Annotated in this window: 56 protein-coding genes and 1 tRNA gene (2 of these 57 cut by a window edge); 33 read left to right on the top strand and 24 right to left on the bottom strand. The window is 64.8% G+C overall.

What is annotated here, in order from left to right:
* A protein-coding gene (gene fmt, locus BI327_RS28100) for a methionyl-tRNA formyltransferase (protein WP_076864525.1) crosses the window boundary here: on the top strand, positions 1–196 show its end. It extends 740 nt beyond the left edge of the window; the window shows 196 of its 936 coding nt (coding positions 741–936); its start codon lies beyond the left edge, outside the window; it ends in the stop codon at positions 194–196.
* Positions 197–304: 108 nt separating this feature from the next.
* Positions 305–1,042, top strand: coding sequence for a tRNA pseudouridine(38-40) synthase TruA (gene truA / locus BI327_RS28095; protein WP_076864524.1), 738 nt, complete (start codon positions 305–307; stop codon positions 1,040–1,042).
* A 297-nt stretch (positions 1,043–1,339) separates the two neighbouring features.
* Here truA and dapE read toward each other — a convergent pair whose 3' ends face one another.
* The 11 genes from dapE to rpmH all read right to left on the bottom strand — a co-directional run bounded on the left by dapE (position 1,340) and on the right by rpmH (position 10,968).
* Positions 1,340–2,506 carry a succinyl-diaminopimelate desuccinylase gene (gene dapE / locus BI327_RS28090; protein ID WP_076864523.1) on the bottom strand — a complete coding sequence of 389 codons (1,167 nt, stop codon included), beginning with the start codon at positions 2,504–2,506 and terminating at the stop codon, positions 1,340–1,342.
* A gap of 17 nt (positions 2,507–2,523) precedes the next feature.
* Positions 2,524–3,141, bottom strand: coding sequence for a DUF805 domain-containing protein (locus BI327_RS28085; protein WP_076864522.1), 618 nt, complete (start codon positions 3,139–3,141; stop codon positions 2,524–2,526).
* 238 nt (positions 3,142–3,379) lie between these two features.
* Entirely contained in the window at positions 3,380–4,225 is an 846-nt protein-coding gene (gene dapD / locus BI327_RS28080; RefSeq protein ID WP_076864521.1) for a 2,3,4,5-tetrahydropyridine-2,6-dicarboxylate N-succinyltransferase, read from the bottom strand.
* A gap of 231 nt (positions 4,226–4,456) precedes the next feature.
* The gene (locus BI327_RS28075; protein WP_076864831.1) at positions 4,457–5,149 is read right to left on the bottom strand and encodes a pyrimidine 5'-nucleotidase; all 693 of its coding nucleotides are present in this window, start codon (positions 5,147–5,149) and stop codon (positions 4,457–4,459) included.
* Positions 5,150–5,185: 36 nt separating this feature from the next.
* A complete protein-coding gene (locus BI327_RS28070; protein WP_076864520.1) occupies positions 5,186–6,172 on the bottom strand; it encodes a DUF1036 domain-containing protein in 987 nt (328 codons plus the stop codon).
* 59 nt (positions 6,173–6,231) lie between these two features.
* A complete protein-coding gene (argB, locus tag BI327_RS28065) occupies positions 6,232–7,125 on the bottom strand; it encodes an acetylglutamate kinase (RefSeq protein ID WP_029083632.1) in 894 nt (297 codons plus the stop codon).
* Positions 7,126–7,394: 269 nt separating this feature from the next.
* Positions 7,395–7,763, bottom strand: coding sequence for a DUF423 domain-containing protein (locus BI327_RS28060; RefSeq protein WP_076864519.1), 369 nt, complete (start codon positions 7,761–7,763; stop codon positions 7,395–7,397).
* The gene (gene yihA / locus BI327_RS28055) at positions 7,760–8,413 is read right to left on the bottom strand and encodes a ribosome biogenesis GTP-binding protein YihA/YsxC (protein ID WP_076864518.1); all 654 of its coding nucleotides are present in this window, start codon (positions 8,411–8,413) and stop codon (positions 7,760–7,762) included. The genes BI327_RS28060 and yihA overlap by 4 nt, the downstream gene beginning before the upstream one ends.
* Positions 8,414–8,543: 130 nt before the next feature.
* Positions 8,544–10,418 (bottom strand): membrane protein insertase YidC, encoded by a 1,875-nt coding sequence (gene yidC / locus BI327_RS28050; protein WP_076864517.1) that lies wholly within the window; start codon positions 10,416–10,418, stop codon positions 8,544–8,546.
* Positions 10,419–10,421: 3 nt separating this feature from the next.
* Positions 10,422–10,802 (bottom strand): ribonuclease P protein component, encoded by a 381-nt coding sequence (gene rnpA / locus BI327_RS28045; protein WP_076864516.1) that lies wholly within the window; start codon positions 10,800–10,802, stop codon positions 10,422–10,424.
* A gap of 31 nt (positions 10,803–10,833) precedes the next feature.
* Complete coding sequence (rpmH, locus tag BI327_RS28040; RefSeq protein WP_008542748.1) at positions 10,834–10,968, bottom strand: 50S ribosomal protein L34; 135 nt, start codon at positions 10,966–10,968, stop codon at positions 10,834–10,836.
* Positions 10,969–11,331: 363 nt separating this feature from the next.
* Between rpmH and BI327_RS28035 the strand changes: the two genes are divergently transcribed.
* From BI327_RS28035 to BI327_RS28020, 4 genes are all read left to right on the top strand, one after another.
* Positions 11,332–12,810 (top strand): sensor histidine kinase, encoded by a 1,479-nt coding sequence (locus tag BI327_RS28035; RefSeq protein WP_076864515.1) that lies wholly within the window; start codon positions 11,332–11,334, stop codon positions 12,808–12,810.
* A 154-nt stretch (positions 12,811–12,964) separates the two neighbouring features.
* Positions 12,965–13,041: transfer RNA gene (locus tag BI327_RS28030), tRNA-Arg, on the top strand.
* Positions 13,042–13,214: 173 nt separating this feature from the next.
* Positions 13,215–13,481 carry a hypothetical protein gene (locus BI327_RS28025; protein ID WP_076864514.1) on the top strand — a complete coding sequence of 89 codons (267 nt, stop codon included), beginning with the start codon at positions 13,215–13,217 and terminating at the stop codon, positions 13,479–13,481.
* Between the two features lie 234 nt (positions 13,482–13,715).
* Positions 13,716–14,564 carry a sterol desaturase family protein gene (locus tag BI327_RS28020; RefSeq protein WP_076864513.1) on the top strand — a complete coding sequence of 283 codons (849 nt, stop codon included), beginning with the start codon at positions 13,716–13,718 and terminating at the stop codon, positions 14,562–14,564.
* Between the two features lie 15 nt (positions 14,565–14,579).
* On the opposite strand, the gene BI327_RS28015 is transcribed toward BI327_RS28020, so the two are convergent.
* Entirely contained in the window at positions 14,580–16,610 is a 2,031-nt protein-coding gene (locus BI327_RS28015) for a YgiQ family radical SAM protein (protein ID WP_076864512.1), read from the bottom strand.
* A 303-nt stretch (positions 16,611–16,913) separates the two neighbouring features.
* Here BI327_RS28015 and BI327_RS28010 point away from each other — a divergent pair, with 303 nt between their 5' ends.
* Positions 16,914–17,291: a hypothetical protein gene (locus BI327_RS28010; RefSeq protein ID WP_076864511.1), complete on the top strand. Its 378-nt coding sequence runs from the start codon at positions 16,914–16,916 to the stop codon at positions 17,289–17,291.
* Positions 17,292–17,371: 80 nt separating this feature from the next.
* Here the strand turns inward: BI327_RS28010 and BI327_RS28005 are convergent, their stop codons facing one another.
* The 6 genes from BI327_RS28005 to BI327_RS27980 all read right to left on the bottom strand — a co-directional run bounded on the left by BI327_RS28005 (position 17,372) and on the right by BI327_RS27980 (position 24,916).
* The gene (locus BI327_RS28005; RefSeq protein ID WP_076864510.1) at positions 17,372–18,868 is read right to left on the bottom strand and encodes a sugar ABC transporter ATP-binding protein; all 1,497 of its coding nucleotides are present in this window, start codon (positions 18,866–18,868) and stop codon (positions 17,372–17,374) included.
* Positions 18,865–19,962: a hypothetical protein gene (locus BI327_RS28000; protein WP_076864509.1), complete on the bottom strand. Its 1,098-nt coding sequence runs from the start codon at positions 19,960–19,962 to the stop codon at positions 18,865–18,867. Before BI327_RS28000 ends, BI327_RS28005 begins: the two co-directional genes overlap by 4 nt.
* Positions 19,959–22,082 carry an ABC transporter permease gene (locus tag BI327_RS27995; RefSeq protein WP_076864508.1) on the bottom strand — a complete coding sequence of 708 codons (2,124 nt, stop codon included), beginning with the start codon at positions 22,080–22,082 and terminating at the stop codon, positions 19,959–19,961. The genes BI327_RS28000 and BI327_RS27995 overlap by 4 nt, the downstream gene beginning before the upstream one ends.
* Positions 22,083–22,158: 76 nt before the next feature.
* Complete coding sequence (locus tag BI327_RS27990; protein WP_076864507.1) at positions 22,159–23,175, bottom strand: sugar ABC transporter substrate-binding protein; 1,017 nt, start codon at positions 23,173–23,175, stop codon at positions 22,159–22,161.
* A 41-nt stretch (positions 23,176–23,216) separates the two neighbouring features.
* On the bottom strand, positions 23,217–24,188 hold the full coding sequence (locus tag BI327_RS27985) for an ABC transporter permease (protein ID WP_076864506.1): 972 nt from the start codon (positions 24,186–24,188) through the stop codon (positions 23,217–23,219).
* Between the two features lie 20 nt (positions 24,189–24,208).
* Positions 24,209–24,916, bottom strand: coding sequence for a TetR/AcrR family transcriptional regulator (locus BI327_RS27980; RefSeq protein ID WP_076864830.1), 708 nt, complete (start codon positions 24,914–24,916; stop codon positions 24,209–24,211).
* A 421-nt stretch (positions 24,917–25,337) separates the two neighbouring features.
* Between BI327_RS27980 and BI327_RS27975 the strand changes: the two genes are divergently transcribed.
* The 16 genes from BI327_RS27975 to BI327_RS27900 all read left to right on the top strand — a co-directional run bounded on the left by BI327_RS27975 (position 25,338) and on the right by BI327_RS27900 (position 40,796).
* The gene (locus tag BI327_RS27975; protein ID WP_083742242.1) at positions 25,338–26,108 is read left to right on the top strand and encodes a secretin and TonB N-terminal domain-containing protein; all 771 of its coding nucleotides are present in this window, start codon (positions 25,338–25,340) and stop codon (positions 26,106–26,108) included.
* Between the two features lie 38 nt (positions 26,109–26,146).
* Complete coding sequence (locus BI327_RS27970) at positions 26,147–26,833, top strand: energy transducer TonB family protein (RefSeq protein WP_245334960.1); 687 nt, start codon at positions 26,147–26,149, stop codon at positions 26,831–26,833.
* A 208-nt stretch (positions 26,834–27,041) separates the two neighbouring features.
* Positions 27,042–27,566 carry an RNA polymerase sigma factor gene (locus BI327_RS27965; RefSeq protein WP_076864504.1) on the top strand — a complete coding sequence of 175 codons (525 nt, stop codon included), beginning with the start codon at positions 27,042–27,044 and terminating at the stop codon, positions 27,564–27,566.
* 469 nt (positions 27,567–28,035) lie between these two features.
* Positions 28,036–29,019, top strand: a complete 984-nt coding sequence (locus tag BI327_RS27960; RefSeq protein ID WP_083742260.1) for a FecR family protein — start codon at positions 28,036–28,038, stop codon at positions 29,017–29,019.
* Between the two features lie 426 nt (positions 29,020–29,445).
* On the top strand, positions 29,446–31,140 hold the full coding sequence (locus BI327_RS27955; protein WP_394329888.1) for a ShlB/FhaC/HecB family hemolysin secretion/activation protein: 1,695 nt from the start codon (positions 29,446–29,448) through the stop codon (positions 31,138–31,140).
* 5 nt (positions 31,141–31,145) lie between these two features.
* On the top strand, positions 31,146–33,182 hold the full coding sequence (locus tag BI327_RS27950; RefSeq protein WP_076864502.1) for a DUF2341 domain-containing protein: 2,037 nt from the start codon (positions 31,146–31,148) through the stop codon (positions 33,180–33,182).
* A gap of 5 nt (positions 33,183–33,187) precedes the next feature.
* Complete coding sequence (locus tag BI327_RS27945) at positions 33,188–33,592, top strand: ExbD/TolR family protein (protein WP_021079532.1); 405 nt, start codon at positions 33,188–33,190, stop codon at positions 33,590–33,592.
* A 20-nt stretch (positions 33,593–33,612) separates the two neighbouring features.
* The gene (locus BI327_RS27940) at positions 33,613–34,134 is read left to right on the top strand and encodes a hypothetical protein (RefSeq protein ID WP_245334959.1); all 522 of its coding nucleotides are present in this window, start codon (positions 33,613–33,615) and stop codon (positions 34,132–34,134) included.
* The gene (locus BI327_RS27935; protein WP_245334958.1) at positions 34,131–34,949 is read left to right on the top strand and encodes a TonB C-terminal domain-containing protein; all 819 of its coding nucleotides are present in this window, start codon (positions 34,131–34,133) and stop codon (positions 34,947–34,949) included. Before BI327_RS27940 ends, BI327_RS27935 begins: the two co-directional genes overlap by 4 nt.
* A 52-nt stretch (positions 34,950–35,001) precedes the next feature.
* A complete protein-coding gene (locus BI327_RS27930; RefSeq protein ID WP_076864501.1) occupies positions 35,002–36,855 on the top strand; it encodes a putative porin in 1,854 nt (617 codons plus the stop codon).
* Between the two features lie 2 nt (positions 36,856–36,857).
* Positions 36,858–37,451 (top strand): hypothetical protein, encoded by a 594-nt coding sequence (locus tag BI327_RS27925; protein ID WP_076864500.1) that lies wholly within the window; start codon positions 36,858–36,860, stop codon positions 37,449–37,451.
* Positions 37,448–38,506, top strand: coding sequence for a peptidylprolyl isomerase (locus BI327_RS27920; RefSeq protein WP_076864499.1), 1,059 nt, complete (start codon positions 37,448–37,450; stop codon positions 38,504–38,506). Before BI327_RS27925 ends, BI327_RS27920 begins: the two co-directional genes overlap by 4 nt.
* Before the next feature lie 13 nt (positions 38,507–38,519).
* Positions 38,520–39,053: a YbjN domain-containing protein gene (locus BI327_RS27915; protein ID WP_076864498.1), complete on the top strand. Its 534-nt coding sequence runs from the start codon at positions 38,520–38,522 to the stop codon at positions 39,051–39,053.
* Positions 39,054–39,068: 15 nt separating this feature from the next.
* A complete protein-coding gene (locus BI327_RS27910) occupies positions 39,069–39,980 on the top strand; it encodes a lytic transglycosylase domain-containing protein (RefSeq protein ID WP_347337683.1) in 912 nt (303 codons plus the stop codon).
* A 96-nt stretch (positions 39,981–40,076) separates the two neighbouring features.
* The gene (locus BI327_RS43300; RefSeq protein WP_245334957.1) at positions 40,077–40,502 is read left to right on the top strand and encodes a hypothetical protein; all 426 of its coding nucleotides are present in this window, start codon (positions 40,077–40,079) and stop codon (positions 40,500–40,502) included.
* Positions 40,503–40,619: 117 nt separating this feature from the next.
* The gene (locus BI327_RS27900; RefSeq protein ID WP_347337682.1) at positions 40,620–40,796 is read left to right on the top strand and encodes an MJ0042-type zinc finger domain-containing protein; all 177 of its coding nucleotides are present in this window, start codon (positions 40,620–40,622) and stop codon (positions 40,794–40,796) included.
* A 64-nt stretch (positions 40,797–40,860) separates the two neighbouring features.
* On the opposite strand, the gene BI327_RS27895 is transcribed toward BI327_RS27900, so the two are convergent.
* On the bottom strand, positions 40,861–41,949 hold the full coding sequence (locus BI327_RS27895; protein ID WP_076864496.1) for an AraC family transcriptional regulator: 1,089 nt from the start codon (positions 41,947–41,949) through the stop codon (positions 40,861–40,863).
* A gap of 372 nt (positions 41,950–42,321) precedes the next feature.
* Here BI327_RS27895 and BI327_RS27890 point away from each other — a divergent pair, with 372 nt between their 5' ends.
* Genes BI327_RS27890 through BI327_RS27865 form a run of 6 tightly spaced genes read left to right on the top strand, consistent with a single transcriptional unit; the run spans position 42,322 to position 48,858 of the window.
* The gene (locus tag BI327_RS27890) at positions 42,322–43,974 is read left to right on the top strand and encodes a fatty acid--CoA ligase (RefSeq protein ID WP_076864495.1); all 1,653 of its coding nucleotides are present in this window, start codon (positions 42,322–42,324) and stop codon (positions 43,972–43,974) included.
* A gap of 41 nt (positions 43,975–44,015) precedes the next feature.
* Entirely contained in the window at positions 44,016–44,492 is a 477-nt protein-coding gene (locus tag BI327_RS27885) for a MaoC family dehydratase (RefSeq protein WP_076864823.1), read from the top strand.
* Positions 44,489–46,192 carry an alpha/beta fold hydrolase gene (locus BI327_RS27880; protein WP_076864494.1) on the top strand — a complete coding sequence of 568 codons (1,704 nt, stop codon included), beginning with the start codon at positions 44,489–44,491 and terminating at the stop codon, positions 46,190–46,192. Before BI327_RS27885 ends, BI327_RS27880 begins: the two co-directional genes overlap by 4 nt.
* Positions 46,185–47,135, top strand: coding sequence for a poly(3-hydroxyalkanoate) depolymerase (gene phaZ / locus BI327_RS27875; protein ID WP_245334956.1), 951 nt, complete (start codon positions 46,185–46,187; stop codon positions 47,133–47,135). Before BI327_RS27880 ends, phaZ begins: the two co-directional genes overlap by 8 nt.
* A 16-nt stretch (positions 47,136–47,151) precedes the next feature.
* The gene (locus tag BI327_RS27870) at positions 47,152–47,580 is read left to right on the top strand and encodes a phasin family protein (RefSeq protein ID WP_076864493.1); all 429 of its coding nucleotides are present in this window, start codon (positions 47,152–47,154) and stop codon (positions 47,578–47,580) included.
* A 60-nt stretch (positions 47,581–47,640) separates the two neighbouring features.
* Complete coding sequence (locus BI327_RS27865; RefSeq protein ID WP_076864492.1) at positions 47,641–48,858, top strand: acyl-CoA dehydrogenase family protein; 1,218 nt, start codon at positions 47,641–47,643, stop codon at positions 48,856–48,858.
* 73 nt (positions 48,859–48,931) lie between these two features.
* On the opposite strand, the gene BI327_RS27860 is transcribed toward BI327_RS27865, so the two are convergent.
* The 5 genes from BI327_RS27860 to BI327_RS27840 form a co-directional block, all read right to left on the bottom strand.
* Positions 48,932–50,266, bottom strand: a complete 1,335-nt coding sequence (locus BI327_RS27860; protein ID WP_245334955.1) for an MFS transporter — start codon at positions 50,264–50,266, stop codon at positions 48,932–48,934.
* On the bottom strand, positions 50,263–50,592 hold the full coding sequence (locus tag BI327_RS27855; RefSeq protein ID WP_076864491.1) for a hypothetical protein: 330 nt from the start codon (positions 50,590–50,592) through the stop codon (positions 50,263–50,265). The genes BI327_RS27860 and BI327_RS27855 overlap by 4 nt, the downstream gene beginning before the upstream one ends.
* Positions 50,579–51,154, bottom strand: coding sequence for an isochorismatase family protein (locus BI327_RS27850; RefSeq protein WP_076864490.1), 576 nt, complete (start codon positions 51,152–51,154; stop codon positions 50,579–50,581). Before BI327_RS27850 ends, BI327_RS27855 begins: the two co-directional genes overlap by 14 nt.
* A gap of 50 nt (positions 51,155–51,204) precedes the next feature.
* Positions 51,205–51,657: a MarR family winged helix-turn-helix transcriptional regulator gene (locus BI327_RS27845; protein ID WP_076864489.1), complete on the bottom strand. Its 453-nt coding sequence runs from the start codon at positions 51,655–51,657 to the stop codon at positions 51,205–51,207.
* 71 nt (positions 51,658–51,728) lie between these two features.
* Positions 51,729–52,649: a LysR substrate-binding domain-containing protein gene (locus tag BI327_RS27840; RefSeq protein ID WP_076864488.1), complete on the bottom strand. Its 921-nt coding sequence runs from the start codon at positions 52,647–52,649 to the stop codon at positions 51,729–51,731.
* Positions 52,650–52,916: 267 nt separating this feature from the next.
* On the opposite strand from BI327_RS27840, the gene BI327_RS27835 reads away from it, so the two are divergent.
* The 4 genes from BI327_RS27835 to BI327_RS27820 all read left to right on the top strand — a co-directional run.
* Complete coding sequence (locus BI327_RS27835) at positions 52,917–53,954, top strand: ABC transporter substrate-binding protein (protein WP_076864487.1); 1,038 nt, start codon at positions 52,917–52,919, stop codon at positions 53,952–53,954.
* An 83-nt stretch (positions 53,955–54,037) separates the two neighbouring features.
* Positions 54,038–55,081 (top strand): ABC transporter ATP-binding protein, encoded by a 1,044-nt coding sequence (locus BI327_RS27830; protein ID WP_076864486.1) that lies wholly within the window; start codon positions 54,038–54,040, stop codon positions 55,079–55,081.
* Positions 55,078–55,986 (top strand): ABC transporter permease, encoded by a 909-nt coding sequence (locus BI327_RS27825; protein ID WP_076864485.1) that lies wholly within the window; start codon positions 55,078–55,080, stop codon positions 55,984–55,986. Before BI327_RS27830 ends, BI327_RS27825 begins: the two co-directional genes overlap by 4 nt.
* Positions 55,983–56,728, top strand: the 5' portion of a protein-coding gene (locus BI327_RS27820) for an ABC transporter permease (protein ID WP_076864484.1). 61 nt of this gene lie beyond the right edge of the window; 746 of the gene's 807 nt are visible here — the first part of the coding sequence; it begins with the start codon at positions 55,983–55,985; the stop codon falls past the right edge of the window. Before BI327_RS27825 ends, BI327_RS27820 begins: the two co-directional genes overlap by 4 nt.

The following is a 56,728-nucleotide window of genomic DNA, read 5'->3' as shown; positions in this document are numbered from 1 at the left end:
GCGGCTGAAGATCCTGCGCTGTGAGTTGGCCAAAGGCGCGGGCGAACCGGGAGCCGTGCTCGACGATCATCTCGCGATCGCCTGCGGCGACGGCGCGGTCCGGATCCTCGAACTGCAGCGCGCCGGCAAGGGACCGATGAAGGCGGCGGACTTTTTGCGCGGCACACCGCTGAAGCCCGGTGCGAAGGTTGCTTGAGATGTCATGCGCGGGCTTGACCCGCGCATCCATCTCGAAAAAAGCTTGTCCTGAAGACGATGGATTGCCGGGTCAAGCCCGGCAATGACGGCCAAACCAGATTGAACGATGCCCCGCTACAAGCTCACCATCGAATACGACGGCACGCCGTTTTCCGGCTGGCAGATCCAGGACACCGCGCCGACCGTGCAGGGCGCGCTGGAGACGGCGGTCAAGGCGATCTGCGGCGAGGACGTGCGCGTCCATGGCGCAGGGCGGACCGATGCCGGCGTGCATGCGCGCGGCCAGGTCGCGCATTGCGACATCGCCAAGCATTTTCCGCGCGGCCGCTTCCGCGACGGGCTGAACGCGCATCTGCGGCCCAATCCGATCGCGGTGCTCGCAGCCGATATCGTGCCTGACGATTTCGAGGCGCGGTTCTCGGCGACCAAGCGGCATTATCTCTATCGCATCACCAACACCCGCGCGAACCTCGCACTCGACATCGGCCGGGTCTGGCGGGTGCCGCGCAAGCTCGATGCTGAAGCGATGCACGCGGCTGCGCAGCGGCTGCTCGGCAAGCACGATTTCACCACCTTCCGCGACACCGAGTGCCAGGCCAAATCGCCGGAGAAGACGCTCGATCAGCTCGACGTCACCTGCGAGGGCGATGCGATCAGCATCGTGACGTCGGCGCGCTCGTTCCTGCACAGCCAGGTGCGCTCGATGGTGGGCTCGCTGGTCTGGGTCGGCGAGGGGCGCTGGAGTGCGGACGATCTTTTCGCCGCACTCACCGCCCGCAACCGCGCCGCCTGCGGCCCGGTCGCGCCGCCCGACGGGCTCTACCTGATGCGGGTGGATTATTAGGCGGTCGCCGAAAATTTCGTGGGAGGGGTGAAGCCTACCCGAAAATACACACTGTATCTGGTACGGGTGGATTGCTCGCAGCCCCAATCCCTACTGTGCATGGGGTTGTTTTCGATGTTTTTGTCTAGTGATGGTCTCGTAGCTCGCGGTCCGCGCACACCGTCATCGCCCGGCTTGACCGGGCGATCCAGTACGCCGCGGCCTCTCGTTCCAATATTGTCGTCTCTGGAATACTGCATCGCCCGCTTTCGCGGGCGATGACAGTTGGGGGGTGGCGATAGCCCTACGGCCGCAAACCTAGCTGAAATACCGCTCCAGCACGCCGCGATAGATCTTGGTCAGCTTCTCGAGATCAGCCACCGGCGTGCGCTCGTCGATCTGGTGCATGGTCTGGCCGACCAGGCCGAATTCGATCACCGGGCAATAGCTCGAGATGAAGCGCGCATCCGAGGTGCCGCCCGAGGTCGACAGCTCCGGCTTGCGGCCGGTGACTTCCTCGATCGCGGCGACCGCGAGGTCGGTGAACGGGCCGGGCTGGGTGACGAACACGTTGGAGTTCGACGGCTGCCAATCGATATGGGCGCGGATGCGGTTGCCGCAGGCCTTTGCCAGCCGCTCATCGACCAGCTGCCGCAGGCTCTCCTGGGTGTGGTTGTCGTTGTAGCGGATGTTGAACTTCGCGCGCGCCTGGCCCGGGATCACGTTGCTCGCGGTGTTGCCGACATCGACGGTGGTGAATTCGAGGTTGCTGGCCTGGAATTGCGCGCTGCCATGATCGAGCGGCTCGTCGCTAAGCGCCACGATCAGCCGCGAGATATCAGGCACCGGATTCGAGGCGCGGTGCGGATAGGCGACATGGCCCTGCACGCCCTCGACGACCAGCGTGCCGGACTGCGAGCCGCGCCGGCCGATCTTGATCATGTCGCCGAGCACCTCGACATTCGAGGGCTCACCGAGCACGGAATGGTCGAACTTCTCGCCGCGCTCGGCGCACCATTTGAGCAGCTTGACGGTGCCGTTGATCGAGACGTCTTCCTCGTCGCCGGTGATCAGGAACGAGATCGAGCCGCAGCCATTTTCTTGCGCCTTGCCGTCATGCTCCCTGAGATATTGCAGCACCGCGGCGACGCTGCAGGCGATGCCGCCTTTCATGTCGACGGCGCCGCGGCCGTAGAGATAGCCGTCCTTCACTTCGCCGGAGAACGCACCCAGCGTCCACGCCGCTTCATCGCCGGGCGGCACGACGTCGGTGTGGCCGGCAAAGGTGATATGCGGTGCCGATGTGCCGATGCGGGCATAGAGGTTGTCGATGTCGGCGGTGCCGGGCTCGGAGAACGTCACGCGGTGGACGTCGAAGCCTGCGGCCTTCAGCAAATTTTCGAGCACGCCAAGCGCGCCGGCGTCGGCCGGGGTGACGGAGGGGCAGCGAACCAGATCGCGGGTAATCGAGACAGCATCACTCATGCGCCTCGCTTAACACGTCACACCGCGGGTGGACCAGCTTTGTGCGGCACGATATCGAGCTCGCTCTGCTGATCCCAGCCCCCTGAGGCGCGCGACCCGCTGCCGTGGCTGCCGCCTCGGCTCACATGGGTTTTTCCCAACGGATTGGGACCGTAGCGATTGGGGTAAGAGGTGCCAGGCAGGAAGGCGAGCTCGATGAAGGCCCAGATATAGAGCACGAAGACGATCGTGCCCGCGGCCACAATCCAATAGGACTCGTCGGGCAGCCGACCTCCGAACTGGCTCATGAGGCCCGGGATCGCGAAGAACGGGATCATCCACCAGCCGCTCTTGTCGCGGTCGTGCAGGCGCTTGATCGCGACCGCGACATAGACCCAGACGAACAGGAACGTTCCGCAGGCCTTGACCAGCAGCGCCGGCAATCCGGCCCAGCTCAGCGATTTGTAGCTGTCGGGATCGAAGACCCGGAAGACGTCGTCGACGTTGAAGCCGAACCCGTCCTTGCCGCCGAGGCCGGCCGAAATCACCAGCAGCGCCAGGAACATCATCCAGCAGACGATGATCAGTCCCGCGAGCCAGAACTTGGCCCGGTTGACGCGGCCCTTGAAGCCGAACAGGTAATTGGCCCAGTCCATGAAAATAAGCTCCGGGCGGCGGCAATGATCGCGGCCCGGAGTTTTGTCGATTTGAAGAGGTGCTTGGTTCGAAATGTGATCCGTCACCCCCGCGCAAAGGCTTCGCCTTTGTCGCTGGAGGAGCGCGTAGCGCGTCTCGAAGGGTGAACGGCCACAAGTCGGGCCGTCGGCCCTTCGAGACGGCCGCTGCGCGGCCTTCACAGGGTGACGGTGATGGATTGGCTTCTGCGGACGCCGATCAGTCCCGCAGCAGCTCGTTGATGCTGGTCTTGGCGCGGGTGCGCTCGTCGACGCGCTTGACGATCACGGCACAGGCGGTGGCGGGGCCGGGCTGGCCGTTCTTCAGCGGCTTGGCCGGCAGCATGCCGGGCACCACGACGGCATATTCCGGCACCTCGCCGACGAAGGTCTCGCCGGTCTCGCGGTCGACGATCTTGGTCGAGGCGCCGAGGAACACGCCCATCGACAGCACCGCGCCCTTGCGCACGATCACGCCCTCGGCGACCTCCGAGCGCGCGCCGATGAAGCAGTCGTCCTCGACGATGACAGGCTCGGCCTGCAGCGGCTCGAGCACGCCGCCGATGCCGACGCCGCCCGAGATGTGCACGCGCTTGCCGATCTGGGCGCAGGAGCCGACCGTCGACCAGGTGTCGATCATGGTGGCTTCATCGACATAGGCGCCGAGATTGACGAACGACGGCATCAGCACGACGTTCCTGGCGATGAAGGCCGAGCGGCGCACGATCGCGCCCGGCACGGCGCGGAAGCCGGCGTCGCGGAAACGCTCCTCGCCCCAGCCTTCGAACTTCGAGGGCACCTTGTCCCACCACGAGGCCTTGCCCGGGCCGCCCGCGATCAGGCCCATGTCGTTGAGGCGGAACGACAGCAGCACCGCCTTCTTCAGCCACTGATTGACCTTCCACTTGCCGCTGGCCTCGCGCTCGGCGACGCGGGCCTCACCCTTGTCGAGCAGCTCCAGCGCGTGCTCGACCGCCTCGCGGACCTCGCCCTTGGTCGAGGTCGAGATGCCGTCGCGGGCGTCGAACGCGGTGTTGACGGTGGTTTCGAGGGCGGACAGCGACATCAGAACGATCCTTGGGCGTATCGGAGATTATGACGGGAATTTGCGGGGCTTTTTCGGAATTCGGGGCTGTGGAGTCAAGGCAAAGTCCTCCGTCGTCCCGGCCAAGCGAAGCGCGAGCCGGGACCCATAACCACGAATGCCAGTGTTGCGACACGCTGGGGCCAAGCGAGTGGCCAAGCGCAGATTGGTGGTAATGGGTCCCGGCCTTCGCCGGGACGACGTATGGAGGGATCAGGGCTTCAACCGCTGCAAGAAGCCGGTGAGATCATCCGTGACATGGTCGACATACGCCGCGTCGCGGCCTTCGAGCTCCCAGGTCTCGCGCACCACCTCCTGGCTGCCGTCGGGCACCACAAGCACGGTGGTCATGCCGAGCTCATGCGGCACCACCAGATTGCGCGCGAGGTCCTCGAACATCGCAGCCTTCGCCGGATCGACGTCGTGAAGCTTGAGGAACTTCTGGTAGGTCTGCGGCGCGGGTTTCGGCTCGAGATCGGCCGCGATGATATCGAACACGCCGTCGAAATGGTTGCTGATGCCGAGCCGGCCCAGCACCGCATCGACATGGTCGACCGAACCGTTGGTCAGGATCAGCTTGCGCCCCGGCAATTTTGCGATCGCAGCGCCCATCGCCGGGTTCGGCTGCAACGGCGAGTGGTCGATCTTGTGCACATAGGCGAGATAGTCGTCGGCCTGCACGCCGTGCTCGGTCATCATGCCGCGCATCGTGGTGCCGTAGCGCAGGTAATAGTCCTTCTGCAGCTTGCGCGCGTCCTCGGGCGAGATCTTCAGCCAGTTGCCGACGAACTCGCCGATCCGCGCATCGACCTGCTGCCACAGATTGACGTGATGCGGATACAGCGTGTTGTCGAGGTCGAACACCCAGGTCTCGACATGGCCGAAGCTGCGGGGAGTTTTAGTCATGGCCTTCTCCACCCGTCGTCGCTGCGAAAGTGATCATCACGGCATCGCAAAGCGCAGCGTCTTGCCGCCGCTGGTCATGTCGACGGTGGTGAAGCCGGTTGCGGCGAGGCCGCGGGTGGCGCAGTCACCCTGCTCGTTGACCTCGAACTTGCTGTCGCGGGTGCAGAGTTGCACCGCGCCGCCCCAGTTCAGCGGCTTGTCCTTGATGCGGATGGCGCGGTTGTCGCCATCGACCGCCTCGGCGAAGGAATAGATCTGCTTCGGCGTGCCCGTAACATCCGGATGCAGGCACTTGCCGGGATCGATCCGGTACCAGCCGCGGCTGGTCACCGCCTTGCCGTCATCGGTCGCAACCGCGGCCATCACCTTGTGCGGCGTGTCGTTGCACCAGGTCAGTCCCGTCGGGGACGGCTTCTGTACGGCATCGACCATGGTGGTGAAGAAGTTCGGCGACTGCACGACGTCGCTGGCGAGCCCGCGACTCTTGAGGAATGCCGACAGCGCGCTCTGGGTCTTCGGCCCGTCGACGCCGTCGATCGGCGCCGCGTCGTAGCCTGCGATCACCAGGAGGCGCTGGATGCCGGCGAGCCGCGCCTGCTCGTCGTCATACTCGCTGTCCTCGGCGAGGTAGGCGACGAGATTGCCGTCATCGGTCTGGGTCGGCGTGATCTGGGTGAATTGCGCTGATGTCTGGCCGGAGCGGCATTGCCGCGCGGCGGCGATCACGAAATTGTCCTGCGCGACGCAGAGCGTGTCGGTGCCGTTCTGCGGGATCGGCGAGGCGCCGTAGACGCCGAGCGCGCGTGCGTTGAGCAGCACGCGGTCGGCGGTGAGCGCGCCCTGCACCACGACCCGGCAGGTCGCCGGATCGATCCGGAACCAGCCGCGGGTTGCGGTTGCGGCCTTGTCGTCGATGCCGATCGCGGCCTCGATCACATAGCTCATGCGATTGCAGAGCTTGAGGTCGGCATGCGCCGGCGCCGCCGAGAACAGGAACGACACCAGCGCGGCCGGCAGCGACATCGCGAGCCGTGCCGCCGGCGACCGGCGAGGGATCCTCGCCGTGTGTCCCGCGTCTGCCATTACTTATGGATCAGCGTGCCGGTGCCCTGGTTGGTGAAGAGCTCGAGCAGCACCGCGTGCTGGGTCTTGCCGTCGATGATCACGACGCCCTGCACGCCCTGTTCGAGTGCGTAGATGCAGGTCTCGACCTTCGGGATCATGCCGCCGGAAATCGTGCCGTCGGCGATCAGCTTGCGGGCTTCCTTGATCGACAGGTCCGGAATCAGCTTCTTGGACTTGTCGAGCACGCCGGGCACGTCGGTCAGCAGCAGCAGGCGCTTGGCCTTCAGCGCGCCGGCGATCGCGCCGGCAAAGGTGTCGGCGTTGATGTTCAGCGTCTGGCCGTCCTGCGAGGTCGCCAGCGGCGCCAGCACCGGGATCAGCTCATAGCCGATCAGCTGGTTGAGCAGCGTGAGGTCGACTTTCTCGGGGTCGCCGACGAAGCCGAGATCGACCGCCTTCTCGATGTTGGAATCGGGGTCGACCATGGTGCGCGTCGTCTTCGACGCCTTCACCATGTTGCCGTCCTTGCCGGACAGCCCCACGGCCTTGCCGCCGGCCTCGTTGATGTAGCCGACGATCTGCTTGTTGACCGAGCCGGCCAGCACCATCTCGACGATCTCGATGGTCGCAGCATCGGTGATGCGCAGGCCGGCGGCGAATTCCGACTGGATGCCGAGGCGCTTCAGCATGGTCGCGATCTGCGGCCCGCCGCCGTGCACGACCACCGGGTTGATCGCGGTCTGTTCGAGCAGCACGATATCGCGCGCGAACGCCTTGGCGGTGTCCTCGGCGCCCATGGCATGGCCACCATATTTAATGACGATGGTCTCCTCGTCATATTCCTGCATGTGCGGCAGCGCCTCGGACAGGATGCGGGCCTGATCGAGCGGGCTGATGTGCTGGTCGGTCATGGGGCTGGTCTCATCGTCAGCGGAGGGACGGGCGCGGTTCTATCTGATTGCCGGGCAGGGCGCAAAGCGTCTTGACCCTCTCCCCTTGTGGGAGAGGGTCGCTTCGCGCAGCGAAGCGGGGTGAGGGGTCTGTCTCCGCGGATAGAGACCCCTCGTCCGGCGCGGATTGCGCATAGCCGATGCGCAGCATCGGCGTTCTATGAGAACGGCGGCCGAAGGCCGCCTATGGCCACCTTCTCCCACAAGGGGAGAACGAAGAGGGCTAACGGTCAACGCCTCGGCCACATGGCTGACACCGCCAGCACCAGCCAGCTCAGGATCAGCAGCGTTCCGCCGGTCGGCGCGGCCATCGGAAACAATCCGTGGCCGGCATATTGGCGCAGCACGAGGTCGCCGGCGAACAATGACGCCGCGATGACGAAGCCTGCCGCCGCCACGATTCCGAGCTTCGCATGGACGATCGCGCGATCCGCGACCGCAATGCTCGCGATGATGGCGGGGGCGTGGAACAGCAGCATCGAGGACGCCGCGGCCAGCCGCGTGGCGTCAGGCAGATGGGCGGCGGCCGCCGCCAGCATCACGCCGCAGGCGCCCATGATGGCGGCACAGACGATCAGAAGGCGGGACGCGCCGTTCATCGGCGCCGTTCCTCGATCAGGCGCACCATGGCGGCGCGCAACTCCGGCATGCCGTCACCGGTGCGTGACGAGGTCACCAGCACCTCGGGGAAGGCGGCGGGATGCTTTGCCAGCGTCGCGATGGTATCGGTGATTGTGGTCTTCAGTTCGCCGGCCTTGACCTGGTCGGCCTTGGTCAGCACGACCTGGTAGCTGACCGCGGACTTGTCCAGCGTCTTCAGCACGTCGAGATCGACGTCCTTGATGCCGTGGCGTGCATCGATCAGCACATAGACCCGTGCCAGCGTCGCGCGCCCGAGCAGGAATTTGTGGATCAGCGCCGTCCACGACGCCACCTTGGTCTTCGGCGCCGAGGCGTAGCCGTAGCCGGGCATGTCGACCAGGCGGAAGTTCGCGTTCTCCGGGCCCTCGAAGAAGATCAGTTCCTGAGTGCGGCCCGGCGTATGCGAGGTACGCGCGAGCGCACTGCGGCCGGTCAGCGCGTTGATCAGGCTCGACTTGCCGACATTGGAGCGGCCGGCAAAAGCGACCTCGAGGCCGGCCATCGGCGGCAGCGTCTCGATCGAGGGCGAGGCCCAGATGAAGCGCCAGTCGCCGGCGAACAGCTTTCGGCCCTGCTCGATCAGCGCCGCATCGGGTTCGGCGGTCATGCGAAGGATCCCATTTCGTCGTGGCCGGAGCAGATCCGACCGTTCACGTGAACGTCTTGCTACCCTCCAATACGTGGATGCCCGGCACAAGGCCGGGCATGACGCAGTGATCGGGCGAGGTTGCCGGAAGCTATGTCGGCTTCTTGGCGAACGTCGACTTCAGATTGTCGAACAGCTCCACCTTCACGCCGTTCTTGCGCATGATGAAGCTCTGCTGGAGCACCGAAAGCGTGTTGTTCCAGGCCCAGTAGATCACGAGACCCGCCGGGAAGCCGGCCAGCATGAAGGTGAAGATCAGCGGCATCCAGTCGAAGATGATCTTCTGGGTCGGATCCGGCGGCGCCGGGTTCAACTTCATCTGCACCCACATCGTGATGCCCATGATGATCGGCCAGATGCCCATCACCAGATAGGCGCCGAAATGCGGTCCGAGCAGCGCGATCGGATCAAACGGGATCAAGCCGAACAGCGTGAACAGATTGGTCGGATCGGGCGCCGAGAGGTCCTTGATCCAGCCGAAGAACGGTGCGTGCCGCATCTCGATGGTGATGAACAGCACCTTGTACAGCGAGAAGAACACCGGGATCTGCAAGGCGACGGGAAGACAACCGGCGATCGGGTTGATCTTCTCCTTCTTGTAGATCTCCATCATCTCCTGCTGCTGCTTCACGCGGTCGTCAGGATAGCGTTCCTTCAGCGCCTGGAGCTGCGGCTGCACCGACTTCATCTTCGCCATCGAGGCGTAGGACTTGTTGGCGAGCGGGAAGAACAACAGCTTCACGATCACGGTCACCAAGAGGATCGCGATGCCGAAATTGCCGACCAGGCGATAGAACCAGTCCAGCGCCAGGAACATCGGCTTGGTGATGAAGTAGAAATGGCCCCAGTCGATCAGGAGATCGAAATGGTTGAGGCCGAGCTGCTTGTTGTAGCCGCCGAAGCCGACCAGCGGGAAGTTGAGGCCGACGGTGGCGGCCTCCTTGGCGCCGGCGAACAGCCGCGCATTGGCAACGCCCGTGCCGCCGATCGGAATGGTCTGCGCGCCGAGCATGTAGTCGGCCTGGTAGCGCTTGTCGCCGGTCGTGAAGCGGGCGCTGTCCAGCGTCGCATTGGTTTCCGGCAGCAGCGCGGTCGCCCAGTATTTGTCGGTGATGCCGAGCCAGCCGTCGGTGACCTTCGAAAACACGATGCCGCGCGAGTTGCCGCCGGTCGGGGTCTTGGCCTCGTCGAGGTTCTTGTAGGTGAATTCCTGCAGGCCGTGTTCGCCGAGATAGCCGATCGGGCCTTCGTGCAGGATCGCGTAGCCGGAGACCGGCGGCTTGCCGCCGCGCGAGATCAGGCCGAACGGATACAGCGTCACCGGCGCGCTGCCTTGGTTGATGACCTCGTCCTTGATGCTGAAGAGGTAGCGATCGTCGATCGAGATGGTGCGGCGGAAGGTCAGGCCCTGGCCGTTCTCGTATTTCAGAACCACCGGGGTGCCCGGCGACAGGCCGTTCGAACCCTCCTGCTGCCAGACGGTTTCGGCATCCGGAGTCTTCACCGACGAGCCGTTGGCGGTCAGCCACAGGAACTCGGCATAATAAGGCTCGGCCGTACCGGACGGTGACAGCAGCACGACGGCCGGCGATTTCGGGTCGACCGTCTCACGGAACTGGACCAGCGCCAGATCGTCGATCCGGGCGCCCTTCAGCGCGACGCTGCCGATGACGCGCGGGGTGTCGATCTTGATGCGCGGGCCGGAGGCGAGCACCGTCTCGCGGCTCGCCACCGGTGCGTCGGCAGCAGGTGTGCCCGGCGTCGCCGGGGCGGGCGTTGCTGCGGTTCCGGGAGCGGCGCCAGGCGCGGCACCCGGCGTGGCCTGCGGCGCCGGCTTCAGCAACTCGGCCTGCTTCTGCGCCTCGCGCTGCTTCTCCATCTGCGGCACATTGTAGAAATATTGCCAGGCGATCAGGACGAGGCCGGACAGAATGACGGCAAGGATCGTATTGCGGTTGTCGGACATCTCTTAGGGTCTCGTCATTCCATTCGGATTGGGCGCGCTCTTGTTACCCGCCTTTTGCGCAGGCCGGTCGAGGCGGCGCAGCGCCGACCGCAGGTCGTCAATCATGGTCGCAAAGTCGCGGGTCAGCGCGTCACGACGGCCGACTAGCACATAATCATGGTGCGGCCGCATGAATACGGCATCGACCCGTCTCATCACTTCGCGAAGCCGGCGGCGAATGCGGTTGCGCTCGGTCGCGGTGCCATTCTTCTTGGTGACGGTATAGCCGACGCGGATCGGGCCCTGGTCGTCGCGGCGGCGGCCCTGCAGCACAAAAGCTGTGGTATTCGCCCGTGCGCCATTGGCAACGGCGAGGAAATCCGCCCGCTGCCTCAGCCGATCCATAATGGTATCTCCGGAGAGGAGACGTCCGGGCTCAGGCGCTCAGGCGCTTGCGGCCACGCGCGCGACGTGCAGCGAGGACCTTGCGGCCGCCGGCCGTGGCGAGACGGGCGCGGAAGCCGTGACGGCGCTTGCGCACCAGTTTGCTGGGTTGATAAGTCCGCTTCACGGGTAATTCTCCGCTGACCGGGCAATTTGCCGTTGTATTGAGATGGAGTCCGGTGATGCTGGCAGGCCCAAACGAGCCGGTTACGGCCCCAAAGAGCCGCCCCCGGTCAAGACCGGGCCATCGCGGACAGTTGGCGCGGCTTATAAGGGAGCGCCCTGTTTTCGTCAATGTCACAGCGCGTCGCAAAAAGGCTTCTTTGAAACGTCGCAATTGGGGCGAATATATCTGATTTCGCGGGGTATTTGACGGTAGGAGGACGCTTTGCGGCGGTCCGGGAACCGCCGACATTAGCGATCCGTAATTTGACCGGCTTGGGGGCCGGGCCGCATCTTCCGACCCCTAAGCCAAACAAGGCCTTATCTTGTGGCTCTAACTGACGATCAGGCGACCGCGCAGAACCAGCGGCCCAAGCCGGCCCTTCGGCTCGGGTTGTCGGGCAAGCTTTTGCTGCTGACGATCCCCCTGGTGATGATCGCCGGGCTCCTGATCTACGTGCCTGCGATCGCCAACTTCCGCATGAACCGGCTCAATGACCGGCTGGCCGCCGCCAATACCGCGGCGCTGGTGCTCGATGCCGCCCCCTCCGGCCTGGTGCCGGATTCGCTGGCGCGGCAGATCCTCACCAGCATCGGCGCCCGTGCCGTTGCCATCAAGCTCGGACAGCAGCGCCGCCTGCTCGCCAGCGCCGACCTGCCGGCCTCGATCGACCATGACGTCGACATGCGGAGCATGACGGTGTGGTCGGCGATCGTCGATGCGTTCGAGATCATGCTGGAGCATGGCGACCAGACCATTCGCGTGGTCGGCCCCGCGCCGGGCCAGGCGCAATTCATCGAGGTCGTGATCGACGAGAAGCCGCTGCGGCAGGCGATGTACCGCTTCTCGCGCAACGTGCTGGTCGTCGCGCTGTTGATCGCCGGCCTCACCGCCGGCCTGGTCTACCTGGCGCTGCATTATCTGTTCGTCCGTCCGATGCGGCGGCTGACCGCGAGCCTGGTCGGCTTCCACGAGAATCCGGAAAGTTCGGCGCGAATCATCGTGCCGAGCCAGCGGGGCGACGAGATCGGCGTTGCCGAGCGCGAGCTGTCGGACATGCAGCGCGACCTCGTCTCGATGCTGCATCAGAAGAGCCGGCTCGCGGCCCTCGGGCTTGCCGTTTCCAAGATCAACCATGACCTGCGCAACCTCTTGGCATCCTCGCAATTGCTGTCGGACCAGCTCGCCAGCGTGCCCGACCCGCGGGTGCAGCGCTTTGCGCCGAAATTGCTGCGCTCGCTCGAGCGCGCCATCGCCTTCTGCCAGTCGACGTTGTCCTATGGCCGTGCGCAGGAGGCGGCACCCGACCGCCGCGTCATCATGGTGGAGCCCGCGGTTGCCGAGGTGCGGGAATCGGCCGGGCTTGCGACCGATGTCTCGATCACCTGGATCAGCGCGATCGAGCGCGGGCTGACCATCGACGCCGATCCGGACCAGCTGTTTCGCGTGCTGCTCAATCTGGTGCGCAACGCGACGCAGGCGCTGGAAACCCGGCCGGACAGCGATGGCGGCGCCCAGCAGATCCGGATCACCGGCCGCCGCGAGGGCACGGTTGCGATCATCGAGGTCTCCGACACCGGCCCCGGCGTGCCGGCCAAGGCGCGCGAGCATCTGTTCGAGGCGTTCCAGACCTCCGGCCGTCCCGGCGGCAGCGGGCTTGGCCTCGCGATCGCCGCCGAGCTGATCCGCGCCCATGGCGGCCATATCCACCTGGTCGAGGGCACCATCGGCGCCACCTTCCGGATCTCGATCCCGGATCGCCCGGTGGAACTGCTGTCGGTCCGCAGCGAGCGGGCGAGGGCGTAACGGGGTCCCGGTATTCCGGGGCGGCTCAAACCGGAGCCGAAATTGCCGCTTCCAGACCTTGCCAACCGGACCGGGAGCCTGTAGCTAGAGCGCTCTTTCGCGACGTTCCGGGGCTCCCGGAGCCATCCGGGCTTCAAGCCTGACCCGCGAAAATGCGCCCGTAGCTCAGCTGGATAGAGCATCAGACTACGAATCTGAGGGTCGGACGTTCGAATCGTTCCGGGCGCGCCATTCATCTTTGTTTTCATTGGGTTTTTAAGGCATGCGCCGCGCGGCGAGCGCGCCATGCCGTGGTCGCCTGCGGCGGGCGCGGGTCAAATATTTGTGCGATGCGGCATGTTGTTATTGCATTGCAACAAAGTGAGTCTATGTCTGCTTCTCAAGTCCGATTGAGGAGCCTTCAAGTGACCAAGATTTCCCTCTCCATCATTGCCGCCACCCTCGCGATCGCGAGTGCAACGGTCGTGTCGGCTGCGGAGCTTCCGACTTACGAAGCCGCGGGCCTGCCGATCTCGCCGATGCAGGCCGGCGTGCTTGGTGCCGCCAATGCAAACGAGCAGGCGCCGGCAGCCGCGACGTCGGCCACGCCGCACCAGCTCAGCGTGCTGACGCCGCGAAACAAGATCACGACCGCGCGGGCGTCGGTCCGCACCGACCGCTCGCTGCACTGACCGGCATAGCCGTCTCCGACAAAAGCCCGCGACGACGTCGCGGGCTTTTTTTGTGCCGTACAAATCGCGGCGTGCGCCAGCAGAGTTGGGCGTTGAACGACTGGCGTTAACCGCCCGTAAAACCCCTGCTTGCGCCCGCCCGGGCGTTGGGAAAAAATAAGCCTTTCAGCCCATAGGCTACCAAATTGTTTTTATTCCTTTTGACCATCCTATTGAACCGGCGAGGCGTCCCTCATGCCGACTGAGATTTCAAACGCCGTCTTCTACGCGGCGGTATTTCTAGGGGTCGTCTACACCAGCCGTATCCTGGAAAAGAAGTGGCCTATTGCAGACGTTCCCTATGGCGAGTTTCGCGATGACTGGGTCGCGGTCATCGTGAGTGTCGGCCTGGAGAACATGCTCGCTCCGCTCGCGGCGATCAGCGCGGCGGCGATTGCGAGCTATGCCGGGCTCGGTTGGATCAAGCTACCGACTGAAGGCTACTGGTGGTACGTCTCGTTCGCCATCGTCGTCGTCGCGCTCGATCTCTACAAATACACGTACCATCGTCTGCAGCACGCGATCCCGTTTCTGTGGGCGATGCATTCGTTCCATCACAGCGCGAACGGCATCACGTTCATCACCGGCGCCCGGCACTTCTGGCTGGAGAGGGTGCTGAGCGACGCCTTTCTTCCAGTCATGGCGATCCTGTTTCACATCCCGGCGAACATGGCGATTGCCGTGGGATTTATCTTCTTCATTCCCGATGCGTGCGCGCATCTCAACGTCCGCATCCCGCTCGGCCGCTATGTGACATGGATCAACAATCCGCAATGGCACCGCATCCATCACTCGGTCCATCCCGAGCATCGTGACAAGAATTTTGCCGCGTTCTTTCCGCTGCTGGACATTCTGTTCGGCACGGCCTGCGTGCCGAAGCCGGACGAGTATCCCGCAACAGGCCTTGTGCCTGCCGAGCGGGTGGACTTCATCAACAGCGTGATCTGGCCGATCCGGCATCTCCGCCGTCGGAAGTCTCAGAATGAATTGAGTGAAGCGGCTCCTGGTGCTGTTCCCCCGGTTGCCGGGATCAGCGGGCCTTAAGTCGGCGACGGCTTCTCACTTGCCCATCCGCAAGCCCTTGGTGGTGAAGCGCTGAGTCCGGTTGTCCGGGCGCAGCGGTCGTCGCGTGCCGGCGGCCTTGCCGGTGCCGGGCGGCTGGTGTGCGGGCACGAGCTGGTCGGGGCGCGAGCCGATCAGATCGGCGCGGCCCATCTGCTTCAGTGCCTCGCGCAGCAGCGGCCAGTTGTCCGGGTCGTGATAGCGCAGGAACGCCTTGTGCAACCGGCGCTGCCGGAGACCCTTGATCGCCTCGACCTTGTCGCTGGCGCCGCGGCGCACGCCGCGTAGCGGATTGACGCCGGTGTGGTACATCGCCGTGGCGGTCGCCATCGGCGAGGGCAGGAACGTCTGCACCTGGTCGGCGCGGTAGCGGTTCTTCTTGAGCCACAGCGCGAGGTTCATCATGTCCTCGTCGGTCGTGCCCGGATGCGCGGCGATGAAATACGGGATCAAATAGTATTTCTTGCCGGCCTGCTCGGCGGCGGCATCGAACATCTTCTTGAAGCGATTGTAGGCGCCGATGCCCGGCTTCATCATCTTGTCGAGCGGGCCGCGCTCGGTGTGCTCGGGCGCGATCTTCAGGTAGCCGCCGACGTGATGGGTGACGAGCTCCTTGATGTATTCGGGGCTCTCCACCGCAAGGTCGTAGCGCACGCCCGAGGCCACCATCACCCGCTTGACGCCCTTCACCTCGCGCACCTTGCGATAGAGCCGGATCAGGTCGTCATGCGAGGTGTTGAGGTTCGGACAGATCTCGGGGAAGACGCAGGACGGCCGCCGGCATGCCGCCTCGATCTTGGGATCCTTGCACGCCATCCGGTACATGTTGGCGGTCGGTCCGCCGATGTCGGAGATCACGCCGGTGAAGCCCGGCGTCTTGTCGCGGATGCGCTCGATCTCGCGCAGGATCGAGCCCTCCGAGCGGTTCTGGATGATGCGGCCTTCGTGCTCGGTGATCGAGCAGAAGGTGCAGCCGCCGAAGCAGCCGCGCATGATCGTTACAGAGAAGCGGATCATCTCCCAGGCCGGGATCTTGGCGTCCTTGTAGGAGGGATGCGGCGCACGCGCGTAGGGCAGGTCGTAGACGGCGTCCATCTCGGCCGTCGACAACGGGATCGGCGGCGGATTGAGCCACAAATCGCGGTCGCCGTGACGCTGCACGAGTGGCCGCGCATTGCCGGGATTGCTCTCCCGATGCAGCACGCGCGAGGCGCGGGCGTAGGCTTCGCGGTCCTGCTCGACCTGCTCGCAGGCCGGCAGGCGGATCACGATGTTGCCGGGCTGGCGCGATGCGCCCTCGTCGGCGGAGTCGAGATCGTCGGCATGCAGCTCGGCGTAATCCTCGGGCACGCGGCGGAACAGCGCGACGCCCCTGATCGAGTCGAGATCGCGCGGCGCTTCACCATTGGCGAGCCTGTGCGCCACCTCGACGACGGCGCGTTCCGCGTTGCCGTAGAGCAGAAGGTCGGCCTTGGCGTCGGCCAGCACCGAGCGGCGCACCTTGTCGGACCAATAGTCGTAATGCGCGATGCGCCGCAGCGACGCCTCGATGCCGCCGAGCACGATCGGCACGTCCTTGAACGCTTCGCGGCAGCGCTGCGCGTAGACGATGGTGCAGCGGTCCGGCCGGCGGCCGCCCTCGCCCTCCGGCGTATAGGCGTCATCGTGGCGCAGCCGCCGGTCTGCCGTATAGCGGTTGACCATCGAATCCATGTTGCCGCCGGTCACGCCGAAGAACACGCGCGGCTTTCCCAGCGCCTTGAATGGCTCGGCCGACTGCCAGTCGGGCTGCGCGATGATGCCGACCCTGAAGCCCTGAGCCTCCAGGAGCCTGCCGATGATCGCCATCCCGAAGCTCGGATGGTCGACATAGGCATCGCCCGTCACCAGCACGATATCGCACTGGTCCCAGCCGAGCGCCGTCATCTCGGCGCGGTTCATCGGCAGGAATGGCGCCGGCTTGTCGGGGCGCGCCAGATGGCGCGGCCATGACGTCAGGGACATATCGGCGGTGGCGAGGCTGTTCATGGCGACCACGCATAAGACGCCCGCGTCGTGAATTCAACCAATCAGCGCGCCGCGCGGCCCGGTGGCGTGTTGCGCCTCCCGACGAGTTCCGCCCCTGCCCAGCGGGGCCGGAATGACGAGCAGAAAATCACGTCGATATCTCAATGGCATAAAAGATGGTTGCCGGGCCTTCCGATCGGGCGACCGGGTGAGGGCTGGCGGGGGCTGGAGCATGCAATCTCGATCGGATCCGTAGAACCTGCTCGGGCTGTCCGGCGACAAACACCGGGAGATCGCCATCGTCGCGATCTGGGAGAGTGAAAGATGTCGGACAGATCGGTACTCGCCTGTTTGGTCGGCGCTGCCGTGATGCTCGGTGCGCTCGGCGCGACCGTCCATGCGCAGACGCCGTCGAGCTGCAAGGAGCCGAAGACCGGCACCGACCGCGTCCCGATCTTCTCGCCACCGCTCGCCAATGTGGTGACGGGCAAGGGACGGCTGCAATTCTACTCGGCGCCGAATCTGCACTGCCCGATCAAAGGGGTGTTCGTCATTCCGAACGACGAGCTCGTCGCCTATGCGCAAACCAATGACGGCTGGTCGTCGGTGATGTACCTCAATCCGCGAGGCGGCAACGACGTCTCGGGTTGGGTGAGGTCGGCTAGGTTGAAGGCGACCGGGACCGTCGGTCCAAAGCAGTAGCGGGCGACCCACGTGGTGGGCACCGTCTCGCGCCGCGCTGCCCGCTTGAGCGACTCCAGAACGGATCCAGCTTTCGGCGATCAATGGATCGCCGCGTACATGATCTTCTCCTCGGTGGCTTCGAGCGCGGAGAATTCCTCGACCACCTTGCCCTGGCGCGAGACCAGGATGCGGTCGGACAGCGCCATGATCTCGGGCAGATAGGACGAGATCACCACGACAGCCTTGCCCTCGTCGGCGAGCTGGTTGATCAGCTCGTGAATCTCGACAATGGCGCCGACGTCGACGCCGCGGGTCGGCTCGTCGAAGATGATCAGCTCGGGCTCCTGCACCAGGGATTTTGCGATCACGACCTTCTGCTGGTTGCCGCCCGACAGCTCGACCACCTTAGCCTCGTCGCCGATGGCGCGAACCTTCAGCCGCTGGGTCCAGGTCTTGCCGACCGTGTTGGTCTCGCGCCGCGACAACATCATGCGGCCGCCGGGAAACTTGGAGAGCAGGCCGAGATAGATGTTGCGGGCGATCGAGGCGGTCTCGAAGAAGCCCTCGACCTTGCGATCCTCGGTCACATAGGCGATGCCGGCTTTCACCGCCGGCGCCGGAACCCGGTAGCGCACCGGCTTGTCGTGCAGCAGGATCTCGCCGCCGTGGAAGAAGTCGCGCTTCAACACACCGGAGACGATCTTGAAGGTCTCGGTGCGGCCGGCGCCGACCAGGCCGAACACGCCGGTGATCTGCCCGGCAAACACCGACAGCGAATTGTTCTTCACCATCGGCGCCATCTTGAGGTTCTGCACTGTCAGCACGCGCGCGCCGGCCGGCCGGACGCTGGCCTTGCGCGCGCCATACAGCGTGTTGGAGAGGTCGCGGCCGACCATCGCCTGCACGATCGCCGCGCGGTCGAATTTTGCCGCATCGTCGGTGATGACGTGCTTGCCGTCGCGCAGCACGGTGATCCGGTCCGCGAGCAGCAAGGCCTCTTCCAGCGCGTGCGAGATGAAGACGATCGAGACGCCACGCTTCTTGAGGTCGCGGACCAGGTCGAAGAAATACTTCTTCTCTTCCGGCGTCAGCGATGCGGTCGGCTCGTCGAATATGATGACCTTGGCCTTGTGCAGGACCGCGCGCGCGATCTCCACCATCTGCTTCTTGGCGGCGCCGAGCCCGCTGACGGTCGCGGTCGGGGTCACGTCGAAATTCAGCGATTGCAGGAATTGCTGGGCGGCGATGTAGATGCCGCGCAACCGGTTGTAGAATTTCTCCTGCCCGAGGAACAGATTCTGCGCCACCGTCATGGTCGGCACCAGGCTGTTCTCCTGGAACACCATGGCAATGCCGAGATTGCGCGCCTCGAGCGGCGTGCGCGGCGCGACGTCCGCGCCGTCGACCGTCATGCTGCCCGACGTCAGTGTCACGACGCCGGCCATTACCTTGGTCAGCGTCGACTTGCCGGCGCCGTTCTCGCCGACCAGCGCGTGGATCTCGCCGCGGCGGAGATCGAAGTCGACGCCTTCGATGGCGGGCACGCCGGCGTAAAGCTTGGTGGCCTTGCGCAGCGAAAGCACGGTGTCGCTCATGAGCCAACCTCCTCGGCAAGCCCGGCGAGGGGCAGTTTCAGCACGCGGCCCGGTCCCTTGGCGATCAGCACGAGGTCGCCGCCCAGCTCGAGCGCCGCGACGACGCCGTGATTGATGCCGTCGACGCGGCTATGCAGCGAGTACAACGGCTTGCCGTCTTCGCCGAGCCGGATGACGAGCCCGTAAGAGCGCGGCGGCGCCCACGGCTTGATGACGCCCATCGTCTTGATGTGCGCGCCCTGCATCGGCTCCTTGAACGAGAAGCCCGAGCGCAGCCGCGGCGCCACCCAATAGGCCGGGTCGATCTCGGCCATCATGCGGCGCCGGTAGGCCGGCTCGCGCAGCACGAACTCGATCAGCTGGGTGCGCGCGGTGAACGCGGTCAGCCAATAGCCGCCGCCGGAGGCCTTCGACAGCCGCGACGGATAGACCGGGAGGTGACCGAGCACGATCTGCGGCGCCTTGCCGTCCGCGACGAGAACGAGACGATGCCGCCAGCTCTCGCTGACCAGCACGCCGTTGCCACGTGCGCAGGCGCCGAAAGCGTAGCCGAGCTTTGAAGCCAGCGGCTTCATTGATCCGGTCTTGGGATCGAGCCGGAACACGCGGCCGCTCCGGTTCAGCTCCATCAGGTCGCGTGCCCAATCGTCGATCCCGCAGGTCGCGGAGCCGTCGGTCGCGATCAAAGTGCCGTCGGCTGCCAGCGACAGCGCGTTAATCGCGTTGAAGGCGGCGTCGCTGAACGTTACGCCCGGCTCGCCCGAGGAAGGATCGGCATAGAGGCGTACCTCGCGGCCGCCGAGCGCGACCGCGATGCCGCCGTCGGCGAGCGCGCAGAGTGCCGAGATCGGCTGCTCGAAGCTGCGCAGCTCGATAGCTGTGCCACCGTCGAGCCGCAGCAGGCGCCGGCCGTCGGCAACATAGAGGTTGCGGCCGTCGGTTGCGAGGTCTTCGGGCGCCTCGCATTCCAGCAAGGTCGTCGCGGCTTCGAGTTTTTGATTCGGCTTGAGTGCGCCGTCGAATGACGGCACGGTGATGGTGGCCTCGCCACGGCCGAGAAAGCGGTTAGCGAATTCCCTGACGGCCGCGATCACGACAGCTTCCCCCAGCGCTTGTCATACTGCACGAAGTTCGGGTCGGCGTTCGTCAGCTTGTAGCGGCCGATCCGGTTGTTCATGATGCCGCCGAGATAGAGATAGCCGCGATGCTCGCGCATCGAGGTGATCATCGGATGGTTCTCGCCGCGCAGATCCCAGAACGATTCGAGGATCTTGCCCTGCTCGTTGAACTTGACGACGCAGCCGGTGTTGATGTTCGGGAACAGCCATTCGTCGACCGGGACGCGCTTCGCCATGCGGCGGCGGAAGCCCGGCATCTTCCAGGCGAGATCGAGCGAGGGACTGCGCATGCCGACCAGCGCCAGCCAGTAATTGCCGTCGGAAGCGAGGTTGATGTTATCAGGGTAGCCCGGCAGATTGTCCATCACGACCTCGACCTGGCCCTTCTTCGGCCCTGCAAACCACAGCCGCTTGATCGAGCAGCCGAAGGTTTCGGCGAACAGGATCGACACCCCGTCGCTGGCGACGCAGATGCCGTTGGGGAATTTGAGGCCGCGCAGCGCGGTATGCGTGGCGCCGGTCTTGGTGTCGTAGCAGATGATGCGACCGTTGCCGCGTGCCTCGAGGCCGTCGATCGGCCATTCGTCCATCTCGTAGCGCACGGTCGCCTCCGAGAAGAAGATCAGGCCGTCATCGGTGATGTCGAGGTCGTCGGCCAGCCGCAGCCGGCTGTCGTCGTTCACCGAATGCATGCTGCGATTGGTCTCGTCGGTTGCCTTCTCCACGGTGCCGTCGGGCGTGATCCGGTACAGGCCCATGCCGCCGATGCAGACATAGAGATTGTCCTGCCGATCGAACGCCATGCCGAGCGGCTGGCCGCCGATATGGGCGAACACCTCCATCCGCTGATAATCGGGCGCGAAGAAGCGCATGATGTCGCCGTGGCGCGAGCCGGCATAGAGATTGTTGTTGCGATCGAGGATCACGTCCTCGGGCGCCTCGATGCGGCCGAGCCCGATCAGCTCGACGTCGCGCAGCTTGTCGTTCTGCTCGAATGGGCCGCCCTGGCCGATCTCGGTGGCAGGCGGCGGCGGCAGCGCGTGATAGGTCGGCGCGACATAGACCTTGCTGATGATGCGGGTGCGGTTCTTCTGCCAGCGGATGTCGACCATGGCGGCGACCAGCAGGATCCCGGCGAGCGCCATGCGGTTGATGCCGCCGCGCGCATTGAGCGTGGTCAGGCCGTTGGTGATGAGAAGCACGATCAGCACTCCGACCAGAGATTTGGCGACCGAGCCCTTGCCGCCGCCGAGCGTGATGCCGCCGAGCACGGTCGCGGTCAGCACGATCACCTCGAGGCCGACGCCGATGTCGCCGCCGACGGTGCCGAGGCGCGCGGCAAAGAACAGCGCGGCGATGCTGGTCAGCACGCCGCTCGCGACATAGCAGAGCGCGATGGTGCGGCGAACCGGGATGCCGGAGTTATAGGCCGAGCGGCGCGAGCCACCGATCGCGGTGATGTGCCAGCCCGGGCGCAGCCGGGTCATGAAGATATGACCGAAGATCGCGATCGCGATATAGACCAGCGCCACGCTCGGAACGCCGAACACGTCACCGCCGCCGATGAAATTCCAGGACGGGATGTCGGGAAAGGCCGCCGCGATCGCATTGGAATAGCGCTGGATCAGGAGATCGAACGCGGAGCGGTAGATGATCAACGTGATCAGCGTGGTGATGAAGGCGCGGAGCCGCAAGTAACCGATCAGCACGCCGTTGACGGCGCCGAGCAGTGCGCCGCAGGCGAGGGTGGCCACGACGACCGCAGGCACCGGCCAGTTCAGCACGTCGAGCAGATAGAGTGCGCAGAAATCCGTCAGCGCAAAGATCGAGCCGACCGAGAGATCGATGCCGCCGACGATCACCACCAGCGCCATGCCGAGGCCGATGAAGCCGATCTCGCCGGCCTGGCGTGCGGTGTCGGCAAGGCTCGCCGGTGACAGGAAGTGATCGATGGAGCGGCTCAGCGCGAAGCCGACGATCAAAAGCAGGATCACCGGAATTGCCGTCTCGGTCCAACGCTTGGACAGGATCTCGCCGAGAAGATGATCCGGCCAGTAGCGGTAACGCAGGCTCGTCAAGGTGTCGCGCATCGGCATTCCAGCAAGGCGTTGGATTTGGGAGATCGACGTCCCGGGCGTCGGGCGCCCGGGACGTCAAGCGGGAATGGCCGGGTTACTTCTTCAGGTCACTGAGATTCCAGCACGCGGTCTGGCTGTCCGCGTTCTCCTTGGTGATCGGAATCAGCGTGGTGTATTCCGAGCCCTTGATCGAGCCGGCCTTGGCGCCCGACGACAGCAGCCATTTGATCGTGCCGGCCATCTGCGCGGCCTGGGTCGGCACGTCGTAGCTCAAATTGAGGTCGAAGGCGCCGGACTTCACCAACTCGCAGGCGCCCTTGCGTTCGCCGCCGCCGGAGGTCGCGACGAACACCTTGCCGGTCAGGCCGGCTTCCTTCACCGCGGCCGCGGTGCCGATGTCCATGCCGTCCCAGAAGCCGACGATGCCGCACAGATCGGGATTCTGCTTCAGCACGGTCTGAGTGATCGCCTTGGCCTTCGCCGCATCCCAGTCGGCGGCCTGGCTCGACACCACCTTGATCTCCGGATGCTTGGCGAGCACGTTCTCGACGCCCTTGAGCGTGTAGGCGCTGGCGGCGGCCGAGAGAGCTCCCTGCACGACGGCGATCTTGTTCGACTTGCCCTGGCAGGCCTTGACCACGGCTTCGGTGTCCTTCTCGCCGATCTCGATCCAGTTGGCGCCGACGAAGGCCGAAGAGCGATAGGCCGATCCCATGTTGATTTGGATCACGTAGATGCCTTCGTTCTCGGCGCGCTGCAGCAGCTTGGCGTAGGTCTGCACGTCCGGATTGTGGATCACCATCACGGCCGGCTTCTCCGAGATGAGCGAGGTCACCGCCTGCGCGCCGGCATTGGTGTTCCAGTTGGGATCGCGGATCTCGAACTTGACGCCGTAGGGCTCAAGCTCCTTCTTCATGCCGGCGTACCAGCCTTCGGTGAGGTCGAAGTTCATGGCCACTGGAACATAGGCCACCGTCTTGCCGGCGAGCGATTCCTTGAAGGGCTTCTGAAACGGCTCATCCAGGCCCTGCTGGGCCAGAGCCGGGGCGGCGATGGCTGCGAGCCCGAGCGCTGCGGCGATCACCTTTGCAGTCCTGACGGCGTACTTCATTGCTTCCTCCTTGGTCGTGATTGATCGTTCTCTGGCTTGGTTCAGATGTCGCCCTGCTGTGCCGTTTCTTCGTTGCGCGGATTCAGGAATGAATCCGTGATGACGGCGAGCAGCAGGACGACACCCTTGACGAGATTCTGGCCGGCGTAGGAGATGTCCATGATGGTCATGCCGTTCAGCATGGTGCCGATCAGCAGCGTGCCGATGACGACGTTGAGCACCCCGCCGCGGCCGCCCGACAGGCCGATGCCGCCGAGCACGACGACCAGAATGACGTCGTAGATCAGCGTCGAATTGAAGATGCGGGTCGGCATCGAGTTGACGGAGGCTGCCATCACCAGGCCCGCGAAGCAGCCGATCAGCGCCGCGACGACATATTGCAGCACGATGATCGGGCGCGAGGGGATGCCGGTGACGCGGGCCGCATAGGGATTGTCGCCGATCGCGTAGATATAGGCGCCCCAGCGCGTCTGGCGCAGCAGGAAGGCAACCACCAGGCAGGCGATCGCGAACATCACGATCGAGGTCGGGATGCCGAGGATGGTGCCCTGTCCGAGCCGCTCGAAGCCCTTCATGCCGTCGCTCCACTGCACGACGTCGAGCTGGAACAGTGCGGCCTGCCCGAGGCCGGCGAGCAGCAGGCCGGTCGCCAGCGTCGCAAACAGCGAGGGAACCTCGGCGTAGGCGATCAGCCAGCCATTGACCAGGCCGAACGCGATCGTGAGCAGCACGGCCGTCAGCAGCGAGGCCGGCAGCGAGTGGCCGTTCTGCACCATCTGCAGCACGAGCCCCGGAGGCACCGCGAGTGCTGCGATCAGCGAGATGTCGATGCCGCGCCCGATCACGACGATCGCCATCGCAAGTCCGAGGATGCCGAGCACCGCCACGTTCTGCAGCAGCGTCAGCATGTTCTCCGGCGTCAGGAAGCCGCGCAGGAAAATCGAGAACGCCACGAAGAGCATGGCAAAGACGGCGAAGACGATCTCCTGTTGATTGAACCGCAATCGCTTCATTGCCTCGTCCTTCCTGCCTTCTATGGGTGCGCCGTCTGCCGGGATCTCGTGCGGGCGCTGGCCGCGACGCGGCCGGGCCGCGCCTTGCCCGCGACCGCGGCGTCGGCGAACGCGCTCACGGCGCTGATGTAGGTTTCGATCGAGGTGCCGCGTCTGCGGTACTTGGCGCGTTTGACGTACCAGTCCTGCAGCAGCGGCTTGATCAGCGAGGCCGTCAGCGTGATCTGATCGATCGCGAACACGCCGCTGGCGACGCCCTGCTTGAGGACGCCGGCGATGATCTTCTCGGTCATCACCTCCATCTCGATGGCGCGCTGGCGCTCCGCCGGCGGAAACGATTTCGCTTCCATGAAGCAGAACACGAACCAGGGCTGCATCGCCTCGCTCATGCGGACATGGGTCGCGATGATCCAGTGCAGATGCTTGCGCGCGTCCTGCTTCACGTCGGCGGGCGGCTGGTTAAGGACCTCCGCCACCGTCTCGGCGACCTCGCCGAGGATCATCGACAGCAGCGTCGGCTTGCTGTCGAAGTAAGTATAGAGGCCGCCCATGCTGAGGCCGGAGGCCTCCGCAAGCTGGCGCAGCGTGGTGGCGTGAAAGCCGTGCTTGTTGGAAAGCGTGAGGGTGGCGCCGATGATGCGCGTCAGATTCGGAACGGCGAGATGCGGTTTCTGGACCCGAACGGAATCGCGATGCCGTTCGAGGATGCGTGCGCAAAGCACGTCCATCGCGAACGCATTCGTCCCCGGCCGCTGACGCGCGAGACCCACGTTGCCTCCCTGGCTGTGGTCCCGGACCATTTCATTTTGTTGCTGGTCCGGGCTGGGCTTTGAGCCCTTGATCAATTCGTAACCCACGAACCGGCGTCGGGAAAAGGGGGGTGCTCGAATTTTCTGAGAGAGCGCTCGCTCGTTTTTCGGGCCGGTGCCGCGTGGCCTAGCTTGGACGCGGCGGTGCTTCGGCGGGCGTCGGGAACTTTTCACGCTGAAAGCACAGCACAAATTTCCGGCGCCCTGGTCGAATGACATGCCAGTTAGACGGCCGTCACATTCCAGATATAAAGAACGCTGGGTCGCTGGCCGGAAGGCTATCCCGCACAGACATGCTGGCCGAATTTCACCCGCGGTCACTTTGGGCCGAAGCAAGGTTATGACGGCAGTTGGATCATATGCACGCGCGGGCGGCGCTGCGATCAGCGTCGATGTTCCGGGGGCCTCCGTAAGGTCGCGGCATCTGTTCGGGATCTGCGCTGCGCTGCTGATCAGCAGCATCTGCGCGGTCGCCGCGCAGCAGCGCGAGATCGTTGCCGCATCCGCGCCGATCCAGTTCAACATCCCGGCCCAGCAGCTTGCCGGCGCGCTGCAGGCTTATGGCGAGCGAACCGGCGTTCAGGTGCTCTATGAGAGCAATTCGGCGACTGGCCGGAAATCGACCTCGGTCGAGGGAAGCCTCACGCCCGAGGACGCGTTGAACCTGCTGCTGACGGGAACCGACCTGAAGGTCCAGTATATTCGTCCTGATGCCATCACCCTGGCTTCGCGCAGCGTGCGTGCCGACCGTCCGCCGGCGAGCCCGCTTGCGACCGCGGATCTGTCGCTGGGCACGCTTCAGGTGCGTGCCACCAGTGACAGCAGCGACACCGGCGCGTTGCGCGATTACAGCGAAAGCCTGCAACTCGACATTCAAAAAGCGCTGCAGAAGAATATCGGCTCGCGCGGCGGCAGCTATCAGCTCGTGGTCGACCTGTGGATCGACCCCTCGCGCACGATCCAGCGAACCCAGCTGTTGCGGTCGACCGGCGATCAACGCCGCGACGCCGCCGTGACCGCGGCGCTGCAAGGCCTGACCGTGAGCCGAACGACGCCCGCCAATGCGTCGCAGCCGGTGCGGATTGCGATCCGGGTTAAATCGTTCCAATGAGTGCCAACGACACCAGTGGATCTGATGGGGTGCGCGGCATGAGTCCGATATCCCTGCTGTTTCGTCCCGAGGATCCCAGCGCCTGGACCTCGGGCGAGGTCCTGCGTCTGCTCCTTGTGCCGGCTATCGCGACGCTGCTGTTCGTCGGTGGAATCTACTGGATCCAGCTGCAGCCGCCGGCCGGACCGGCAAGCCGGGAGCAGAGCTCGATCGTGCAGGTTCGCTTGCTGCCGAGCCCATCGCCGGCGCCGATACCGGTTGCGCCGGTGTCGCAGCCGCAAACCGCGACGCTCGCCAGCCGGACCGAGGTGTCGCTGGAGAGTTCCGATCCGCCGCTCGACAATCTGACCGCGGCCCCGGCGCGGGAGCCGATGCCGGCGGAGCCGGCCGTGCCGAGCCTGCGTCCGACGCCATCGCCTGCCGATGCGCCGCCCAACAGTGTCGCCGTGAAATTTCAGCAGGCGCTGCTTCGCCATGTGGCGCGCTACCAGCGCTACCCGAACGCGGCGCGGCTCGGGCGGTTGCACGGGGCGGTCGAGACGCTGTTCTCCATGCAGCGCGACGGCACCCTGCTCGAGGTCTGGGTCAAGACCAGTTCCGGAGAGGCCGTGCTCGACAAGGCCGCCGTCGACGCGATCCGGCGCGCGCAGCCGTTGCCGTCGATCCCGTCGGCGCTGCCCGACCGGCTCAACATTCAGATCACGCTGGTGTTCGACCCGGCCTGATCCGAGCGCGCTATCGTTGTCCCCGAGCGTTTATCCATCTTTTGGATGTGACCCCGCTGCACCAGCTTGCGTGTCGTTCGGTGTCGACTTGTTACCGTCATAAATGTGTTGTGCGCGGCCGTTACGAGATTGGCAGCTTCAAGAACAATTCAATCTGGATATCGGGCTGGTGTCTGGGAGGCCGCGGAACGTGGCTGAAATCAATCGAATGCGGCTGCGGGGCCAGCTTGCAGAGAACTACGACGGCCTCGTCAAGAAATTGACTCGCCGTCTGGGATCGTCGGACTTCGCTTACGAAGCCCTGCACGAGACATTCCTGCGGCTGGAGCGGGTCACCGACGCGGTGCCGATCCGCAGTCCCGCCGACTATATTTTCCGCATCGCAATCAATATTGCGAGGGACCGTCAGAAGGCGCAGAATCTTCGGGTCAGCGCCGCCGAAATCGATTCACTGCTCGACGTGAAGGACGACGGACCGAGCCCGGCGAGGATCGTCGAGGCGCGCTCCGATATCGACGCATTCAAGCGGGCCCTGGCCGAATTGCCCGAGCGGCCGCGTGACGTACTTTATAGTATTACGATCGAGGGCCGCTCGCCGCAGGATGTCGCGACCCGCCTCGGTGTCAGCGTGAGAACGGTGGAAAGCGATTTGAAGCTGGCCTTGAGCCATTGTGCCGATTGCCTCGACTATACTTTGATCCGCCGTCTCGGTGGTCCGCGCCCCCGTTCGTGATCGAATTTCGCCGCGTGGCCGTAATGCCCGCTGGTCAGCGGTCGCGAGCCTTCGAAATTCGTTGCGGAGGATTATTTGCAGCGGCTGCAGGCGCTTGACCTTAAATCAGGAGGAACGGGCTGCAGGAATTTCAACCTCTATTCTGCGGGATAGAGGGCTTTCAGTCGTCTATCGAATAGAGAGCGATCTCATGAGGGACCGTTGGGGTGCCCGGGAAAGGTTCGCTGGAAGTGTTGAGCCGCTTTAAAACAGGTTCGGACGCAATTGACCCGGCATGCGATCGCCGCGCTGACTTCCGCTGCGCGACGCGGCGCAAGCCGCGATTGCCGGATGTTTCTGCTTGCGTTGTGCGCAACGGCCGATTGCGGTGCCCTGCTGCCTTCGGAATCGTCTATATAGCGACCTTCGCTATGTGCTCGACGCGATCGGGAGGTTGAGGTTTGGCGAGCAGGGTGATGAGCAATCCGTCGTGACCGAGCCGACCCGCACATCCGGGCCCGATCCGTTGCTGGATGAGGCGCTTGACTGGGTTGTTCGGCTGAAGGCCGGCGCGCCGACCCGCGCCGATGTCGACGCGTTGCAGCGCTGGCGCGCGCAAAGCCCCGACCATGAGGAGGCGTTCAGGCAAGCTGCCCGGTTGCTCCGCACCGCGAGCGCCGCCGCTAGGGAGCTCGCCGACGAAAAGGCCGCCACGGCCGCCGTCGTGGCGTTGCCGTCGCGGGCGGCGCGCCCTTTGACACGGCGCATTGTGCTCGGCGGCGCGATTGCCGCCGCGGCCGGCTATATGATGATCCGTCCGCCACTCGAGATGTGGCCGTCGATCGAGGAGCTCTCGGCCGACTACCGCACCGGAAAGGGCGAGCAGCGCAAGGTGATGCTGGCGCCCGACATTTCGGTCGAATTGAACACCCAGACCAGCCTTGCGCTGCGGTCCGCGCCGAATGAAACCCGGGTCGAACTGATCTCGGGCGAGGCCTCCGTGGTCGCGCGAAGGTCGTCGTCGACGCCGCTCGTGATGCTGGCGCGCGACGGACGCATCAGCGCGCTGCAGGCCGACTTCAACGCACGCTGCATCGACGGCGTGGTTTCCGTGACGTGTCTCGACGGTATCGTCACTGTCGAGCAGGACGGCCGCTCCGTGCAGCTTCGCAAGGCCGAACAGGTGACCTATTCGCACGCCGGACTGCAGGCATCGCTTCCGGTCGATGCCAAGCAGGTCGCAGCCTGGCAGACCGGATTGTTGATCTTCCGCGACCGGCCGCTGGCGAATGTCGTGGACGAAGTGAACCGGTATCGCGCCGGAAAAATCATCATTACCAACGCGGAACTGAAGCGCCGGCTCGTCAACGGCACCTTCCAGGTCGACAAGCTCGACAATTTCGTCGCCCAGGTCGAGCAACTGTTCGGCGCACGGATCACATCGCTGCCGGGCGGTGTGGTGCTGATGAGCTGACCCGGAGCATGATCCGGAAAAGTGGAAACCGGTTTTCCGAAAAAGATCATGCTCAAACAAGGAGATGAGATCATGATGCGATTCCGTGGAAGCGCATCATGATCTAGAGCGCTTTCGAGCGAAGCCTGTCCCGCACCGATGCGGGATGGATACCACTGCGCGCGAAGAAAACGCGTCGAAAAAGATCTAGAGCCGAACGAATCGACCCGCGTCGCTCGAATTCCTAACAAACCAAAAATTTCTTCCGCGATGCCGCAGAATCTTTTGCGGGTTTGCGCTCGCCCAGACGTCTTCTGAGTAAGGCGTCGTCATCGCGGCCTTCGTCGCGATGGCGCGCGTCTGCGCGAACTGAGTGGGACGTCTGTGCGTAGTCGAAGAGATCATTGGATTTTTGGGCATCGTCCGCGATGCCGGATCGGGTTGCGCGTGTCGGCTGCGGCACTTTCCGTGGTCGGCTCTGTGGTAGCCATTGTCCCGGCGCGCGCAGCGAAGGAAGCAGCGAAAGATTCCGCCGCTGCGGCTGCCGCTCCCGCAGCGGGCAAGCAGCCGGCTCAGGCGAATGCACCGGCGCCAAAGCCGACGGCGCCGCTGCAGCGCTTCGACATCGACGACTTCGCGGTGCAGGGTGCCGACAAGCTGCCCCAGGTCGAGATCGAGGAGGCGATCTATCCCTTCCTCGGTCCGAACAAGACCTCGGAGGACGTCGAGAAGGCGCGCGCCGCGCTGGAGAAGGCGTATCACGACAAGGGCTTTCAGACCGTCAGCGTCGCGGTCCCGCAGCAGAACGTCACGGGTGGCGTGGTCACCCTCAAGGTAACCGAGCTGAAGGTCGGGCGGTTGCGGGTCAAGAACTCGCGCTATTTCGATCTCGACCGGGTCAAGGACAGTGCGCCTTCACTGAAGGAAGGCACCGTTCCCAATTTCAACGATGTCACCAAGGACATCGTGTCGCTCAATCAATGGCCGGATCGTCGCGTGACCCCGGCATTGCGCGCCGGCGTGGCGCCCGGCACGGTCGACGTCGATCTCAACGTCGAGGACAAGGCGCCGATCCACGCCAGTCTCGAAGTGAACAACCGGCAATCGCCGTCCACCACGCCAAGCCGCGTCTCCGCCACCGTGCACTACGACAATCTGTGGCAGCTCGGCCACTCCTTGAGCTTCACCTACCAGGTCGCGCCGGAACGGCCGAGCGACGCCGAGGTGTTCTCCGGCTCGTATATGGCGCGGATCCCGAACGCCGACTGGCTCAATCTGCTGTTCTACAGCGTCAAGTCGAACAGCAATGTCGCGACCATCGGCGGCACCAATGTGGTCGGTCCGGGCCTGATCATCGGCGAGCGCGCGGTGATCACGCTGCCGACCCGCGAAGGCCTGTTCCACACGCTGTCGGTCGGCATGGACTACAAGCATTTCGACCAGACCGTGAATCTCGGCACCGACGGCTTCTCGTCGCCGGTCACCTATTATCCTGTCGTCGCGAGCTATGGCGCGACGTTCCAGCAGGAGAAGTTCACGACGCAGTTCAACGCCGGCATCACCTACAATATCCGGACGTTGAGCAGCCCGTGGGACGAGTTCGACGCGAAGCGCTTCAAGGCTTCGCCGAGTTTCACCCATTTCAACATGGACGTCTCGCATACCCAGGAGTTGCCCGAAGGCTTCCAGCTCTACGGCAAGGTCCAGGGCCAGATCGCTGACGGTCCGCTGGTCTCGAGCGAGCAGTTCAGCCTCGGTGGTCTCGACACCGTGCGCGGCTATCTCGAATCCGAAGTGCTCGGTGACAACGGTGCCGTCGCCAATCTCGAGCTGCGCACGCCTAACGTCGGCAGCATGCTGCAGGGCGAGCTCAAGAGCGAAACCGGTGACGGCAAGCCGCGCTTCGTCACCTTCAACGATTGGCGCTTCTTCGCGTTCTTCGATGCCGGCTACGCAGCGATCCAGCAGCCGCTTCCGGACCAGCAGCCGTCATTCGTCGAGTGGAGCTACGGCGTCGGGACGCGATTCAAGTCGTTCGATTATCTCAACGGCATGGTCGCGTTCTCCGTGCCGGGGGTTACTCAAGCATACACGCACGCCAACAGTCCGCGCGTGAATTTCCGAATCTGGGGTGAATTCTGATGGGGATGGATCTTACTCTCGCGCGACGCGCGCGCCGGCTGGCGCTGCGCCGAGGCATTGCGAATGTCGCGACGGCATTGTTGTTCGGGCTCGTCGCCCTGGTGACGTCGCTCGCACCGGCAAACGCCTGGTGGAACGACGAATGGTCGCTGCGCAAGAAGATCACGATCGATGCCTCAGCGTCCGGCGCCAACGTCACCGATCCGATCGGGACGACGCCGGTGCTGGTCCGCCTGCATGTCGGGAATTTCCGCTTCAGCTCGGCAAAGGACGACGGTAGCGATCTCCGCTTCGTCGCCGGTGACGACAAGACGCCGCTGAAGCATCACATCGAGAAGTTCGACTCCCTGCTCGGCGAAGGCCTGGTCTGGGTGGCGGTGCCAAGCCTCGCGCCGGGCGCGCGGACCGACATCTGGCTCTATTACGGCAACAAGAAAGCGCTCGCGACCAGCGATCCCAAGGGCACCTACGATCCGGATACGCTGACGGTCTATCACTTCAACGAGCGCGGCACGCCGGCGATCGATTCCTCGGTTTGGGCCAACAACGCCCAGAGCGTCGGCCAGCCGGCAGATGGTTCGCTGATCGGGACCGGCCTGCGGCTCGACGGCCGTGCACCGGTGACCGTGCCCGCCTCGCCGTCGCTTGCATCGCCCGATGGCGCGGCGCTGACCTGGTCGGCCTGGATCAAGCCGGCTGCGCTGCAGCCGAACGCTGCGCTGTTCAGCCGGCGTGACGGCGTCAATGCGCTGGTGATCGGTGTCGACAACGGCAGCCCGTTTGTCGAGGTCACCAATGCAGGCTCCGTGCAGCGCTCGACCGCCGGAGCACCGGTGGCGGCCGGCAGCTGGCATCATGTCGCTGTCGTTGCCGCAAACGGTCAGGTCACGCTCTATCTCGACGGCGCATCCTATGCCGCGCTCAGCGCGAGCCTGCCGGCTCTCAATACTGTTGGCCTGATCGGAGGAGACTCGTCGACCTCCAGCGCTTCTCCGATCGCGCCTGCGACGGCCCCGTCCGCAGCAACACCATCAGTGCCCCCTGATGCGTCGGCTGCGGACGGTGGAGCCGCGCCGGCGGCGACGCCTGATGCTTCGGCCACGCCGGCACCGGCGGCCGCTGCCGCGATGGCCGGCTTCGTCGGCGACATCGACGAATTGCAGATCAGCAAGGTCGCGCGTCCCGCCGGACTCATCAAGGTGATGGCGATCGGGCAGGGCCCTGACCAGGCCAAGCTGATGGCCTTCAGCGTCGACGAGGAAACCGCAAGCTGGTTGTCCGGCTACTTCGCGGTGATCCTGAAGTCGGTGACGCTCGACGGCTGGGTGGTGATCGGCATTCTCCTGATCATGGCTGCGATCAGCTGGGTCGTGATGATCGACAAGGCCTCGTACCTCAACAAGCAGGCCAAGGCGAACGCCCAGTTCATGAAGGGCTTCCGCGAGATCGCCGCCGATCTCACCATGCTGGATCGCGGCGATGCCGACGATGTCTCGACGCTGGGCGGACGCCTCACCGAGGCCGACGCCAAGATGATGCGGTCGTCCTCGCTCTACCGCATCTATCACATCGGCGCTGCCGAAATCCGCCACCGCTTCGGGACCAACAATTCGCAGCGCGTGCCGGTGCTGTCGGCGGTCTCGATCGCGGCGATCCGCGCGGCGCTCGATAGCGGCGTCGTCAAGGAGATGCAGCGGCTCAACCGCTTGATGGTGGTGCTGACGATCGCGATCTCGGGCGGTCCGTTCCTCGGCCTGCTCGGCACCGTGGTCGGCGTCATGATCACCTTCGCGGCGATCGCGGCGAGCGGCGACGTCAACGTCAACGCGATCGCGCCCGGCATCGCTGCGGCGCTGGTCGCAACCGTCGCCGGTCTCGGCGTCGCGATCCCGGCGCTGTTCGGCTACAACTACCTGATCTCGCGGATCAAGGACCTGACCAACGACATTCAGGTCTTCGTCGACGAGTTCGTGACCAAGATGGCGGAGTTCTACTCCGCCGACCGGCCGGACCCGATCGAACACCGCATCGCCGCGGAGTAACGGCGATGCAGATCCAGGCCGATTCCAAACCCTATGACGACATCAACATCACGCCGATGCTGGACCTCGCCTACGTGCTGCTGGTGATCTTCATCATCATGACGACGGCGACCGTGCAGGGACAGAAGGTCAATCTGCCGAAGGCCTCGGCGGCGCCGAGCCTTGCGACCCAGACCACCAAGGCGATCACGGTCGCGAATGACGGCAAGATCTTCCTCGACACGATCCCGGTCACGTTGCCCGAGCTCGAGCAGCGGCTGATCCAGCAGAAGGCGCTGACGCCGGAGTTTCCCGTGGTGCTGCGCGGCGATGCGCAGGCGCAATACCAGAGCGTGATGGATGTGTTCGATCTGCTCAGCCGCATCGGCCTGAGCCAGGTCGGGCTCGCCACCAAGCCGCTCGTGAAGTGAGCCGGCCGGGAAGCGACGCCATGATCACACAGCCGGCACCATTTCCCCTTACCGAGCGCAGGACCCTGCGGTCGTGGCTGAGCGGCATGATGCGATCATTCGATCCCGGCTGCGATGCCGCAGACCGCGAGCGTGCCGTGTCCGTACAGCCGGGATCGATTCTTGCCGGCTTTGGTTCCGGGCTGTCCGAGCCCGAGCCGCGCGAACAGGCGCGCGGCGAGGTCGTGGCATTTCCGGTTCATGGCGAGGCGCTGTTGGTCAAGCTCGCGGATGTGCTGCGCCGGCATGTCGCGGGGCGGCAACCCGCTGAGAATCCGCTGCGGCTGACGATCTCGCGATGCCCGGGGACCCGGCTCGCGATCGATGCCGCGGCCCATGTCGATTATCTGAGCGAGTCCGAGACCTTTCAGGCGGCGATCGAGGCCGGCCCCGACACTTGGGTCATCCTGAAGACCACGGATTTCGACGCGCTCACGAGCTTCGTCACGCAATACGTCAATGACAGGCTGACCAACCGCGCCTCGATGGAAGCTGCGCCATGAACGCGCCGATGCGGGACCAGAACGCGCAGGCGGCGCGTGCCACGCCGTCCGCTCAAGATCACGATGCTGCCGCCACGTCGGCAACCGCGGTGGCGCCGCCGGCGCCTGCCCGCAGCTCAGCCGCCCGCAAGGGCGAGCGCAGTGCCTTGCTGCGTTACGGCGCGGTGGTGGCGCTGGTCGCGCTGTTCCTTGGCGGTATCGTCTATTTCTTCCTTGGTCATGACGATCTGCCGCCGCCGCGCCAGGTGCGCGACCTCACCATCGTCAACGTGACGCTGCCGCCGCCTCCTCCACCTCCGCCGCCACAGCCGCAGCCCGAGCAGAAGATGATCGAGCAGCCGAAGATGGCGGAGCCCGAATTCAAGGAAGAGAAGCCGGTCGACAAGCCAAAGGACGAGCCGGCCAAGGACGCCAAGAACGACGAACCGCCCGGGCCGCTGTCGCTCGACGCGAAGCCGACCGGACCCGGCGATCTGTTCAATCTCGGCGGCAAGCCCGGCGGCAGCCCGTATGGCGGAGGCGGCGGCGGCGGCAGCCGCTTCGGCTGGTACGCCACGATCATCACCTCGCAGATCGAGGCCGCGATCCGCGCCAATCCGAAGACCCGCAACATGGCCACGCAGATCCAGGTGCGGCTGTGGGTGGACGGCTCCGGCCACATCACCCGCGTCGTCCTGACGCCATCCTCCGGCAGTCCGGAGGTCGACGCGGCGCTGCGCAACGAGGTGATCGGCAGCCTGACGCTGCGCGAACCGCCACCCAAGGACATGCCGATGCCGGTGGTCACGCGCGTCACCGCGCGACGGCCGAGCTGACAAGACCAACCAACAAACGAACTTCAATGTGCGAGTGAGAACTGGGGGACTGATGTTTAAGAAACGAGCTCACGCAGAATGGCGCGCGTTGCCGCTTGCGGTGTCGCTGGGCGCGCTCGCCTGCGCAACGCCGGCCGTGGGCCAGACCGCGGATCAGGCGCCCGCCGCCGCAAAGCAGACCGATGCCAAGAAGCCGAAAGTGTCGAGCGCCAAGCCGACATCGTCGAACGCCACCGTCAATCTTGTCAATCTGCTGGTGCAGCAGGGCGTCCTCAAGGAGGAGCAGGCCCAGGCGCTGATCAAGCAGGCCGAGGACGAGGCCTATGTCTCCCGCCAGGCCGCCAAGGACGCAACCGCCAAGGCCGACGACGCCACCAAGGCTGCAACCGCCGCCGCGGCGGCCGCGCAGCCGCCCGGCACCAGGCACGTCACCTACGTTCCCGAAGTCGTCAAAAGACAGTTACGGGAAGAGATTAAGCAGGAGGTGATGGCCAAGGCACAGAAGGAAAACTGGGCGTCGCCCGGAACCTATCCGGAGTGGGCGCAACGCATCCGTTTCTACGGCGATGCGCGCGTGCGCTATCAGGGGAACTACTTTCCAACCGGCAACGACCAGGCCGGCGCCATCAATTTCAACGCCATCAATACCGGTTCGCCATACGACCTTTCGCGCATCTCGAACCCTTACAGCGCGCCGACCTATGATGCCACGCAGGACCGGAACCAGTTCCGGCTTCGCGGCCGCCTCGGCATGGAAGCGGACCTGCTGTACGGATTCACGGCGGGCTTGCGCATCGCGACCGGCGAGAACAACTCACCGGTGTCCACCAACCAGACGTTTGGTACCGGCGGTGGCAACTTCTCGAAATATGGCGTCTGGCTCGACCGCGGTTACATCAACTGGCAGGGTTGGAACGGCGATCTGAGCCTGTCCGCAGGCCGGTTCGACAATCCATTCTGGTCGCCGACCGATCTGGTCTGGTACCGCGAGCTCGGCTTCGACGGTTTCGCCGTGCAGGCCAAGCATGAGGTGTGGGAGGGCTTCACGCCGTTCGCTGTGGGCGGCGCATTCCCGATCTACAACACCGATTTCAATGCCGGAATCAATCTGACCGACCCGCCGACCAAGTTCGCGAGCCACGACAAGTGGCTGTTCGGAGGCCAGGTCGGCTTCAATGCCCGCTTCAGTCCGGAATATGTATTCCGGTTCGGCGTCGCCTACTACGACTTCGACAATGTTCAGGGACAGCTCTCCAGTCCCTGCATCGTCGAGCTGTCAGGCGATGTGTGCAATACCGACCTGACCCGGCCATCCTTTGCGCAGAAGGGCAACAGCTATTTCGCATTGCGCAATATCATCCCCGACGCCCCGGGAATCGGAAACAACAACAACACCTCCTTTCAGTACCAGTATTTCGGACTGGTCGGCCAGTATCGCCCGGTGGTCGTCAGCGGACAGCTCGATCTCGGACATTTCCATCCGACCCACATCGTGCTTGACGGCGAATACGTCAACAACACCGCGTTCAGCCGTTCCCTCATGAACGCTGCGGCGATCAACAACCGCGGGCCAAGCCCGGACGGCGGCACCACGCCCGGTCCGTTCAACGGCGGCAATCAGGGCTGGCTCGGCCGCGTCACCGTCGGCGACAGGGAGATCAAGCATCTCTGGGATTGGAACGTCCACGCCGGCTACAAATACCTGGAGTCGGATGCCACCATCGACGCCTTCGCGGATTCCGACTTCGGTCTCGGCGGCACCAACCTCAAGGGCTATTTCGTCGGCGGCAATATCGGTCTCGGCGACAATGTCTGGGCCACTTTGCGCTGGATGAGCGCCAACAGCATCGCCGGCAACCCCTATGCCGTCGATGTCCTGCAAGTCGACCTCAACGCGAAGTTCTGACCATGCGCATCGCACTCTTTATCCTGATGATGGTGATCGGAGCCCTCGGCTCCGGCACCGCTTTCGCCCAGTCCGAGACCGACCGCCTGCGCGACGCGCTGCGCAGCGCGACCGCGCAGACCCGTGCGCTGGAAGACCAGCGCACGGCGCTGCAGGCAAAAATCGCCGACGCTGATCGCGAAAAGGCGGCAGCCAAGAAGGAGGTCGACGACCTCAAGGCGCAGCTGAAGAAGGCCGACAAGGAGCATCGCGACGCGGTCGACGAGTTTAATCAACGGCTCGCCGAGCGCGATGAGACCCTGGAGAAATGGAAATCGGCCTATGAGGAGGCCGCGACCGTCGCCCGCAGCAAGGACGCCGAGCGCGCCAAGTTCGAGGGCGAGGCCACGGCCTACAAGGCCAGCACCAAGAGCTGCATCGCCAAGAACACCCAGCTGGTCAAGGCCGGCAAGGAGATGGTGCAGCGCTACAAGGACCTGACCATCGGCGAGATCGTGGTCTCGCGCGAGCCGATGATTCAGCAGCGCCGGGTCGAAATCCAGAATCAGCTGCAGGAAAGCCAGGACAAGTTCCTCGATCAGAAGGTGAATCCATGACGACCGCCACACTCGTGAAGCCGCTTCGCTCGATCGGTCTCGCCGCCGCGGTCGCGGCGTTCGTGGTGCCGCTCGATGCGTCGGCGCAGGCGCAGGGCCAGACACAGGCTCCCGCACCACGCGCGGTGCAGGCGCCGGTCAGGAAGCCGCAGCCACAGCCCGCCGCGCAGGCGCAAGCCGCCGCCACGCCCGCGCCGGCTCCGGTCGCGGCCGCGCCGAAGCCTGCCGCGGCTCCCGAGAATGTCATCGCGCGGGTCGGCGACACCAATGTCTCGGCCGACGATCTCCGCAGCTATGTTGCGGCACTTGCCCCGCGCGAGCAAGCTGCGCTCGCCAAGGATCCGGCCATGCTCAGCCAGGCGGTCCGGCTGCTGCTGGCCAATCGTCTCGTGCTGCAGGAGGCGGTGGCGAAGAAATGGGATCAGCAACCCAGCGTCGCCGCACAGCTCGAGCGGGCCCGCGAGGGCGCGGTCGTCGAGCTCTATCTGCAATCGGTGTCGACGCCGCCGGCGAACTTCCCGAGCGAAGACGATCTGCAGAAGGTCTATGAGGCCAATCGCGCCGCATTCCTGATGCCGCGCCAGTTCCAGCTCTCGCAGATCTTCATCGCTGCTCCGAAGGACGGCGACAAGGCCGCCGAGGACAAGGCGAAGCAGGAGCTCGACGATGTGCAGCGCAAGCTGAAGGCGCCGGGTGCGGACTTCGCGGCGATCGCGCGCGGCGACAACAACGCGGCCAAGGACGCCGGCGACCTCGGATGGGTCGCGGAGACCCAGATCCGCCCGGAGATCCGCAGCCAGGTGATGGGGCTCGCCAAGAACAGCGTGTCCGAGCCGATCAAGCTCGACGACGGCTGGCACATCATCAAGCTGATCGACACCAAGGCGTCCTACACCCGCACCTTGCCGGAAGTGCGCGACCAGCTGGTGCTGCAGATCCGCTCCGAGCGGTCGACGATGATGCGGCGGGCCTATCTCGCCGAGCTGCTGAAACAGCATCCGCCCGTCCTCAACGAGCTTGCGCTGTCGAGCCTGCTCGACGCATCGAAGAAATAACACGGAGACCAGAATGTCCGAGACCATCACCAGGCTCACCGTCGAAGGATTGCGCGACAGCTTCCAGAGCGTCGGCTATCGCGTCGAAACGCTGACCGATCCGGTCGCCAACACGCCCTATCTGCGTTCGGCGACGGCGGGGCTGGGCTTCGAGATCCGGCCCGGCAACCAATTGGTCGGCGACGAGCAGGGCTTTGTCGACGCCACGCTGGTCACCACACTCCAGGTACAGGGCGAGCTGCCGCTCGACCTCGTCAATCGCTGGAACGCGACGCGGCGGTTCGGGCGGCTGCAGCTCAGCCATCCGTTCCTGGTGTTCTGCCTCGACGTCTCCGTCGCCGGCGGCGTGGCGCCGAACTTCGTCCGCGCGCAGATCGAGATCTGGGACCGGCTGGTGCAGGAGCTGATCGCCTATCTGCGCGAGGAGTTGCCGAAACTCGCCGCCCGCAACGGCGCGGCTGCCGCGGCGCCGCAACCTGGTGCCCCCGCGCAGCAGCCGGCGCATGAGCGCACCGCGGAAGCTGAGGCCGTTCCCACCATCCAGTAAGTCCGCAAGCAACCGATGAATGACGCTGCTTCCACGATGAAGGCGAGCTGCTTCAGCCGATGGCGGAAGCAGCTCGATCCTGTTCGTCGCCGGAACGGTACCATCGCGGCTGCTGGTCTCGCGCTCGCGCTTGGCCTCGCGCAGTCCGCGCACGCCGAGGAAGCGACGCCGGCATCGTCATTCAGTACGCGCTTTGCCGCGGTCGACCAGGCCGAACCTGCCGCCGATGCCGCGGCAAAGCCGCCGGCGGAAGCGACAACGAAACCGGCCGCGCCGGCCAAAGATGCAGTCAAGGACGCGACGAAGGACGCCGGCGGGAAAAGCCTGCCGCCGCTTCCGGCAGGGCAGCCCGCGGTTTCGGATGCGCGCATGCGCTATCGCGCGCTGATCGAGAAGGAGGCGGCCGGAACCGGGCTCGCACCCGAGATCGCCGAGGCCGTGATGGGCGTGGAAAGCGGCTACAATCCCGATGTGATCGGCGGCGTCGGCGAAATCGGGCTGATGCAGCTGTTGCCCTCGACCGCGCGCATGCTCGGCTTTTCCGGTTCGCTTGCCGAGCTTGCGATTCCCGAAATCAACATTCACCTCGGTGTCAGGTACCTTGCGCGGGCCTGGCGTCTTGCCGGTGGCGATCTCTGCACCGCGGTCATGAAGTACCGCGCGGGGCACGGCGAGACCCGCTTCTCCTATCTGTCGGTGAATTATTGCGTGGCGGTGCGCGCCCGCTTGTTCGCGCGCGGCTTCCGGGTGACGGGGACCGTGCCGGTCGCGACCTTCGGCGAACCCGGACGGAGCGGCGGCGGTGGCGGCGGTAGCGGATGTGGCCGCAAGTGCCTCGGTGGCGGCGGGCGCATCGGACGCGTCGATCTCGTTGCGCTCAACACGCGGCTGAACGCGCTCGTGATCCAGGCGAGGGGAGGGAAATAGCCGGGCCACGCGATCGCAACCGATCTCGTTGTCTTGATATTCTCCCTTGGCTTCCTATCGTTTCAAACAGTTCTGGTTCTGCAAGGAGCAGCACCGATGAAAGCATTGATGTTGGCGATCGCCGTCGCCGGATTGTCGGCGACGCAGGCGCAAGCACAGACGCAGGCGCCGCAGCAGCACACGCCGCTGCCGGAAATTGTCGTCGGTGCACCGCCGCCGACCGTCAATCTCAACCGCGACACCAGTGGCGGCGCCGGCCGGGCTGCGGCAAGAGGTAGCGGCAACGCGCCTGCCGAGCGCTGCGGCGATGCGGCCTCGCTCGGCTGCATCAACGAGCGGCTGAAGAAGCAGGTCGATCAGGTCAATCCGCCCGTGACCAACACGCCGCCGATCGACGCGAAGTCACAGGATCTCAAGGTCGGCGTGGTCAACGTCCCGGCGGTGCAGCAGCAATATGGCCGCAACTTCGGGGTCTCGGCGTTTCCGTATCGCCCGCCGGCGCCGGTTTACAGTCATCGATAACGATCGCGCGACCCAATGCCCTGTCTCTCAGAGATCGTGACGCCGTCACATTTCTGACGACGGGCATGTGGAAAATACACAGAGCAACGGCTTGCTGATTCGATGCGAAAATCTGACGTGACATGCCCCCATTGCCAGGCCGGCTATCGCCGGATCGAATTGACGTCGAAGGGCGGCGTCGCGGGCGAGTTTCGCTGCCTGGTGTGCGGCCACACCATCGAGCTGATGGACGGGTCGACCGACGTTGCCTTCCGGCTGACGGTGCAGCCGGGCAAGCCGTCCTACGCCTACTAGTACGTTTTCGGTTCTGATCCCCGGCGCTCGCGCAAGCGAGGCGGCGGGTGCACGCGGCGTGCAATCATTCGCCGCGGATGTCGCTCGGCGCCTTGTTCGTCCAGCGGTGGAACGCGCGCCTGAAGTTCGCCGCGTCGCTGAAGCCGAGCGCCAACGCGATGTCGTCATTGGCGAGCGTCGTGTTGCGGAGATATTTCAGCGCAATCTGGGTCCGTAGCTCGTCATGCAGACCGCGAAAGGAAAAGCCCTGCTGGCGAAGCTGGCGCCGCAACGACCGGTCGTTGACGCCGAGCAGCTTCGCGATGGCCTCGAATGTCGGAGGATTTGCGATGTCGCGCAGCAGGATGCCGCGGATTTTTCCGGCAACGCCGGTGCGCAATTTCAGGTCCCCGAGCAGATCGTCGCAGCGCGCCACGATGGTCGGATAGGTCGTCTTGTTGCCGAGATCCGCGCTGCGGTCGAGCCATTGTGCCTTGAACACGATCTGGTTGGCCCGCTGGCCGTAGCGCACCGGGCATCCGACAGGATCGAGCGGAAGTTCGAAGTCGGAGGCTTGCGGATAAGCGAGCGTGATCTCGAACGGGGTGAAATTCGGCCCCATGACGTCGCGCATCAGCGAGATGTGGATGCCGATCTGCATCTCGGCGACGAATCGATAGAGCGCGGAGCCGGCGAGCGCGTGCAGATTGGGCTCGATGGTCCATCGCGCATGGCCCTTGTCCTCGCTGAACTCGATCGCCGCCAGCGGCGCCGCGAGCGCGTGGTAGCGCATCGCAAATTCCATCGCCTTGCGAAAGTCCGGGCAGCACAGCAGCGCATAGCCGTACATTCCGTATGTCGAGACGTGGATCGATGCGCCGATCCGGTAGGGCAGGTGACGGTCGGTCGACAGCCGCACCGCGTTTTGACAGACCGTCAGCAGCTGCGTCAGCGAAATCCGCGCCTGCGGTGAATGGATGTCGGCCAGCGGAATGTTGGTGTCGCGCAGGATGGCGTCGGCCGCGACGCCGGCGCCGGCCAGCATGTCGAAGACGGCGCCGAGCTTGGTCGTCTCATAGACCTTGTCGCTGGTGCCGACGGTCAGGATGTCGGTGCGGGAGCCCGCAGGCTTCTTCAGTCGCGTGGTTGGTTGCAAAGTGAACCAGCCTTTCATTCGGTCCGGAAGCAGTCACCAGCTTCCTGGAACATAGCCGGTTCGCGCCACAACCCAAGTCCAATCAATGGGTTTGTCAGTGGGTCATCCATGGTGCGCAGCAGCAAATGAAGGCGGCGAAGCAACGCTGAAGACGGCAAGAGGGATATCCTTTCGCTGCGCGCCGCTGCCGTCGATGAGAGCCGTCTGTCCGGTTCTGACCCGGTCGATGTCCGTTTCGGACCTTCACAAAACTCGGGCGCCACGCGACGCTTAGGCATAATGTCACACGGTCGGACCGTTGTGACGCAAGACGGCACACCGCGCGATCCGCTCGCTCAAGAATGCGGACGTTGCAGCGTCGGAGGACATGCCAGGTCGAGGGAGGCTTTCATGGTTGGAAGGCTGATTCAGACTGCCCAATCCGCATATCAATATCCGCTCATCTTCAAGCAGCTCTGGCACACGCCGCGCGTGCAGGCGCCGGACCAGGAGATCGTTTATCGCGATCTCAAGCGCTTCACCTACCGGCAGACCAGGGAGCGGATCGGCCGCCTCGCCTCGGCGCTGAGCAAGGCCGGCGTCGAGCCCGGCGACACCGTCGGCGTGCTCGAATGGGACAGCCACCGCTTTCTGGAAGCGTTCTTCGCGATCCCGATGATGGCGGCGGTGCTGCAGACGGTGAATGTGCGCCTGTCGCCGGAGCAGATCGCCTACACGATCAACCACGCCGGCGCGTCGACGCTGCTCGTCAACGACGAGTTCGTCGGATTGCTGGAAGGCATCAAGGGACAGCTTCCGAATGTGAAGCGGATGATCGTGATGTCGGACCGGCCGGCACCGCAGACCGGCAGCCTGTCCTTCATCGGCGAATATGAGAATCTGCTGGCGGCGGCGTCGCCCGATTACGACTTTCCCGATTTCGACGAGAACACCCAGGCCACCACCTTCTACACGACCGGCACGACCGGATTGCCGAAGGGGGTCTATTACAGCCACCGGCAGCTCGTGCTGCACTCGCTCGCCGGGCTCGCGCTGTTCGGCATGGCGGGTTCGCAAGGCCGCTTCTCGCGCGACGACGTCTACATGCCGATCACGCCGATGTTCCACGTTCACGCCTGGGGCTTCCCGTGGTCGGCAACGATGGCGGGCGTCAAGCAGGTCTATCCCGGCCGCTACGAGCCGGGAATGCTGGTCAAGCTGATCAAGAACGAAGGCGTCACCTTCACCCACGGCGTGCCCACCATCCTGCAGATGCTGCTCAACGCTGCGGCCGCGGCGAATGTCGATCTCAATGGCCTCAAGATGGTGATCGGCGGCTCGGCCCTGCCGAAGGCGCTGGCCAAGCAGGCGCTCGCAGCCGGCATCGACATCTTTGCAGGCTACGGCATGTCCGAGACCGGGCCGCTGGCTGCGGTGTCCCATGTCAGCTCCAGGGATCTCAGCGGCGATCCCGACGGCGAGGTTGAATTCCGCACCAGGGCCGGCATCGCCGGCCCGCTGGTCGACCTGCGCATCGTCGATCCCGACATGAAGGACGTGCCGCATGACGGCAAGTCCGCGGGCGAGATCGTGATTCGCGCGCCCTGGCTCACCCAGGGCTACTACAACAATCCCGACGGCTCGGAGCAGCTCTGGGCCGGCGGCTATCTGCACACCAGCGATATCGCGGTGATCAGTCCGGGCGGCCACGTCCACATCACCGACCGGATCAAGGACGTGATCAAGACCGGCGGCGAGTGGGTCTCGTCGCTGCAGATCGAGGATCTGATCTCGCAATGTGCAGGGGTGGCCGAGGCCGCGGTGATCGGCGTCAAGGACGAGAAATGGGGCGAGCGGCCGCTCGCGCTCGTGGTCAAGAGGCCCTCCGGTGCCGACGGCGTCAGCGACGCCGTGATCAAGGACCATCTCAAGGTGTTCGCCGACAAGGGCGTCATCTCGAAATACGGCATCCCCGGCACGATCCTGTTCGTCGATAGCATCCCCAAGACCAGCGTCGGCAAGATCAACAAGAAGGAGCTGCGCGAGCTGTACGGCGACATGTGATCGTTGAGTATGGCCAGGAACGGATCGAGGAGGACCACATCATGAGCAACCTCACACTTGCCGGGCTGGGCGACCACGTCGGAAAGGAGCTCGGACTTTCCGGCTGGGTCACGATCGATCAGCAGCGCATCGACACCTTCGCGGCCTGTACCGGCGATCACCAATGGATTCATGTCGACGTTGAACGCGCTAAACGCGAGAGCCCGTTCCGCGGTCCGATCGCGCATGGCTATCTGACGCTCGCGATGGTGGCGCCGCTCGCCATGGAGGTCGGCATCATTCCGCGCGATGCCGCCGCCGGGCTGAACTACGGCGTCGACAAGGTGCGCTTCCTGGCGCCGGTGCCGTCAGGCGCCCGGGTGCGGCTGCGTGTCGTGCTGTCCGGCATCGAGCCGCGGGACGGCGGACAGGTGGTCATGAAAACCCTGAATACGCTCGAGGTCGAAGGATCGGAGAAGCCCGCTCTGATCGCCGAGACCCTGGCGCTTCTGATTCCCGCAGCGGGAGCAAGGCAATGAGTACGGAAAATCGCAGTCCGGATGCGCCGGCCTCTGACATGTCCGAGGCCGCATCGCGCAACACGCTGGCGCTCAATCCACTGGTCGGCATCCAGGGCCAGGATCTGGTCGAGGGCGCCGGCATCCTGTTCAAGGCCGTCATCAACGAACCGAAGGTCGCAACCGAACAGTGGCTGTCGTTCGTCAGCGAGCTCGGCTCCATCGCTGCCGGCAAGTCGGAGCGTGCGCCGAAGGCGGGCGACAAGCGATTTGCCGATCCGACCTGGAAGGAGAGCTCGCTGCATAGCGGCCTGCTCAAGGCCTATCTGGCCTGGGGCGAGGCGGTCAACGGCCTGGTCGACAAGACCAGCCTCAGCGACATCGACAAGCAGCGCGCGCACCTGATCACCGAAATCCTGATCGATGCGGTGGCGCCGACCAATACGATGATCACCAACCCGGCGGCGGTCCGCAAGTTCATCGATACCGGCGGACAGAGCCTGTGGAGCGGCCTGAAGAACTATATCGGCGATCTGACGCAGAATCGCGGCATGCCGTCGATGGTCGACATGAGCGCCTTCAAGGTCGGCGAGAACCTCGCGACTACCCCCGGCGCGGTCATCTTCCGCAACGAGCTGCTCGAATTGATCCAGTACACGCCGACGACGCCGACGGTGCGGAAGCGGCCGCTCGTGATCACGCCGCCGCAGATCAACAAGTACTATGCGCTGGATCTGTCGCCGGACAAGAGCATGGTGCGCTTCCTGCTCGAAAGCGGCATCCAGGTCTTCGCCGTGAGCTGGCGCAACCCGACGGCGGCGCACCGCGATTGGGGGCTCGACACCTATGTCGCCGCGCTCGACGAGGCAGTCGACGCGGCGCGCGAGATTTCCGGCAGCGAAGACATCTCGATGATGGGATCCTGCTCCGGCGGCATCACCTCGACGGCCTATTTCGCGACGCTCGGCTCTGCCGCCGAGCAGAAGATCAAGAACCTGGTGCTGGCGGTCTGCCTGCTCGATCCCAATTCAGCCGAGGAGAGCGCGTTCGGCTGCCTGATGACGCCCGAGACCATGCGTGCGGCCAAGGCGTCGTCACAGCTGCGCGGCATCGTCGATGGCCATGATCTGGCGCGGATGTTCGCCTGGATGCGGCCCAACGACCTGATCTGGAATTACTGGGTCAACAACTACCTGCTCGGCAACCAGCCGCCGGCTTTCGACATCCTGTACTGGAACGCCGATACGACCCGCCTGCCGGCAGCGCTGCATGGCGACTATCTCGATCTCTATTTCTCCAACCCGTTCGTCAACGCCGGCAAGCTCAAGCTCAACGACAAGACCATCGACATGAGCAAGGTCAAGGCCGACAGCTACGTGGTCGCCGGAGTGACCGACCACATCACGCCGTGGAAGGGGGTCTACAAGACCGCCCAGATCATGGGCGAGGGCACCACCTTCGTGCTGTCGAACAGCGGGCATTTGCAGTCCCTGCTCAATCCGCCGAGCAATCCGAAGGCGTCCTTCATGATCGGGCCGGTGACCGCGGACAAGCCCGATGCGTTCATGGCCTCGGCCGAGAAACGCAAGGGCAGCTGGTGGCTCGACTGGCGCGACTGGCTGCAGCCACGTTCGGGCGAGGAAATCAGCGCGCCTTCCTCGCCCGGCAGCGCCCGCTATCCGATCCTTGCCAAGGCACCGGGGACCTACGTCTTTGATTGAAGATACCACCAGCGCCGATCCAGCGAAGCCGGCAACTGTCGCGCAGCGCGGCACCATCGAGACGCGGCAGGTCACGATCGACGGTCAGCTGCTTCAGGTCGCGATCAGGCACGGCGACGGCAGCGGGCCGCCGCTGCTGCTGTTCAACGGGATCGGCGCCAATTGGGAGCTGGCAAGGCCGTTCCTTGAAGCGCTCACCGATACGACCGCCATCATCTTCGACGTGCCCGGCGTCGGCGGATCGCCGAAGCCGGCGTGGCCCTATCGCCCGTCGACGCTGGCGCGGCTTGCGGCCGAACTGGTCGCGGAGTTGGGTTACGGCGAAGTCGACGTCGCCGGCGTGTCCTGGGGCGGCGGCATCGCGCAGCAATTCGCGCATCAGTTTCCAAAACGCTGCCGCCGGTTGGTGCTCGCCGCGACCGCGCCCGGTTTCACCATGGTGCCGGCAAGCCCTTCGGTGCTGTGGAAGATGGCGACGCCGCGCCGCTACACCGACAAGGGTTATATGAAAAGCATCGCCGCCGACATCTATGGCGGGGCGTTTCGCGACGATCCGTCATTGATCGGCCGCCATGCGGCCGCGATGCACGGCGCCCGCAGCATGGGTTACTTCTATCAGCTGCTTGCGATGACCGGCTGGACCAGCCTGCCATGGCTGTGGTCGCTGCCGCAGCCGACGCTGGTCTTGATGGGGAGGGATGATCCGCTGGTCCCTCCGGTCAACGGTCAGATCATGGCGAGCCTGATCCCGAACGCCACGTTGCATTTGATCGACGACGGACACCTGTTCATGGTGACGCGGCCGGCGGAAACCGCGGGCCTGATCGAGGCGTTTCTCGCCGACGAAAGCCGCGAGGCCGCGCCGGCATCGCTGCTGTCGCGCACCACCAGCTACCTCAGGGATCTCGTTCCAACATCCGGAGGCGGGCACCAGAAGCCATAACCACAGGGAGGATATCATGACGGATAACAGCTCATACATCGATATGCTCAGGAAGTTCGGTAGTGATCTCGGCTTGCCGAAGCTGAACGTGGACGAACTGCTTCAGGCCCAGAAGAAGAACCTTGAGGCGCTAGGCAAGAGCGCGAGGGTCGCGGCCGAAGGCGCGCAATCGGTGGCGCAGAAGCAGCGCGAGGTTCTGGAGGCGGGGTTGCGCGAGGCCTCGACGCTGGCGCGCGAGTACAAGCCGCTCGGCAAGATTCACGAAAACCTCGCTTTGCAGACCGAGTTCGCGCGCAAGATGTTCGACATCGCGGTGAAGGGCGCCCAGGACAGCGCGTCGACCGCGCGGCAGTCGACAACAGATGCGGTCAAGATCATCCAGGATCGCATGAAGGAAAGTTTCGAGGAGTTCCGCGCCAGCGTCCGTCCGAACAAATCGGCCTGAGATCGTCTGCCGGGATCACGACCGACCAAGCAAGCCTCGCCACGCATCAGGGAGGACACCATGGCTAACGCGCAGGCAACACGGGCGGCCAAGCCGGACTATGCGCCGCCGCCGATCAACGGCGACTTCTACGGGATCGCCGGCGTCCTGAACGAGAAGGAGCGGGCGCTGGTGCAGCGCGTGCGTGCGTTCACCGAAGGCGTGGTGGCGCCGGTTATCGAGGAGTTTTGGGGTCGCGACGAATTTCCGTTCGCGATCATCCCGAAGATGGCCGAGATCGGCATCGGCGGCGTCGGTTACCAGGGCTATGGCGCGGCCGGCGGCAGCTGGCTGCTGAACGGCTTTGTCGCGATGGAGTTGGCGCGGGTCGATTCCTCGGTGGCGACCTTCTGGGGCGTGCACACCGGGCTTTCGGCGGGCTCGATCTATCTGTGCGGCGACGAGGCGCAGAAGCAGCGCTGGCTGCCTGCGATGATGCGCTTCGAGAAGATCGGCTCGTTTGGGCTCACCGAGCCGCTGGTCGGCTCCGCGACGTCAGGCGGAATGCTGACCACCTGCCGGCGCGAGGGCGATGTCTGGCTCCTCAACGGCCAGAAGAAGTGGATCGGCAACGCCACCTTCGCCGACGTCAACGTGATCTGGGCGCGCGAGGAGGGCTCCAACCAGGTCAAGGGCTTTGTCGTGGGAAAGGACAATCCCGGCTTCTCGGTCGAGAAGATCAAGACCAAGATGGCGCTGCGCGTGGTGCAGAACGGCCTGATCACCTTGAAGGATTGCCGTGTGCCCGAGGCCGACCGGCTGCAGAACGCAAACTCCTTCAAGGACACCGCCAAGGTGCTGCGCATGACCCGCACCGGCGTAGCCTGGTTCGCCGTCGGCTGCGCGATGGGCGCCTATGAGCATGCGCTGCGCTATGCGACCGAGCGGCAGCAGTTCGGCAAGCCGATCGGCGGCTTCCAGCTGGTGCAGGATCTCCTGGTCAGGATGCTCGGCAATGTCACCGCCACGCAGGCGATGATGCTGCGGCTCGGGCAAATGCAGGATGAGGGCGTGATGCTGGACGAGCACGCCTCGCTGGCGAAGGCGTTCTGCACCGTCAAATGCCGCGAGACGGTCGGCTATGCGCGCGAGCTGCTCGGCGGCAACGGCATCCTGCTCGAGAACCATATCGGCCGCTTCGTCGCGGATGCCGAGGCGATCTATTCCTATGAGGGCACCAGGGAGATGAACACGCTGATCGTCGGCAAGTCGATCACGGGATTGAGCGCCTTCGTCTGACGTTGTGAGCATATCCAACCCCGTCATTGCGAGGAGCGATAGCGACGAAGCAATCCATCTCTCCGCATGGTGGTTACAATGGATTGCTTCGCTTCGCTCGCAATGACGTGGACGGAGACACGCTACGGGTCATACGGTCCCCAGCTCGCTCGGCCGGCGGCAGGCTCACCTCGCTCCGTCGCGCCTCCTGGCTGCGATGTTCGGCCTCGCCGTCCAGTCGCGACAGCATGCCGAGCGCCACGATCGCGGCGGCAAAGCCGGCAGCGGCGCCGACCCCGAGTGCCCAGCGCGGGCCGAGGTGGTCGGCGACCCAGCCGACGATCGGTGCGCCGATCGGCGTGCCGCCCAGCGCCACGCCGAGCCGCAGCGCCATCACGCGGCCGCGCATCGCGGGCTCGGTCGACAGCTGCATCAGCGCATTCGAGGTGTTGGTGACGGTCAGCGCGGCGACGCCGATCACGATGAGCGCCGCGGCGAACAGCCAGTAGTTCGGCGCCAGCGCGGCCAGCGTGCAGCCGAGGCCAAAGATCGCGGAGCCCAGCATCAGCGAAGAGAACCGCGGCTGCTCGCGGCTCGCGGCCAGCAGCGCGCCCGACATCGTTCCGAGTGCCATCATCGACGACAGCAGGCCGAAGCCGCGCGCATCGGTGTGGAACACGCCGACCGCCATGGTCGAGATGAAGATCGGGAAGTTCAACCCGAAGGTCCCGATCAGGAACAGCATGATCAGCGTCGCCCTGAGGTCGGGGCGCGACCACACGTAATGGAAGCCCTGCATGACGCTGCCCTTGGTGGGATGGGCCCGCGCATTCGGGCGCAGCTCGGAGGTGCGCAGCAGGGTCAGCGAGGTCAGCACCGCGAGGAACGACGTGCCGTTGAACAGGAAGGCCCAGCGGGTGCCGACCGAGGCGATGATGAGGCCGGCGACGGCAGGGCCGATCATGCGCGCGGCGTTGAACGAGGTCGAGTTCAGCGCGATCGCGTTCGACAGATTGGTATCGCTGACCAGCTCGGCGACGAAGGTCTGGCGCACGGGCGCATCGAGGGCCGCGGCGCAGCCGAACAGGAACGCGAACGTGTAGACGTGCCAGAGCTGCACCAGGCCGGTGACGGTGAGGATGCCGAGCAGCAGCGCGAGCCCGCCCATCGTCGCCTGGGTCGCCATCAGCAGCTTGCGCTGGTTGAAATGATCGGCGGCAAAGCCGGTCCACGGCATCAACAGGAGTTGTGGCCCGAATTGCAGCGCCATCACGATGCCGACGGCGGAAGCACTGTGATTTGTCAGCTGGGTGAGAACGAGCCAGTCCTGGGCGGCGCGCTGCATCCAGGTGCCGATGTTGGATACCAGCGCGCCGGCCGCCCAGACCCGGTAGTTGAAGCTCGCGAGCGATCGAAATATCCGTCTCATGTTCTCTCGGGTTCATTCCCGCCGTGAAACCGTCCGAACCGCCGCGCCAGGAACAGGCCGATCAGGAGGCCGCCGAGGCCGAGCGCGGCGACGTCGCTGGTCGTTCTCAGACCGAAGTCGCCGACGCGGCAAACCAAGAGATATCCGAGGGCGAGATTGAAGAAGCCCCACACGATGTTCACGGTCGACGACGACAGGCCTTCGCCGGGCGGCTTTGCGAACGGGCTCTGGAACGGTTCGCCCATCATGCCGGCGACGACATGGGGAATCGCGTTGGTGAGGAAGGCGCCGCCGAAGAAATAGGCGACGAGGTCAAGCCAGTTCATGCGTGTTGGTCCTTTCAAGCAGATCGATGATCGCCTGCGTCGAGCCGGTCTCGCCGAGCCGCGGGAATACGTGCTCGATGCTGTAGTCATGGGCGTGCGGCCGCGCATCGGTCATGGCGTCGATCGCGAGCGTGACGTTGAAGCCGGCCTCATAGGCCTGCCGTGCCGTCGATTCGACGCCGGTGCCGGTCGCAACGCCGGCAATCACGACATGGGTAACGCTGTGGGCTCGGAGCTGGTTCTCGAGATCGGTGCTGGCGAACGCGCCCCAGGTCCGCTTGGTGACGACAACGTCGCTCGCCTGCCGGTCGAGCTCCGGAAGCAGGTCGGTCCAGCCGTCGGGAAATGCACCACCGGGGCGCGGCCGCTCGGTGCGTCCAGGCGCCGTGCCGTCGACATTGACCAGCACGACCGGCAGGCGGCGTTGCCGGAACGCGGTGATCAGGGCGCGGGCTCGCGTCACGACGTCAGCGAAGGGATGGATGAAGGGCGCGCCGGCGAGGCCTGATTGCAGATCGACGACAATGAGGGCGGTGAGCGGATCGAGCGTCGTCAGGGCCATGATCGTTTCCTTGCAACCGGATGTTTCTCGCGACCGGCGGGGCGCGGGCATCAATCCTCGACCAGCCGTTTCAGCAAGCCGACGGCGGCGGCGAGCTCGTCCTGCTCGCGCGCCGACAGCCGCGCGGCGATGGTGCGCGCCAGCCAGTCCTGCCGCGCGGCGCGGCCGGTACGCAGCCGCTCGCGGCAGCTCTCGGTAAGCGACATGATGGTCTGCCGGCCGTCGTCCGGATCGGGCGCGCCGCGGACCAGGCCCGCGGCCTCGAGTGCTGCGATCGCCGAACTCATCGACTGCGGACGCATGCCTTCCGATCGCGCCAGGCTGGACACGGTCGCCGGACCGTCCTTTTCAAGGCGCAACAGCACCGCGACCTGGGAGGGTGGCAGGTCGTCGCGTTGACCCTGTTCACGCAGCCGTCGCTTCAGCTTTCCAATCAGCAGGCGAAGGTCTTCGGCGAGCGCGGAGGTGCGCGCCGAGCCGGTACGGATCGATGGATTGCTCATGCGAAACCGTTAGCAGATATGAAGGTAAACTGTAAAGATAGCCTTAGCAGTTAGGCTTCATAACTGCGTGATCAGCCGACGCTGGTTGCGGTTTCGCTATCCAGTGCAACGAGCGCCTGCCGCAGCGTTTCCACCAGTTCCAGCGCGACCGGCGAGGGGCGCCGCTGCGGTGGGAATACGGCGGCGAATTCGAAGTCGATCCGCGGCAGGAAGCGGCGCGTGACGACGCCGCGGCTTTCGAATTCCCGCGCCGTGAACGGATCGCAGATCGCGACGCCGAGACCGGAGGAGACCAGTCCGCACATGATCTCCGACAGCATGGTTTCGACACGCAGGATCCGGCGGACATCGCTGCGGCTGAAGGCCTGGTCGATAAGGTGACGGCCGGTGGAGCCCGCCGACAGCGAGATGAACGTTTCGTCCTCGAAATCGGCCGGTTCGAGCGTGGCCTTGCTTGCGAGCGGGTGGCCGGCGGGAAGAACGGCGACGCGCGGCAGCGCTGGCATGCGCGCGCAGGGCAAGCCGGAATGCGCGATCGGTCCTTCGGCGAAGCCAATGTCGCATTGGTTGTTCAGCACCCAGTCAATGACGATAGGCGAGATGACGCCGAAGAAGGCGAGGTTGAAATTGGGCCGCTCTCTCAGGAAATGTCCGGTGAGCCGCGGCAGGAAGCCGTTGGACAGCGCCGGCAGTGCGGCGATACGGAGCGTGCCGGTGCGGCGGCTGCGGATCTCTTCGGCGGCGGCGGTGATGCGCTCGAGGCCGACGAAGGAGCGTTCGACCTCCATATAGAGTGCCGTTGCAGCCGCGCTCGGCACCAGCCCGCTGCCGCGGCGCTCGAACAACTCCATTTTCAAGAGGGCCTGGAAATCACGGAGCAATCGGCTGACGGCCGGTTGCGTGACGGCCATCAGCTTGGCGGCCTCGGTCACGCTGCCGGTCAGCATCATCGCCCGGAAGGCCTCGACCTGCCGTGGATTGATCCGCGCCATCCTTGTTTGCTTTCATAACATTTCAGCATGCAGACCCTGCCATTATTCATTGGACGACGAAAGCGAGGGCTGCGATCTTTTTCATCAAGTTCGGGGACCGCTTGTTTTTTCAGCAGATTGGAATTGTTGGAAGATCGTTGAGGTTTCTAAATACCGTCGTGAGTCGACCACGGCTCTGGACGAGCGCAAGGCCAATCGCAACGCCGGCCTCTCGGACCATCGACCGAGCCGGGCCGCCGCTACGTAATGAAAAAGGGAGCTTGGACGATGACGCATCTTCGCCTTCTGTGCGCTGCCAGCCTCGCAGCGCTGGCTTCGCTCTCGTCGCAAGCGTCGGCCCAGCCGACGACACTCTACGTCGCGGGATATGGCGGTTCGTACGAGAAGACGATGCGCGACGATGTGATCCCAGCGTTCGAGCAAGCCAATGGCGTGAAGGTGCAATATGTCGCCGGCAACTCGACGGATACGCTCGCCAAGCTGCAAGCCCAGAAGGGCAATCAGCAGATCGACGTCGCGATCGTCGACGACGGTCCGATGTACCAGGCGATCCAGCTCGGCTTCTGCGGCAAGCTCGACGGCCTGGCTTCGATTGATCTCTATGACGCCGCCCGCTTCAAGGACGATCGCGCGGTGGCGATCGGCATCGTCGCGACCGGCCTGATGTACAACACCAAGGTGTTTGCCGAAAAGGGCTGGGCGCCGCCGACCTCCTGGAACGATCTGAAGGATCCGAAGTACCGGCAGCAGCTCGTCATTCCACCGATCAACAACACCTACGGCCTGGAAGCGCTGTTGATGCTGGCGCGGATGAACGGCGGCAACGAAGCCAATGTCGATGCCGGCTTCAAGATCTTCAAGAACGACGTCAATCCGAACGTGCTCGCCTACGAGCCCTCGCCGGGCAAGATGACCGAGCTGTTCCAGTCGGGCCAAGCTGCGTTGGCGGTGTGGGGCACCGGCCGCGTGCAGAGCTTTGCCAACACCGGCTTCCCGGTCGACTTCGTCTACCCGAAGGAAGGAGCCGCCACGCTGCTTACGACGGCTTGTCCGATTGCCAAGCCGAACGCGTCGCCGCTGGCCACGGCCTTCGTCAAGATGCTGCTTGATCCGAAAATCCAGCTCGTGCTGCTGAAGGAATATGGCTACGGCCCCGTGCTGAAATCGCTGGTGATCCCGGAGGGGCTCGGCAAGATGGCGCCGATCGGCGAGCGCGCGGCGAAGCTCTATAACCCCGATTGGGCCGTCATCAACGACAAGCGCGAGGAATGGACCAAGCGCTGGAATCGCGAGGTCGAGCGCTGAGCGGGCGCGCGCAGCGCCTCCACCTTCCTCCGTCCGCCCATTCCCTTCCGCCTCGGCCTCTTCAGCATCCGGAAAGCACATTGATGTCCTTTCTCGAACTCGAGCACGTCGCAAAGCAGTTCGGTTCGCAGACCGTCGTCGACGATTTCAGTCTCGCGGTTCGGAAGGGCGAGTTCATCTCGTTTCTCGGCCCGTCCGGATGCGGAAAGACCACGACGTTGCAGATGATCGCGGGCTTCCTCGAACCTTCGCGGGGCGCCATCCGTCTCGAGGGGCATGATCTCACCGCGGTGCATCCGGCCAGGCGCGGACTTGGCGTGGTGTTTCAAAGCTACGCGCTGTTCCCGCACATGACCGTCGCCGAGAATGTCGCCTTCGGGCTCGAGATGCGGCGCGTGCCGCGCAGCCAGCGTGCCGAGCGCGTTGCCGCCGCGCTCGCGATGGTCGGGCTCGCAGGCTATGAGGCGCGCTATCCGCGCCGGATGTCCGGTGGCCAGCAGCAGCGCGTGGCGCTGGCCCGGGCGCTGGTGATTCAGCCGAGCGTCCTGTTGCTCGACGAGCCGCTGTCGAATCTCGACGCCAAGCTGCGCGAGGAGATGCAGATCGAGCTGCGCCAGATCCAGCGGACGCTGGGCACAACCACGATCCTCGTCACGCACGATCAGAACGAAGCGATGTCGCTGTCCGATCGCATCGTGGTCATGAGCCAGGGCCGCATCGAGCAGATCGGCACGCCGCAGGAGACCTATGAGCGGCCGGCATCGGCCTTCGTCTCGCAGTTTCTCGGCAAGACCAATGATTTCGCCGCGACCGTCGACCGGACTGCAAATCCGGCACGGCTGGTCGCCGGCTCCTGGCAGGCGCCTGCACCGGTGGCGGTCGCCGGCCCGGTGACGATCAGCCTTCGCCCGGAACGCATCAGCTTTGCCGACGTAGGGCTCGCCGCCCGGATCGTCAGCCGGATCTTCCAGGGCAATCATTGGCTGTTCCAGTGCGAGACCGAATGCGGGCCCGCGCTCGTGGTCCGGCAGAACGACGGCAAGCCGCAGCCGGCCGAGGGCGAGGCCGTTCGCCTCGCCTGGCGGCTCGAGGACATGAGCGTGCGGTCGAGCGGAGGCGCCGCATGAGCACCGTCGGCACCACCGCGCCGCAGGCGGTCGTGGCATCGTCCGAGCCGAGTGCGGCGGGCACGCCATGGCTCTTGAGCGCGCCGGCACTGATGCTGTTCGTCGGCGTGCTGGTGATCCCGCTGGCCATGACCGTGATGCTCTCGTTTCACGATTGGGGCCAGTACAAGGGCATCGAGCCGGTCTTCATCCTGAAGAACTGGCGCGAGATCGCGAGCGATCCCTACTACGCGGAGATGTTCTGGCGCACGTTCCGGATCGCGCTGCTCGCGACGGCGATCACCGCGGTTCTCGGCGCACCGGAGGCCTACATCCTCAACCGCATGAGCGGACGCTGGAAAGGCTTCTTCATGCTGCTGATCCTCGGCCCGCTGTTGATCTCGGTGGTGGCGCGCACGCTGGGCTGGGCGCTGCTGTTCGGCGGCAACAACGGGCTCGTCAACAAGCTCTTGATCTCGCTCGGCCTGATCAATGCGCCGCTGCCTTTCATGTTCACCGAAACCGGCATCGTGGTCGCGCTTGCCCATGTCATGATGCCGTTCATGGTGCTTTCGGTCTGGGTCGCATTGCAGCGCGTCGACCCGCAGATCGAGAACGCCGCGATGTCGCTCGGCGCCGGCGCCTTCACCATCATCCGCCGCATTATCCTGCCGCAGATCATGCCGGGCGTACTGTCCGGGGCGATCATCGTGTTCTCGCTGTCGGCCAGCGCCTTCGCCACGCCTGCGATCATCGGCGGCCGGCGGCTCAAGGTCGCCGCGACGCTCGCCTATGACGAATTCCTCAACACGCTGAACTGGCCGCTCGGCGCGGCGGTCGCGGTCCTGCTTCTGGTGGCGCTGGCGCTCATCGTCGTCGGCAGCAACGCGCTGATCGAGCGGCGCTATGCCGAGGTGTTCCGATGAGAACCAACGGCCCGCTGGCGCTCGCCTTTCACACGATCTTCGTTGTCGTCATGCTGGCACCGATCGTCGTGGTCTGCCTGGTCGCGTTCACGCCCGAAGGGTTCCTGTCGCTTCCGACCCATGGCTTCTCGCTGCGCTGGTTCAGGGAGATCGCGAACTATCCAGAATTCGTTCACGCCTTCTGGATCAGCCTCGGGCTCGGCATGCTGTCCTCCTTCGTCGCGTTGCTGTTCGCGGTGCCGGTGGCGCTGGCGATCGCCCGCTATCAATTTCGCGGCCGCGAGGCGCTGATGGCGCTGTTCCTGTCGCCGTTGATGATCCCGCATGTGGTGCTGGGCATCGCGTTCCTGCGCTTCTTCACCTCGATCGGCATGGGCGGGAGTTTCGCGGCGCTGCTGGTTGCCCACGTCATCGTGGTGTTTCCGTTCGCGCTGCGCCTGACCTTGGCGGCCACAACGGGCATGGACCGCTCGATCGAGATGGCCGCCGTCTCGCTCGGCGCCGGCGGCTGGACGCTGTTTCGTCGCGTGACCCTGCCACTGATCCTGCCCGGCGTGATCAGCGGCTGGGCGCTCGCCTTCATCCAGTCCTTTGACGATCTGACCATGACCGTGTTCCTGGCAGCGCCGGGCACCGAAACCCTGCCGGTCCGCATGTTCCTCTACATCCAGGACAACATCGATCCGCTGGTGACGTCGGTATCTGCGAGCGTGATCGCGATCACCATGACCGCGCTGATCCT

The organism is Bradyrhizobium mercantei, from assembly GCF_001982635.1.
Lineage (GTDB): Bacteria > Pseudomonadota > Alphaproteobacteria > Rhizobiales > Xanthobacteraceae > Bradyrhizobium > Bradyrhizobium mercantei.
Note: the sequence above shows the minus strand (reverse complement) of the source record. Positions and strands in the feature narration are given on the sequence as shown.

Coding starts and splice junctions, on each gene's coding strand:
- BI327_RS27885 (WP_076864823.1), top strand. CDS start 44,016: ATGAGCAACCTCACACTTGCCGGGCTGGGCGACCACGTCGGAAAGGAG.
- rnpA (WP_076864516.1), bottom strand. CDS start 10,802: ATGGATCGGCTGAGGCAGCGGGCGGATTTCCTCGCCGTTGCCAATGGC.
- BI327_RS27930 (WP_076864501.1), top strand. CDS start 35,002: ATGTTTAAGAAACGAGCTCACGCAGAATGGCGCGCGTTGCCGCTTGCG.
- BI327_RS27945 (WP_021079532.1), top strand. CDS start 33,188: ATGCAGATCCAGGCCGATTCCAAACCCTATGACGACATCAACATCACG.
- BI327_RS28070 (WP_076864520.1), bottom strand. CDS start 6,172: ATGTCGCTGCCGGCCGCGCTGGTGTCGTTCCTGTTCTCGGCGGCGCCG.
- BI327_RS43300 (WP_245334957.1), top strand. CDS start 40,077: ATGAAAGCATTGATGTTGGCGATCGCCGTCGCCGGATTGTCGGCGACG.
- BI327_RS27990 (WP_076864507.1), bottom strand. CDS start 23,175: ATGAAGTACGCCGTCAGGACTGCAAAGGTGATCGCCGCAGCGCTCGGG.
- BI327_RS27850 (WP_076864490.1), bottom strand. CDS start 51,154: ATGGCCCTGACGACGCTCGATCCGCTCACCGCCCTCATTGTCGTCGAT.
- BI327_RS28015 (WP_076864512.1), bottom strand. CDS start 16,610: ATGAACAGCCTCGCCACCGCCGATATGTCCCTGACGTCATGGCCGCGC.
- BI327_RS27925 (WP_076864500.1), top strand. CDS start 36,858: ATGCGCATCGCACTCTTTATCCTGATGATGGTGATCGGAGCCCTCGGC.
- BI327_RS27880 (WP_076864494.1), top strand. CDS start 44,489: ATGAGTACGGAAAATCGCAGTCCGGATGCGCCGGCCTCTGACATGTCC.
- BI327_RS28020 (WP_076864513.1), top strand. CDS start 13,716: ATGCCGACTGAGATTTCAAACGCCGTCTTCTACGCGGCGGTATTTCTA.
- BI327_RS27940 (WP_245334959.1), top strand. CDS start 33,613: ATGATCACACAGCCGGCACCATTTCCCCTTACCGAGCGCAGGACCCTG.
- BI327_RS27910 (WP_347337683.1), top strand. CDS start 39,069: ATGAATGACGCTGCTTCCACGATGAAGGCGAGCTGCTTCAGCCGATGG.
- BI327_RS28085 (WP_076864522.1), bottom strand. CDS start 3,141: ATGGACTGGGCCAATTACCTGTTCGGCTTCAAGGGCCGCGTCAACCGG.
- BI327_RS27845 (WP_076864489.1), bottom strand. CDS start 51,657: ATGAGCAATCCATCGATCCGTACCGGCTCGGCGCGCACCTCCGCGCTC.
- yihA (WP_076864518.1), bottom strand. CDS start 8,413: ATGACCGCCGAACCCGATGCGGCGCTGATCGAGCAGGGCCGAAAGCTG.
- BI327_RS27950 (WP_076864502.1), top strand. CDS start 31,146: ATGGATCTTACTCTCGCGCGACGCGCGCGCCGGCTGGCGCTGCGCCGA.
- BI327_RS27870 (WP_076864493.1), top strand. CDS start 47,152: ATGACGGATAACAGCTCATACATCGATATGCTCAGGAAGTTCGGTAGT.
- dapE (WP_076864523.1), bottom strand. CDS start 2,506: ATGAGTGATGCTGTCTCGATTACCCGCGATCTGGTTCGCTGCCCCTCC.
- dapD (WP_076864521.1), bottom strand. CDS start 4,225: ATGTCGCTGTCCGCCCTCGAAACCACCGTCAACACCGCGTTCGACGCC.
- BI327_RS27975 (WP_083742242.1), top strand. CDS start 25,338: ATGACGGCAGTTGGATCATATGCACGCGCGGGCGGCGCTGCGATCAGC.
- BI327_RS27970 (WP_245334960.1), top strand. CDS start 26,147: ATGAGTCCGATATCCCTGCTGTTTCGTCCCGAGGATCCCAGCGCCTGG.
- BI327_RS27915 (WP_076864498.1), top strand. CDS start 38,520: ATGTCCGAGACCATCACCAGGCTCACCGTCGAAGGATTGCGCGACAGC.
- BI327_RS27965 (WP_076864504.1), top strand. CDS start 27,042: ATGCGGCTGCGGGGCCAGCTTGCAGAGAACTACGACGGCCTCGTCAAG.
- BI327_RS27895 (WP_076864496.1), bottom strand. CDS start 41,949: ATGAAAGGCTGGTTCACTTTGCAACCAACCACGCGACTGAAGAAGCCT.
- truA (WP_076864524.1), top strand. CDS start 305: ATGCCCCGCTACAAGCTCACCATCGAATACGACGGCACGCCGTTTTCC.
- BI327_RS28005 (WP_076864510.1), bottom strand. CDS start 18,868: ATGAGCGACACCGTGCTTTCGCTGCGCAAGGCCACCAAGCTTTACGCC.
- BI327_RS28075 (WP_076864831.1), bottom strand. CDS start 5,149: ATGACTAAAACTCCCCGCAGCTTCGGCCATGTCGAGACCTGGGTGTTC.
- BI327_RS28010 (WP_076864511.1), top strand. CDS start 16,914: ATGTCGGACAGATCGGTACTCGCCTGTTTGGTCGGCGCTGCCGTGATG.
- BI327_RS28060 (WP_076864519.1), bottom strand. CDS start 7,763: ATGAACGGCGCGTCCCGCCTTCTGATCGTCTGTGCCGCCATCATGGGC.
- BI327_RS27920 (WP_076864499.1), top strand. CDS start 37,448: ATGACGACCGCCACACTCGTGAAGCCGCTTCGCTCGATCGGTCTCGCC.
- argB (WP_029083632.1), bottom strand. CDS start 7,125: ATGACCGACCAGCACATCAGCCCGCTCGATCAGGCCCGCATCCTGTCC.
- BI327_RS27860 (WP_245334955.1), bottom strand. CDS start 50,266: ATGAGACGGATATTTCGATCGCTCGCGAGCTTCAACTACCGGGTCTGG.
- BI327_RS27830 (WP_076864486.1), top strand. CDS start 54,038: ATGTCCTTTCTCGAACTCGAGCACGTCGCAAAGCAGTTCGGTTCGCAG.
- BI327_RS27865 (WP_076864492.1), top strand. CDS start 47,641: ATGGCTAACGCGCAGGCAACACGGGCGGCCAAGCCGGACTATGCGCCG.
- BI327_RS27835 (WP_076864487.1), top strand. CDS start 52,917: ATGACGCATCTTCGCCTTCTGTGCGCTGCCAGCCTCGCAGCGCTGGCT.
- BI327_RS27985 (WP_076864506.1), bottom strand. CDS start 24,188: ATGAAGCGATTGCGGTTCAATCAACAGGAGATCGTCTTCGCCGTCTTT.
- yidC (WP_076864517.1), bottom strand. CDS start 10,418: ATGTCCGACAACCGCAATACGATCCTTGCCGTCATTCTGTCCGGCCTC.
- BI327_RS27935 (WP_245334958.1), top strand. CDS start 34,131: ATGAACGCGCCGATGCGGGACCAGAACGCGCAGGCGGCGCGTGCCACG.
- BI327_RS27855 (WP_076864491.1), bottom strand. CDS start 50,592: ATGAACTGGCTTGACCTCGTCGCCTATTTCTTCGGCGGCGCCTTCCTC.
- BI327_RS27840 (WP_076864488.1), bottom strand. CDS start 52,649: ATGGCGCGGATCAATCCACGGCAGGTCGAGGCCTTCCGGGCGATGATG.
- BI327_RS27980 (WP_076864830.1), bottom strand. CDS start 24,916: ATGGACGTGCTTTGCGCACGCATCCTCGAACGGCATCGCGATTCCGTT.
- BI327_RS27995 (WP_076864508.1), bottom strand. CDS start 22,082: ATGCCGATGCGCGACACCTTGACGAGCCTGCGTTACCGCTACTGGCCG.
- BI327_RS27890 (WP_076864495.1), top strand. CDS start 42,322: ATGGTTGGAAGGCTGATTCAGACTGCCCAATCCGCATATCAATATCCG.
- BI327_RS27825 (WP_076864485.1), top strand. CDS start 55,078: ATGAGCACCGTCGGCACCACCGCGCCGCAGGCGGTCGTGGCATCGTCC.